The sequence below is a fragment of the Photobacterium gaetbulicola genome, from assembly GCF_003025515.1.
Taxonomy (GTDB): domain Bacteria; phylum Pseudomonadota; class Gammaproteobacteria; order Enterobacterales; family Vibrionaceae; genus Photobacterium; species Photobacterium gaetbulicola.
This window is the reverse complement of sequence record NZ_PYME01000033.1, coordinates 1-57,671: the sequence shown is the minus strand read 5'-3', so window position 1 is coordinate 57,671 and position 57,671 is coordinate 1. Positions and strand designations below refer to the sequence as shown.

The 57,671-nt window shown below is 47.2% G+C and carries 52 protein-coding genes and 1 pseudogene (1 of these 53 running past the window's edge); 33 read left to right on the top strand and 20 right to left on the bottom strand.

Annotated features, from left to right (window positions below):
- From umuD to C9J03_RS22460, 3 genes are all read left to right on the top strand, one after another.
- A protein-coding gene (umuD, locus tag C9J03_RS22470; RefSeq protein ID WP_044623291.1) for a translesion error-prone DNA polymerase V autoproteolytic subunit crosses the window boundary here: on the top strand, positions 1-75 show its 3' end. It extends 336 nt beyond the left edge of the window; 75 of the gene's 411 nt are visible here — the last part of the coding sequence; its start codon lies off the left edge, out of view; its stop codon occupies positions 73-75.
- A 64-nt stretch (positions 76-139) separates the two neighbouring features.
- Entirely contained in the window at positions 140-1,396 is a 1,257-nt protein-coding gene (locus tag C9J03_RS22465) for a Y-family DNA polymerase (RefSeq protein ID WP_044623292.1), read from the top strand.
- Between the two features lie 259 nt (positions 1,397-1,655).
- A complete protein-coding gene (locus C9J03_RS22460; RefSeq protein ID WP_146149104.1) occupies positions 1,656-3,035 on the top strand; it encodes a hypothetical protein in 1,380 nt (459 codons plus the stop codon).
- Positions 3,036-3,132: 97 nt separating this feature from the next.
- Here the strand turns inward: C9J03_RS22460 and C9J03_RS22455 are convergent, their stop codons facing one another.
- Positions 3,133-4,074 carry a DUF2860 family protein gene (locus tag C9J03_RS22455; protein ID WP_276329433.1) on the bottom strand — a complete coding sequence of 314 codons (942 nt, stop codon included), beginning with the start codon at positions 4,072-4,074 and terminating at the stop codon, positions 3,133-3,135.
- Between the two features lie 449 nt (positions 4,075-4,523).
- Here C9J03_RS22455 and C9J03_RS22450 point away from each other — a divergent pair, with 449 nt between their 5' ends.
- Positions 4,524-5,909: a short-chain fatty acid transporter gene (locus C9J03_RS22450; RefSeq protein ID WP_044623295.1), complete on the top strand. Its 1,386-nt coding sequence runs from the start codon at positions 4,524-4,526 to the stop codon at positions 5,907-5,909.
- Positions 5,910-6,101: 192 nt separating this feature from the next.
- Here the strand turns inward: C9J03_RS22450 and cspE (C9J03_RS22445) are convergent, their stop codons facing one another.
- Entirely contained in the window at positions 6,102-6,311 is a 210-nt protein-coding gene (gene cspE, locus C9J03_RS22445) for a transcription antiterminator/RNA stability regulator CspE (RefSeq protein ID WP_036830632.1), read from the bottom strand.
- 453 nt (positions 6,312-6,764) lie between these two features.
- Positions 6,765-6,974, bottom strand: coding sequence for a transcription antiterminator/RNA stability regulator CspE (cspE, locus tag C9J03_RS22440; RefSeq protein WP_039461130.1), 210 nt, complete (start codon positions 6,972-6,974; stop codon positions 6,765-6,767).
- Positions 6,975-7,428: 454 nt separating this feature from the next.
- On the opposite strand from cspE (C9J03_RS22440), the gene C9J03_RS22435 reads away from it, so the two are divergent.
- Entirely contained in the window at positions 7,429-7,737 is a 309-nt protein-coding gene (locus tag C9J03_RS22435) for a DUF496 family protein (protein ID WP_039461131.1), read from the top strand.
- 279 nt (positions 7,738-8,016) lie between these two features.
- A complete protein-coding gene (locus C9J03_RS22430) occupies positions 8,017-9,276 on the top strand; it encodes a MipA/OmpV family protein (RefSeq protein WP_231580734.1) in 1,260 nt (419 codons plus the stop codon).
- An 86-nt stretch (positions 9,277-9,362) separates the two neighbouring features.
- Here C9J03_RS22430 and C9J03_RS22425 read toward each other — a convergent pair whose 3' ends face one another.
- The 5 genes from C9J03_RS22425 to C9J03_RS22405 form a co-directional block, all read right to left on the bottom strand.
- Positions 9,363-9,950, bottom strand: a complete 588-nt coding sequence (locus tag C9J03_RS22425) for an FMN-dependent NADH-azoreductase (protein WP_044623296.1) — start codon at positions 9,948-9,950, stop codon at positions 9,363-9,365.
- A gap of 494 nt (positions 9,951-10,444) precedes the next feature.
- Positions 10,445-11,875, bottom strand: a complete 1,431-nt coding sequence (gene rsmF, locus C9J03_RS22420) for a 16S rRNA (cytosine(1407)-C(5))-methyltransferase RsmF (protein ID WP_044623297.1) — start codon at positions 11,873-11,875, stop codon at positions 10,445-10,447.
- A gap of 113 nt (positions 11,876-11,988) precedes the next feature.
- A complete protein-coding gene (locus C9J03_RS22415) occupies positions 11,989-14,616 on the bottom strand; it encodes an MlaD family protein (RefSeq protein ID WP_044623298.1) in 2,628 nt (875 codons plus the stop codon).
- Entirely contained in the window at positions 14,597-15,793 is a 1,197-nt protein-coding gene (locus C9J03_RS22410; protein ID WP_039461137.1) for a paraquat-inducible protein A, read from the bottom strand. The genes C9J03_RS22415 and C9J03_RS22410 overlap by 20 nt, the downstream gene beginning before the upstream one ends.
- A gap of 45 nt (positions 15,794-15,838) precedes the next feature.
- Positions 15,839-17,707 carry an ABC transporter ATP-binding protein gene (locus C9J03_RS22405; RefSeq protein WP_231580662.1) on the bottom strand — a complete coding sequence of 623 codons (1,869 nt, stop codon included), beginning with the start codon at positions 17,705-17,707 and terminating at the stop codon, positions 15,839-15,841.
- Between the two features lie 49 nt (positions 17,708-17,756).
- On the opposite strand from C9J03_RS22405, the gene C9J03_RS22400 reads away from it, so the two are divergent.
- The 4 genes from C9J03_RS22400 (at position 17,757) to C9J03_RS22385 (ending at position 21,848) form a co-directional block, all read left to right on the top strand.
- The gene (locus tag C9J03_RS22400) at positions 17,757-18,209 is read left to right on the top strand and encodes a GAF domain-containing protein (RefSeq protein ID WP_082008529.1); all 453 of its coding nucleotides are present in this window, start codon (positions 17,757-17,759) and stop codon (positions 18,207-18,209) included.
- 108 nt (positions 18,210-18,317) lie between these two features.
- Positions 18,318-18,962, top strand: coding sequence for an RNA chaperone ProQ (gene proQ, locus C9J03_RS22395; protein WP_044623299.1), 645 nt, complete (start codon positions 18,318-18,320; stop codon positions 18,960-18,962).
- 17 nt (positions 18,963-18,979) lie between these two features.
- Positions 18,980-20,980 carry a carboxy terminal-processing peptidase gene (prc, locus tag C9J03_RS22390; RefSeq protein ID WP_044623300.1) on the top strand — a complete coding sequence of 667 codons (2,001 nt, stop codon included), beginning with the start codon at positions 18,980-18,982 and terminating at the stop codon, positions 20,978-20,980.
- Between the two features lie 205 nt (positions 20,981-21,185).
- Entirely contained in the window at positions 21,186-21,848 is a 663-nt protein-coding gene (locus C9J03_RS22385) for a lipocalin-like domain-containing protein (RefSeq protein ID WP_039461144.1), read from the top strand.
- 98 nt (positions 21,849-21,946) lie between these two features.
- Here C9J03_RS22385 and pncB read toward each other — a convergent pair whose 3' ends face one another.
- Positions 21,947-23,146 carry a nicotinate phosphoribosyltransferase gene (gene pncB, locus C9J03_RS22380; RefSeq protein WP_044623301.1) on the bottom strand — a complete coding sequence of 400 codons (1,200 nt, stop codon included), beginning with the start codon at positions 23,144-23,146 and terminating at the stop codon, positions 21,947-21,949.
- Positions 23,147-23,578: 432 nt separating this feature from the next.
- On the opposite strand from pncB, the gene pepN reads away from it, so the two are divergent.
- From pepN to rmf, 10 genes are all read left to right on the top strand, one after another.
- Positions 23,579-26,200, top strand: a complete 2,622-nt coding sequence (gene pepN / locus C9J03_RS22375) for an aminopeptidase N (protein WP_044623302.1) — start codon at positions 23,579-23,581, stop codon at positions 26,198-26,200.
- Between the two features lie 68 nt (positions 26,201-26,268).
- Positions 26,269-26,490 carry a DUF2835 domain-containing protein gene (locus C9J03_RS22370; protein WP_082060691.1) on the top strand — a complete coding sequence of 74 codons (222 nt, stop codon included), beginning with the start codon at positions 26,269-26,271 and terminating at the stop codon, positions 26,488-26,490.
- A gap of 419 nt (positions 26,491-26,909) precedes the next feature.
- Entirely contained in the window at positions 26,910-31,739 is a 4,830-nt protein-coding gene (locus tag C9J03_RS22365) for an NAD-glutamate dehydrogenase (protein WP_044623303.1), read from the top strand.
- A 293-nt stretch (positions 31,740-32,032) separates the two neighbouring features.
- Positions 32,033-33,043 (top strand): quinone-dependent dihydroorotate dehydrogenase, encoded by a 1,011-nt coding sequence (gene pyrD / locus C9J03_RS22360; protein ID WP_044623304.1) that lies wholly within the window; start codon positions 32,033-32,035, stop codon positions 33,041-33,043.
- 264 nt (positions 33,044-33,307) lie between these two features.
- A complete protein-coding gene (locus C9J03_RS22355; RefSeq protein WP_044623305.1) occupies positions 33,308-33,853 on the top strand; it encodes a cell division protein ZapC in 546 nt (181 codons plus the stop codon).
- A gap of 1,152 nt (positions 33,854-35,005) precedes the next feature.
- A complete protein-coding gene (rlmKL, locus tag C9J03_RS22350; protein ID WP_039461157.1) occupies positions 35,006-37,144 on the top strand; it encodes a bifunctional 23S rRNA (guanine(2069)-N(7))-methyltransferase RlmK/23S rRNA (guanine(2445)-N(2))-methyltransferase RlmL in 2,139 nt (712 codons plus the stop codon).
- Positions 37,145-37,402 (top strand): glutaredoxin family protein, encoded by a 258-nt coding sequence (locus C9J03_RS22345; RefSeq protein WP_039461158.1) that lies wholly within the window; start codon positions 37,145-37,147, stop codon positions 37,400-37,402.
- Positions 37,389-39,311 carry an ATP-binding cassette ATPase Uup gene (gene uup, locus C9J03_RS22340; protein ID WP_039461160.1) on the top strand — a complete coding sequence of 641 codons (1,923 nt, stop codon included), beginning with the start codon at positions 37,389-37,391 and terminating at the stop codon, positions 39,309-39,311. The genes C9J03_RS22345 and uup overlap by 14 nt, the downstream gene beginning before the upstream one ends.
- Positions 39,311-41,404, top strand: a complete 2,094-nt coding sequence (locus C9J03_RS22335; RefSeq protein ID WP_044623306.1) for a DUF3466 family protein — start codon at positions 39,311-39,313, stop codon at positions 41,402-41,404. The genes uup and C9J03_RS22335 overlap by 1 nt, the downstream gene beginning before the upstream one ends.
- Before the next feature lie 170 nt (positions 41,405-41,574).
- Positions 41,575-41,748, top strand: coding sequence for a ribosome modulation factor (gene rmf, locus C9J03_RS22330; protein ID WP_082008520.1), 174 nt, complete (start codon positions 41,575-41,577; stop codon positions 41,746-41,748).
- A gap of 266 nt (positions 41,749-42,014) precedes the next feature.
- On the opposite strand, the gene fabA is transcribed toward rmf, so the two are convergent.
- Together fabA and C9J03_RS22320 are read right to left on the bottom strand one after the other, a co-directional pair.
- The gene (gene fabA, locus C9J03_RS22325) at positions 42,015-42,530 is read right to left on the bottom strand and encodes a 3-hydroxyacyl-[acyl-carrier-protein] dehydratase FabA (RefSeq protein WP_039461165.1); all 516 of its coding nucleotides are present in this window, start codon (positions 42,528-42,530) and stop codon (positions 42,015-42,017) included.
- 68 nt (positions 42,531-42,598) lie between these two features.
- Positions 42,599-44,287 (bottom strand): AAA family ATPase, encoded by a 1,689-nt coding sequence (locus tag C9J03_RS22320; RefSeq protein ID WP_044623307.1) that lies wholly within the window; start codon positions 44,285-44,287, stop codon positions 42,599-42,601.
- A 220-nt stretch (positions 44,288-44,507) separates the two neighbouring features.
- Here C9J03_RS22320 and matP point away from each other — a divergent pair, with 220 nt between their 5' ends.
- The 4 genes from matP (at position 44,508) to C9J03_RS22300 (ending at position 46,519) form a co-directional block, all read left to right on the top strand.
- Positions 44,508-44,960, top strand: a complete 453-nt coding sequence (gene matP / locus C9J03_RS22315) for a macrodomain Ter protein MatP (RefSeq protein ID WP_039461169.1) — start codon at positions 44,508-44,510, stop codon at positions 44,958-44,960.
- A 168-nt stretch (positions 44,961-45,128) separates the two neighbouring features.
- Entirely contained in the window at positions 45,129-45,443 is a 315-nt protein-coding gene (locus tag C9J03_RS22310; RefSeq protein ID WP_039461171.1) for a DUF3634 family protein, read from the top strand.
- 105 nt (positions 45,444-45,548) lie between these two features.
- Positions 45,549-45,953, top strand: a complete 405-nt coding sequence (locus C9J03_RS22305) for a PPC domain-containing DNA-binding protein (RefSeq protein ID WP_039461173.1) — start codon at positions 45,549-45,551, stop codon at positions 45,951-45,953.
- 77 nt (positions 45,954-46,030) lie between these two features.
- Positions 46,031-46,519 (top strand): PaaI family thioesterase, encoded by a 489-nt coding sequence (locus C9J03_RS22300; protein ID WP_044623308.1) that lies wholly within the window; start codon positions 46,031-46,033, stop codon positions 46,517-46,519.
- Here C9J03_RS22300 and C9J03_RS22295 read toward each other — a convergent pair.
- The gene (locus C9J03_RS22295) at positions 46,516-46,740 is read right to left on the bottom strand and encodes a hypothetical protein (RefSeq protein WP_231580663.1); all 225 of its coding nucleotides are present in this window, start codon (positions 46,738-46,740) and stop codon (positions 46,516-46,518) included. The genes C9J03_RS22300 and C9J03_RS22295 overlap by 4 nt on opposite strands.
- Before the next feature lie 302 nt (positions 46,741-47,042).
- Here C9J03_RS22295 and C9J03_RS22290 point away from each other — a divergent pair, with 302 nt between their 5' ends.
- Positions 47,043-47,489 carry a flagellar brake domain-containing protein gene (locus tag C9J03_RS22290; protein WP_052260700.1) on the top strand — a complete coding sequence of 149 codons (447 nt, stop codon included), beginning with the start codon at positions 47,043-47,045 and terminating at the stop codon, positions 47,487-47,489.
- A gap of 18 nt (positions 47,490-47,507) precedes the next feature.
- Here C9J03_RS22290 and C9J03_RS22285 read toward each other — a convergent pair whose 3' ends face one another.
- From C9J03_RS22285 to C9J03_RS22250, 8 genes are all read right to left on the bottom strand, one after another.
- The gene (locus C9J03_RS22285) at positions 47,508-47,891 is read right to left on the bottom strand and encodes a response regulator (RefSeq protein ID WP_039461179.1); all 384 of its coding nucleotides are present in this window, start codon (positions 47,889-47,891) and stop codon (positions 47,508-47,510) included.
- A 293-nt stretch (positions 47,892-48,184) separates the two neighbouring features.
- Positions 48,185-48,631 carry a hypothetical protein gene (locus C9J03_RS22280; RefSeq protein WP_044623310.1) on the bottom strand — a complete coding sequence of 149 codons (447 nt, stop codon included), beginning with the start codon at positions 48,629-48,631 and terminating at the stop codon, positions 48,185-48,187.
- A complete protein-coding gene (locus C9J03_RS22275; protein WP_044623311.1) occupies positions 48,624-49,388 on the bottom strand; it encodes a transcriptional regulator in 765 nt (254 codons plus the stop codon). Before C9J03_RS22275 ends, C9J03_RS22280 begins: the two co-directional genes overlap by 8 nt.
- A 145-nt stretch (positions 49,389-49,533) precedes the next feature.
- Complete coding sequence (locus tag C9J03_RS22270; RefSeq protein ID WP_082060613.1) at positions 49,534-50,196, bottom strand: hypothetical protein; 663 nt, start codon at positions 50,194-50,196, stop codon at positions 49,534-49,536.
- Positions 50,197-50,208: 12 nt separating this feature from the next.
- Complete coding sequence (locus C9J03_RS22265; RefSeq protein ID WP_052829766.1) at positions 50,209-50,556, bottom strand: antibiotic biosynthesis monooxygenase family protein; 348 nt, start codon at positions 50,554-50,556, stop codon at positions 50,209-50,211.
- Positions 50,557-50,652: 96 nt separating this feature from the next.
- A complete protein-coding gene (locus C9J03_RS22260; protein WP_052829767.1) occupies positions 50,653-51,321 on the bottom strand; it encodes an outer membrane beta-barrel protein in 669 nt (222 codons plus the stop codon).
- A gap of 465 nt (positions 51,322-51,786) precedes the next feature.
- Positions 51,787-52,350: a papain-like cysteine protease family protein gene (locus tag C9J03_RS22255; protein ID WP_082060614.1), complete on the bottom strand. Its 564-nt coding sequence runs from the start codon at positions 52,348-52,350 to the stop codon at positions 51,787-51,789.
- A complete protein-coding gene (locus C9J03_RS22250) occupies positions 52,347-53,195 on the bottom strand; it encodes a hypothetical protein (RefSeq protein WP_044623312.1) in 849 nt (282 codons plus the stop codon). The genes C9J03_RS22255 and C9J03_RS22250 overlap by 4 nt, the downstream gene beginning before the upstream one ends.
- 249 nt (positions 53,196-53,444) lie before the next feature.
- Between C9J03_RS22250 and C9J03_RS27040 the strand changes: the two are divergent.
- From C9J03_RS27040 to C9J03_RS22215, 8 genes and pseudogenes are all read left to right on the top strand, one after another.
- A pseudogene (locus C9J03_RS27040) lies at positions 53,445-53,864 on the top strand (ATP-binding protein); the annotation flags it as partial.
- Between the two features lie 819 nt (positions 53,865-54,683).
- Positions 54,684-55,517, top strand: a complete 834-nt coding sequence (locus C9J03_RS22240) for a major capsid protein P2 (RefSeq protein WP_044623313.1) — start codon at positions 54,684-54,686, stop codon at positions 55,515-55,517.
- 9 nt (positions 55,518-55,526) lie between these two features.
- Entirely contained in the window at positions 55,527-55,802 is a 276-nt protein-coding gene (locus C9J03_RS22235; protein WP_044623314.1) for a hypothetical protein, read from the top strand.
- On the top strand, positions 55,802-55,954 hold the full coding sequence (locus tag C9J03_RS26785; RefSeq protein ID WP_156149940.1) for a hypothetical protein: 153 nt from the start codon (positions 55,802-55,804) through the stop codon (positions 55,952-55,954). Before C9J03_RS22235 ends, C9J03_RS26785 begins: the two co-directional genes overlap by 1 nt.
- Positions 55,951-56,151 (top strand): hypothetical protein, encoded by a 201-nt coding sequence (locus C9J03_RS22230; RefSeq protein WP_044623315.1) that lies wholly within the window; start codon positions 55,951-55,953, stop codon positions 56,149-56,151. Before C9J03_RS26785 ends, C9J03_RS22230 begins: the two co-directional genes overlap by 4 nt.
- 3 nt (positions 56,152-56,154) lie before the next feature.
- The gene (locus tag C9J03_RS22225) at positions 56,155-56,541 is read left to right on the top strand and encodes a hypothetical protein (protein WP_044623316.1); all 387 of its coding nucleotides are present in this window, start codon (positions 56,155-56,157) and stop codon (positions 56,539-56,541) included.
- Positions 56,510-56,797 carry a hypothetical protein gene (locus C9J03_RS22220; protein WP_146149103.1) on the top strand — a complete coding sequence of 96 codons (288 nt, stop codon included), beginning with the start codon at positions 56,510-56,512 and terminating at the stop codon, positions 56,795-56,797. The genes C9J03_RS22225 and C9J03_RS22220 overlap by 32 nt, the downstream gene beginning before the upstream one ends.
- 481 nt (positions 56,798-57,278) lie before the next feature.
- Complete coding sequence (locus C9J03_RS22215; protein WP_146149102.1) at positions 57,279-57,581, top strand: DUF4189 domain-containing protein; 303 nt, start codon at positions 57,279-57,281, stop codon at positions 57,579-57,581.
- Positions 57,582-57,671 lie beyond the last annotated feature (90 nt).

Sequence of the window (57,671 nt, the reverse complement as noted above, 5' to 3'; positions counted from 1 at the left end):
TTCACATTGGAGGGGGTGGTAACACGCTCGATTCGCTGCCACCGCCAGAGTCAGATTTTTGCTGATAATCGTTAGGTGCGGGGCAGATGGTTTTGGAGCTAGTGAGTAGAAGCTTGATAGCACTTAGAAGGAGGCGGCTATGTTCGCATTGGTAGATGCCAATTCATTCTATTGCTCGGCCGAGCAGGTATTTCGGCCTGACTGGCGCAACAGGCCGATGGTGGTCCTGTCGAACAACGACGGTTGTATTGTCGCGGCCAATCGGCTGGCAAAAGAGGCCGGGGTCGAGAAGTTCAAAGCCTATTTTAAAATGCGCGGTTGGTGCGAGGCCAAAGGCGTGATTGCTTGTTCGTCGAACTATGAACTCTATGGCGATCTGTCTGCCAAGATGATGGAGGTGATTGGCCGTTTTGCCCCCGAGCAGCATGTGTATTCCATTGATGAATCCTTTCTGGCATTCCACCAGTGCCAGCAAGCGATACCCGATTTATCCCACCATGCACAGCTGTTAAGGCGGGCGGTGTGGCGGGAGTGCCGGTTGCCGGTCTGTGTCGGTATCGGCACGACCTTGACCCTTGCCAAGGTAGCCAATCATGCGGCAAAGAAGATTGAGGGTTACCAAGGGGTGTGTGTGATAGCCACCAAAGCCCAACGACAGGCAATATTGGCGCAGATGAAAACCTCCGAGGTATGGGGGATTGGCCGACGGATTGCCAAGCGGCTGGAGTTCATGGGGATCAATACTGCATTGCAGCTCGCCGCGATGAAGCCGGGGCTTGCGAGGAAGTCATTCAATGTCGAGGTTGAACGCACCGTGCGCGAGCTTAATGGCGAGGTGTGCAAGGGGTGGGATCAGGCAAAGGCTGACAAGAAACAGATCTTCTCTACCCGCAGTGTCGGCGAGCGTATCACGTGCCCCGACAGCCTGCGCCAAGCCCTGTGCAAGCATGCCGGTATTGCGGCAGAGAAGCTGAGAAAGCAACGTTCTCTGGTGCGTGTGATGATGGTGTTTGCTTCGAACTCGCCCTATGACGAACGGCCACAGAGCTTTAAACAGGTTTACCGCTTTGCCTATCCAACCGATGACAGTGCGGCTATTACCAAAGCGGTCGCGTCACTGCTCGATCGACTTTATGCGCCGGGGGTACGTTATTACAAAATCGGGGTCGGGCTGATCGATTTGGTCAGCGGTGAACATGCACAGGGTGATCTGTTCGATGAATCAACAACCAACCCGGTATTGATGAAGGTCTTTGATAGCCTCAACCAGCGCTATGGCCGAGACTGTCTGTTCCTGGCGGCTCAGGGTATCAATCCCAGATGGGCGATGCGACGGGAGTTTTTGACACCGCAATATACCACCCGGTGGCGGGATATCCCGCGGGTGAAGTGTTGAGTGATACAGACGAGACTAAAGATAAACGGCCTTCAGAGGGGCTGTGCGGGCACTTTCAGTAAAAAGTAAGGCTTCTTGGTGTGTTTTATCGTTTCTACTGTGTGATCTAATTCAAAATATAATATTTATTAACAACTTAAATTAATGCTCTCCTCGACTATGTGATAGTTCAAGGTTAAATTCCAGAGGTTGCTATTGAAACGATTCTATTGGTAAGAGTGAGGCTGTATTGATTTATACGAAGAAGGTATTAGCGCTGGTGCTAGGGACTTTTATGCTTGGTGGATGTGCATCGAGTGTTGAAGATGTAAGTACCCCATTGATTACAGACGTTTATATAGGAGAGCATCATTACCCTGAAAACTTTGCACAACAGCTTCATACCAATTTGCAGTACTTCCGGGATGGTGTTGGTGTCGATGCCCAGTCGGGTATGCCCTATGATTTTATTCGCTTGATGGACAACGGTATTATTGAGCCTCGCCCTGCGGTGAACAGCACCACAGTTGGCTTGTACCTCAATGTATTAACTGAGATGGAGCGGGCGGGATCGGCAGAAGCGCGTCAACGCCTCGGAGAAGTCTTGAGTCAGCTGGAAAACGCCCCGAAATGGAATGGTCTGTTTATCTGGATGTATAAGGTTGACGCAGGTGAGCTGTCTCTCAATAGCCGTTCGGTGGCATCTGCTGTTGATGCTGCGAACTTGATATCGTCGCTAGCGGCGGTAGCGGGGGCATATTGGCAGCATGAAGATCCCGACTTGGCCCAGTTGGCGCAACGTGCTGATACGTTGATCATGGAAAGTAAACAGGGCTGGTATGGCCTGTACGATCGGGAAAATAATGACCGCGAGCTGTTGCGTGCAGCATGGCAAGATCGAGGCGATGGCCAGCGAGGCTACGTTAAATACAAGATTGACCGTAAGGCAAACGAGAGCCGATTGGCACCGCTGTGGGCTGCAGTGCTGACTTATGGTGATGAGGAGCCTATCCCCGAAGCTACTTTTACTAATATGAGGCTGTACACCGGCGAGTACGTGACGCGGGATGGGGAGGTGATCAACCCGATGCTGACCTGGAATGGCGCCTACTTCCAGGGCATGTTGCCATCGGTTTGGTTTGATGAGCAGTCAATGGTGCCGGTACCGAAGATGTTTGACGACATGGCAACAGTGCAGATCGAGTACAGCACCGAATACGGCATACCTTTCCTGTCATCGTCAGCAACGATAGATAGCCGTTACAGCGAATATGGGGTTGACGGAATGGCAGAAGCGTATCAGCGTGGCCGGCGGAGTTTTCAAGAGCCGGTGGGTACCCCGCATGCCAGCGCTTTGTATGCAATGATTAACCGTGATCATGCCATCGAGTTGCTACGCGATGTCGAGCGCCGTCATCCGCAGATTGTCAGCCCGGTAGGCTGGTTTGATGCGGTGAACGATCAAGGAGAAGTTACCAATAAAATCATCGGCCTTGACCAAGGGATGTTCGCGGCATCGTTTTTTGCCGACACCATCCGTGCAGATGTCGAAAACTATATCAGGCAAGCACACGGCGAAGAGGCCTGGCAGGTGGTCGAGCGTCTGTACGGGCAGTTTGAGAGCGACGGCACATTAATACGTGAGGAAAACGCTTCGTAGTTTCGGTTTCCTTGTTTGAAAAACCCGCCTCATGGTCAACGCCAGGTCACGATTAAAAATCGTTGCCTGGCGTCATTTCCATTTCATGATGAGGCAGTTAGAAGCGATAGAGCAGGCCAACACTGAACAAGCTGACTGATGCATCATAGAAATCGACATCACTATCGTCGTCGAACCAAGCGACAGTACCGTTTGCCAGCCAGTTCTTCCAACCAAAGGGGCTGGCATAAAACGCAGTGAAGCTTGCGCCCAGTTGGCTACTATCTATTTTTCTATCATAGACAGGGTGGACTTCGTCAAATGAAAGCTCAGAGAGATAGACGTTAGTGACGAGGCGCCAGCGGTTTATGGAGTAGATATAGTTTGCCCCTAGTGAATAGGCATCGTAAGCCATCGCATCGCCATCGCTCTGGTGATCGATAACAGAAAAAGAAGGCACTAGTCGATGTCTTGGGGAATCCCATGTGAAGGTGTACTGCACGGTGAAGCGGTGAACATCCCCGTTGCGGTTCAGTAAAGCCCGCTCTTGGTTATCCAAACCCAGAGAGACCCCACTTCGTTCATCATCAATATCGACATCGCGGTAGGAATACCTGAGCTCCAGGCCTGTGCCGTACATCCGATCCCAGATCAAGCGATAGCCATTGGCAGAACGATCTGTTTTTGTTCTCGGGATGCCGGTCAGGAAAGGATCTGCCCACACTTCTGTGGTTAGTGGGGTGTAAAGGAAGCTTGCTCCCAATATGCCAGCCTTGCCAATTTCTTGCCTGACTCCGGCTAGGGTTGAGAAGTCGAAACGGATGTAGTCTTCCAGTTGGTTACCAATGAAAATTTGGGTTCGGCTATTAGCAAAGGTATAGGCGAGCTCGGCGGCGATAACTGGCAGGGCCGACTCTTCGCTGTCGGGTTTGGTATTGATTGATCTCAGGGTGTTGTTGCTTAAGTCGACCGAGCCAAATTTGGCGAGATTATTGGACTCGACACTCACGCCACCAGCACCGATATTAACAAAGCCAGAAAAGCCACTTTTTTTTGGGATCGGCTCTATCGCGTAGGCATTGAAATAAATACGGTAGTTATGGCGAGAGGTAATATCGACCGTGTCATGTGGTCATCCCAATTAATCATCAATGGTTGTGTTAAAAAACTAGGAGAACTTGTCGACGTTGTAAAATGCTGGGGAGCGGGGTCTTATATTTAATAACCCTGGCTCAAAAATGAACACGATGAAAGGAGGGTAATTATCGTATTCGCTGTGGGTTAATGACTTGGTCAATTTTAAGGTGGCGGGAAGGCCCTGGCCATAACAAGAAATAACCATCAATACCGTTAACCCAGCCAGATATCTCAGGTGTAGTTTTCCAGTATTTGCAAATCGACTTCCTGTTTTTACAAGTGTCAATTTAGCTGGGGTTAAGCTTCAATGGTGGGTGAGAAATAACTCAATTATATCCAATCACGTGTAGACATATTCTAAAGGAGAAGGAAATGGCTACTGAAACTCTATCCTATCAAAAACCAACCTTAATCCAGCGTTTATCAACGATATGTACCGCACTGGTGCAACGTTATCTGCCTGATCCGTTCTTATTCGCTGCATTGTTAACTTTTGCTGTCTTCCTTATTGCAATGCCGGTAACTCAACAAAGCCCGATTCAGATGGTCAATGCTTTTTCGGGCGGATTTTGGTCTTTGCTGACTTTTGCTATGCAGATGGCTCTCGTTGTTGTTACGGGTCATGCCATGGCTTCTGCTCCCGTGTTTCGCCGGGCCTTGTCATTCCTTGCGATGACAGCCAAAACGCCGGGCCATGCTATTTTGATTGTCACTGTCGTTTCCGCGATTGCTTGCTGGATTAACTGGGGGTTCGGCCTAGTCGTCGGGGCTATTTTTGCCCGTGAACTTGCTGCCAAGGTCAAAGGCGTCGATTACCGACTCCTGATAGCATCGGCTTATACCGGCTTCCTGTTCTGGCATGCTGGGCTTTCTGGCTCGGTGCCATTAGCGCTTGCCTCGGGAAGTAACTTGGAGGCAGTGACCGCCGGTGCGGTATTGTCACCGGTTTCAACCGCGGAAACGCTTTTCTCGAGCATGAACATTGTTATTCTTTTGGCCATGCTGATCACCATTCCTTTGTTGAATCGCTCTATGCACCCGTCAGCGGATCAGGTTGTGACTATTTCACCGGCCCTTTTGTCACTGGATGAGAGCCCGGAAGAGGAAAAAAGCACAGATTTAACACCGGCTGAGAAGCTAGAGCAATCACCTTGGGTGAATCGCTTGCTGGCATTGTTGGGATTTAGCTACATTGTGATGTATTTCAGCGAGAACGGTTTTGCGCTTAACCTTAACATTGTGAATTTCATCTTCTTGTTTACTGCCATTCTGTTACATGGAACGCCTAAACGATTATTGAAAGCGGTAGCCGAAGGTACCAAAAATACCGCCGGGATTTTACTGCAGTTCCCTTTCTACGCCGGAATCATGGGAATGATGGTTGCTAAAGGCCCTGAGGGCATCTCGTTGGCTGGGGCGATGTCAGATATGTTTGTCAGTATCTCAAACGAACACACGTTCCCGCTGTTTACCTTCATCAGTGCAGGGATCGTTAATTTCTTTGTGCCATCTGGTGGGGGCCAATGGGCCGTTCAGGCTCCCATTATGATGCCAGCAGGCGCAGAGCTTGGTGTCCCAGCAGCCAAGACAGCGATGGCGATTGCGTGGGGCGATGCCTGGACTAATATGATTCAGCCTTTCTGGGCTTTGCCTGCTCTCAGTATCGCGGGACTAAATGCCAAAGATATTATGGGTTTCTGTATTATTTCATTGTTTGCTTCAGGTGCAATTATCGGCTGTGGTTTACTGCTGCTCTAGGTAGCCCCACGGTCTGTACCCGTCGAACTCTTGAGGTTGATGACGCTGATTATCAAGAAATACAAGGCTGATTGATATTGGCCTTGGTATCAAATGCTTCAGCAGGCAGGACGAGATATAGAGGTGAGGGGATAAGAAAATAAAAAAGGGCGCCCTTGGGCACCCTTTCAATATTCTTCACGTTAACGCGAATTAGATGCGCTCAACGTTAGCAGCTTGAGGACCTTTCTGACCTTGTTCGATGTCGAAAGATACTTTCTGGCCTTCAGCTAGAGATTTGAAGCCTTCACCAGCGATAGCACGGAAGTGAACGAATACGTCAGCACCGCCGTTGTCTTGAGTGATGAAACCAAAACCTTTCTCGTCGTTGAACCACTTAACGATACCAGTTGCTTTAGACATGTGATGTCTCCTGAATAAAATAAATAATTAACGCTTGTTGCGTACTTAAGCCATCATAATGAATTACTTATGGACAAAAGAATGTTGAGCTCTTCAGGACAACGTCGCTCGATGAAGCGGTGTAACGAAGTTTTCTATTTCAATTTGTTGCATAAATAGGTCTGCATTTCAGGCCAAGCACATTAGGCCACACGAGAGGGTGGGAGGCAAGCAAATACTTTAAAATTTAATTATTTATATTGAAAAGTGTGATTTAGATGGCGGCAAAACCACTGCATTGACAAGGTTAAACAAAAGGTTATCGCTTTTTTGACTAATTTGTCGGCACATTAGAGTGAAAGGTCGAAAATAGAGCAGTTACTGTGGTTTAACGTGTTTTTAGAGGAGTAAAGTATTAATCTAGAAAGTAAAAAAGGGCCTGAGCAGCCCTTTTGTCCAAGTGTGAACAAGAAATTAAATCTTTTCTACGTTCGCCGCTTGCAGACCTTTTGGACCTTGCTCTGTTTCAAAGCTAACTTTCTGACCTTCCGCTAGCGTTTTGAAACCGTCGCCAGTGATCGCACGGAAATGAACGAATACATCAGCACCGCCGTTGTCCTGTGTGATGAAACCAAAACCTTTTTCTTCATTGAACCACTTAACGGTACCTGTTGCTTTAGACATGTTGTCTCCTGAATAACTTACATCTGTACATATGCCAATACTATTTAACCTAGGTAACAATTGAATCTTTTTGCTCCAGTTGGACTGCAAAACAGTATAGCTAGATGAAGCGATTCAGAGTCACTGTTGTTTCAATGCCAAACACTACTGGTCAATTAAAGATTAGGCAGCATTGAGCTAATTGCAAATAAAAAAATGAGAATTTTGTGGTGACTTTCACAGGATTTTCGACAACCTGAACCGCCACTGAAATAGCCTCACAAGTTTAACTAAGTCTTACTTTTAGCTTTCATTATTTTGTGATGTATAAGTGCTCTCTCTTGAGTGAAACTGAAATAAGTCAAGGAAGCGGCTGGTTTTGGTTTAACTGCTCAAAATGTGACTTGAGTGGCAATACCGGTTTCTGCTATAACGGGAGGCAGTTAGGTTTTGTAGATTCATATAAGGACAAACAATGAACACTATCCTAGAGCTAGTTCGCCAAACTCGTCGTAAGAACAAGCTAAAGCGTGAAATTCTGGACAACGACCGTAAAATTCGCGACAACCGTAAGCGTGTTGAATTATTGGAAAACCTACTCGACTATATCAAAGCTGATATGACACACGATCAGATCGTCGAAATCGTTGAAAACATGAAAGGCGATTACGAAGATCGTGTTGACGACCACATCATCATCAGTGCTGAACTCTCTAAAGAGCGCCGTGAAGTAAGCAAGAGTGTGAAAGAACTGAAGAAAGCAGAAATCGCTTCTCATCAGTAATTGTTAAAACTGATTTATAAAGGCCCGATCATGTGATCGGGCTTTTTTTGTGCTTTTTTGTCTCGGAATGACAACTTTTTTACTCTAGCACGACAAAAATGTCGATAAATTCAGGTATATATAAGTATGAGACAGCTACTATTATAGTTGCGGGTTATTTTTGAGGGCTATTGCTTGTTTAAACATTTTGGATTCATCGCTTGTCTGCCATTGGTTGCCTTGGCAGCCGAGACAGAACAACAACCTGTGGTCGCGGAAGATACAAAGCCTTTAGGTTTCATCTCGGTGGATGACTTACGGCAGCAAAGAGACGGTGAACAAAAGTGGGGTATCGCGGCGGTTATGCGCAGTGCATCAATCCCCTATGCGACAGAATCGGTAGTCGAGGATTCTACGGTCTCAAGTTTTGTTCCGATGATGTTCTACCAGGGGAACCGCCTGTTCATCAATGGGACAGAAGGTGGGCTCAACCTTTACCGTGAGCAAGACTGGGAAGTTAATGCCCTCATTCGAATGCACTTTATCGACATTCCATCATCTTTTCAGAATGAGATAGGCGGCGACACAGCGGATTTCGGGTTGCAGTACAAGTACCGCTGGGATGAAAACTACTATACCGATTTTGAGTTGTTGTCGGATCCTGATGGCAGGTTCAGCTCGCAGTTTTCTATCGGTGGCGATTACCAGTTCGATGATTGGCGCATCCTGCCCAAAGCATCGCTACTTTGGAAAGACAGTGATTATAACAGTTACTACTATGGGCTGAACTTTGAGGATATTTCTTCAGGTGTTGATTTGCGGGTAGGGTCGGCATTTAGTTACCACGTCACGTCTAATTTGTACCTATTGGGTGGAGCGTATGCTCGCTATTTTGACAGCAATACGCGGGATTCTGCTTTGGTTAGCGATAACTGGCAGGGAGAAGGTTATTTAGGCTTTGGTTTCTTTAATGATGCCAAGAAGCCGCGAAAATCGAGTATCAGTAACAAGCCATATTTGCGCGTCGCCCATGGCTGGGCAACACCGTCGAATATTGGTGAGATATTCTCTGGCAATAGAGTAAAAGACGAATACAACAATCAGCTGACGTCATTCTTCTACGGCCATCCTCTAACCGATGAGCTGTTCGGCTTCCCACTGGATATTTACCTAACGCCTGGCTTTGTTTGGCACTGGAGTTCCGATGTTCAAAGCTCAACGCAAGAATATGTCATGGCCATCAAAGCCTATTACACCTTCACATGGCCGGTACAGTGGCGTTTTGGTGTGGCAGAGGGCTTGTCTTACGTCAACCGCATTACCTATATCGAGCAGTCGGAGATGGATCGCAAGGGGTATGAGCCAAGCAAGCTGCTTAACTATTTAGATTTCTCTTTTGACGTCAACCTTGGAGATGTTTTCAACCATAAACCGTTAGATAGTGTGTGGTTTGGTTACAGCTTGCATCACCGCTCAGCCATCTTTGAAAGTGCCTCCCAGTTCGGCCGTATCAAAGGGGGGAGTAATTACAATACGGTCTACGTGCAATTTGATTTCTAAAAAAGCCTTACCCATATATTCAATACAGTAGCGAGAGTGGGTAAGGCACAACAAGCCGTGCCGCGAGAAGGCACGGCTGTACACAATTATTGCGCCAGGCTTTCTAGCTCTTGCTTGGCTTGTGCAATACCTTTGGCTGCCATTTCATCGCCCATCGCCAATGCTTCGCTATAAACCACTTCGACATTGTTAAGGCCGACAAAACCCAGGAAGGTTTTCAGGTAAGGTACCATGATGTCAGTGTCGCCACCTTTGTGCATACCGCCTCGAGTGGTCACTACAATGACTTTTTTGCCGGTGAGCAGGCCGACAGGGCCGTTTTCAGTGTAGCTGAAGGTCACCCCTGCACGGGCAATCAAGTCGAACCAGTTTTTAAGCTGAGTCGGAATAGAAAAATTGTACATTGGCGCGCCGATGACAATGGTATCGCTGGCTTTGATTTCTTCAATAAGCTGATCAGAAAGAGCCAGAGCCGTTTGCTGTTTTTCACTCAGGTTGTCACCACCGCGTAGGCCGCCAGCAATCTCGCCATCCAAAACCGGCAGTGGCTGAGCCGCTAAGTCACGCTCAATAACGGCACTGGTGTGCATTGAATTAACCAGGTGATCGATAAGACCGTTTGATTGCGAGTAGTCACCGAGGATGCTTGATTTTAGTACTAGAACGTTTGACATAGTTTGCTCCTTGAAATGCATTGCCGTTTGGCTTGGGAGTAACTATACAAATGGTCAAGCATGGAAGATAGCGGAAAAAATCGGTTAAGTTATTCGAAAAAACTGAATGGTAATAATTGGTCTCAACTGATTGATTCGTAATGGTTAGATTTGATGCAATAAAGAGGTGGCAATGATTTTGCGCGAGTATGAACAGTTATATCAAAAAGGCCAGGCAAAGACAGATGGGGGAGCGAAAGATAAAAAATAGCCCGAAACGACTCCTGTTTCGGGCTTAGGGGAATGGCTCGTGAGAGCCTTGCGCTAACTGGTTAGTAAATGGAGATCAATTACACTATCAATGTTAGTTCAAGCAGTACGATTTGCCAGTTTTACCACTAAGAATGTCATTCATCTCTGATACTTAACAAAAATATCCTGTCTATTGAGCGAATCTGTTGCAGTAACTTAATGCTAGTCTTTAAAACCATAAATTACTTGCTTAGAACGCGATATTAAATGTCAAATAAGTTGGTGTCTCTTACCAGCTCGCGAGGCAAACCATTTTTAATGCGGTTACCGACCCATTTACCAATACCGATAGGGTAGTCACGGTAAGTGACAATGAGCTCACCCTTGCCCGAGAGGTCATCTGGACGGATATCACGTCCCATGAACCACTCTTTTGCCTGCGCCGCATCAAGAGCAACAGCGGTTTTTTCCTGGCCTGTTGCCAGAGTCATGATGGCTTCATGTTGCCAGCGGTAACCTTTTTTGTGCTGTTCAGCCAGCTTGATACCGATACGCTGGAAGCGGATTTCACTCAGGAGATCACGCAGTTTCGACGGGAACAGCCATACCTCTTTATCGCGAAGCCAAATTTCGCTGTCGGCAGGAATGTCCAGATCCAGATCTTGCTTGAAAGCCTGGGCAATCGCTTGGCTATCTTTGCTGCTGGCCGGGCTGAACGGGAATTTACCCTTGCGCTTTTTCACCGCTGGAGATTCAACGGCAGCGAGTTTGCGAATACGGGCGACGAAAAAGCCCTCGCTGTCGAAGATCTGCGGGTAGACATGCAAGAAGCCTTCTTCGGTAAGCGCCTTATCAGCGCCATCGAACAAGTCGGCCAAAGATTCGAACTCAACCGCATCACCGAAGGTCTCTTTAAGGTGTTGGCAGACCTTCTGGTTTTCACTCAGGTTCAAGGTACAGGTAGAGTAGACCATCACACCGCCTGGCTTGAGCGCCTGGAAGCCACTGATGATCAAATCACGCTGCACCGCAGCAATGTCTTCAACAGAGGCAAGGCTCCAGTTTGCCATGGCATCGTCGTCTTTTCGGATAGCCCCTTCACCCGAGCAGGGTGCATCGAGCAAAATAGAGTCGAATGATTCAGGTGCCCAGCCACCGAAGACACAGCCGTCAAAGTGGGTCAGGGCGGCGTTGAACACGCCGCAGCGCTGTAGGTTGGAGTGCAGAACCTTGATACGGCTGGCTGCCAATTCATTGGCCACCAAGGCACCCTGATTATTCATGGCACTGGCAATCTGGGTCGTCTTCGAGCCCGGTGCCGAGGCCATATCCAGCACGCAATCGAGCTTGTCGTTGTCTTTGAGTAGTGCCACCACCGGCATCATTGAACTGGCTTCTTGGATATAGAATAGTCCCGCCATGTGTTCGGCGGTGTTGCCTAGGGAGACGGACTCTTCATCTTCACGCTCAATCCAGAACCCTGTATCGCACCATGGCACCGGAGTGAGTGTCCAGCCTTTGTCAGCCACACGGGCAAGAAAGTCTTTTACACTGATCTTCAAGGTGTTGACACGAATACTGCGACGCAATGGTGTTTTACAGATAGCAATAAACTCATCCATGCTCAGGTGCTCTGGCATAATTTGACGAATTTGTTCAATGAATGCGTCTGGGATATGGATATTTGGATGCAAGGGAATGTCTCGATTATCTAGCAGTGGGGCGGAAGTTTATCATTTGTGGTTAGCGAGGTAAAAAGAAAGGAGCATTACAGCTCCCTTCTGGTGGTTGTGGTTTGGTTGGCATTTTAGTGCTTTGGAATCGCTGTGCGCCAGTTTTTCCATTCTTGCTTGGCTGTGTCGTGCAGCAGGAAGCGGCTGTTAGTCTTGGCGACTGGTGCCAGTGGCTGAGCCTCAGGCGTAGCAAAGGCGATACCGCCACGGAGCAGGCTATCAACGGTGCCGCTCTGTACCGAAGCACCCGTCAAGCCGATCGTGACATCGATACCCGACACGTTCCAAAAGACGCTATCAGTGCGCACGAGGTGGCTGAAGTTCTTTTCGACCTGCGCCTCGACAATGACTCTGTCAGCCAACTCGCCAAGGCTGACTTTCACCACTTCGCCCACTTGAATATCACGGTATAGCAGCGGCGTGCCCTCTGCCACTGAGTTACGTTTTTCTGTTTCTAGGATCACCGTCAACCCGTTGTTGACTTGCCTTGTTGAACCTAGCGTAAAGCTCTGCGAGTAGGTGCCTTTGCCCGGTGTAACCGCAATATAGCTGCTCAGTAGGGTATCCAGATCCTTGGCGCCGGTGATGCTTATCTGAGGAGTCACAATCCAGAAATGGCTATCAGTTTTGGCGAGGGTCTCAGCATATTTCGGATAAAGACGGGCTTTGACAATCACTTTTCCAGTGTCGAAATCGGGCTCAGTTTCAATCACTTTACCCACGCTGACACCTTGATAGCGAATTGGCGTGGTTACTTTAATTGTTTTGGCATCTTCTGCGATCATGGTGACAACCAAGCCGAAGGTTTTGGCTTCTAGATAGCTGTCATAAAGTTTGTAGCGGTCTCCAAGGCGGTTGGTAACGCCTTGTATCTCGTCAAAGGCAATGCCACCTTTGATCAACGTGCTGATAGGATCGGCTTTGACATGGACGCCATCGAGGCCCGCCTGTATTTCCACCCCCGAACGATTCCAAAAAACAGTATCTGCGGTGATCAGGTGGCGATATCGGTTATCAATTTTAATTTTGATAGAGACGCCGTCGCGAGAGAGTGCGTAGCTGTTGACTTCACCGACAGGCATATTGCGGTAGAGCACCGGGCTGCCTTTGTCTACCGGGGGAAGCTCATCGGCAAACAGTTCGATAGTGGTAAAGCCATGCGCCTTTTCTGCGGCAAGTGTGGCTAGCTGGCGGCTTTTGTAAAGTGGGTATTGATCGAGCACCTTGCTGCTGCCGCTGCTGGTGAAGCTAATACTTTGGCTGATCAATTGGTCTGCCGGCGGGACTGATACATCCAGGCCTTTGCTGCTTAAATTTGCCTCGATACCGCCATCAAGATAAAACCGGCTGCCAGAGCGAATAAGCTTGGTGTACTCAGGGCGGACTATCACATCAAAGCGGACGGTATTGCCATCTAGCTTCACGGATTTTACCCGGCCCACTTCCAAGCCCCGATGCTTGAGCTTGGTGCCGCGTTTAATGCCGTAGCTGTCATTGGCGTAGAGGGCGAATGAGGCTACACCAGGTTGCTGCTCTTGCAGTTCATCTTGGTTGATGGCGATGAACTGGCGGCTGGTCTCACCCGGACCTGGGATCAGGGTCAGGAAGTTACCGCGAAGCAGGTTACCAATGTTTTTGACCCCGTTTAAAGAGAGCTCGGCTTCTTCCAGCAACATTTTGGACCCAGTGGTCAGTAAATCACTCATCATCGGCTCGATGGCGGCATGAGCGACAATCTTGCCGCGCTCTTTATCAAGGCGGATATCGGATATCTGACCGATTTCCAAGCTGCGGTAAACAATCGGTGCGCCACTTGCGCTGATGTTGCTGTTCTCCGGCAGGTCAATGGTTATCGCAATGCCTCGTCCTGCGGTGTTGAGATCCGGATACAGACGGAAAAGGTGATCAGGCTCGATGGGAAGCCCTTTATCCGGCGAATCAAACGCAATGGCTCCGCTTATCATTGCGGAAAGGCTTTCGAACTGAACATCGACACCGTTGAAGCCGATATTGGCACTCATACCGCTGACGTTCCAAAAACGGCTTTTATTCGTCACCAGATCAGCGTATTGCGGCTTGATCAATACATCAATGATCACTTGCTTGTTGTCCTGGCTGAGGCTGTGGTTGTATACCTCGCCAACCGGTATTTTCTTATAGAGGACTTGAGAACCGATATTGATCGAGCCCAGGTTAGGCGCGCGCAGTTGGATTTTCAGGCCTTCTCCGACAGGGGTATCGGCAGGCTGGCTGTCGAGGGCATCGAATTCATTGGTGAACTTGCCTTCGCCCGGCTGCAAAGCGATATAGTTACCAGAGACGAGGGCATCCAGGCCGGAGATCCCGGTGATAGACGCCTTTGGCTTGACCAGCCAGAAACGGGTGCCCGTCCGGAGGATCTGGACCGCTTCTGGGTAAATGTCGGCTTCGACATAAATACTCTTCAGATCATTGGATAGGTTAACGTCACGAACAATACCGACTTCAAGCCCCTGGTAACGGATAGTAGTGCGTCCTGCGACCAAACCGGCGGCATCATTGAAGTGGATTTTAATCCGCTCTCCGGATTCATTGACGGCTTTGAAGACAAGCCAACCGGCGAGTACCAAGGCAAGCGCAGGCAGGATCCAAAGGGGGGAGATCCCGCGATCGCGCTTTATATTGACCGGTCTAGGTTGTTGATTATTTGGTCCGTTGTTCATAGTTGTCCCATATCAGACGAGAATCTAAGCTTTCTGCGGCAAGCATTGTAAGCACCACCACGACACCAAAGGCAATTGCACCCGGCCCGGGGGTAAAGTCGAGTAATTGATCACGGTCTATCAGGGCGACCATGATCGAGATAACAAACAGATCCATCATCGACCATTTACCAATCCATTGGATGAAACGGTATAGCTTCATGCGCTGCAGGTGGTTGACACCGCGTTTGAATTGGATAGTCAGTAGGATAAAAGCCAGGCCAAGGATTTTGGCCACAGGCACGACAATACTGGCAACAAAAATAATGATGGCAATGCCGATCATATCGGAGTTCACCAATGAGGCGACACCGGAGAAGATAGTATCTTCGACTCGTTTACCATTATTTAGAAAAATAGAAATCGGATATAGGTTAGCCGGGAAGATAAATACGGTCGCTGCTATCAGATATGCCCATGTTTTCTGGATGGACTGTGGCATCCGTTTGTGAAGCGGGGTATCGCAACGCACACAGTGTTCATGGTCATCTTGGGTCATGTGGCAGTGATGGCAATGGCGAGCATGGCTGTATTTCTTGTGCTCAGTTTCTGGCTGCCAGGCTTCCCAGTAGCGGTTGATGCTGATGCGGGTAAGGAGCAGGGCGGTAAGCAATTGCAGCAATACCAGAGAATATAATCCCGGTCCGACAAAAATATCGGCGTAGTCCTGGACCTTGAAGCAGGAAATTCCCAAGCTCACCAAAAAGACATCGAACATGGCCCAGTGTTTGAGGTGCTCGATTATCCAGAGCGACCGGCGAAACAGCTTGATACGGCGGAATCTCAGCCCTAGCTGTGCACCCAGTACCGAGCCGCAGACAAGTAAGGGGGCGATGGAGCTACAGAACAAAATAAGGGCCGCAACAGCCGGGAAACTCGGGGCGAGCGAGAAAGTTCCCGAGGTCAGGGTGGCAGGGATCATGACACCGAACAGGCGTATAGTGATCAGCGGAAAAAAATGAGCCGGGATGAAAAGGATCAGGCAGGCAAAGGCAATCGCCAGTTCACTGGAAAAACGAAAATGACCACCCCGGTATAAGCGGGTGTTGCAGCGTGGACAATACGCACTTTGTCCCTGTTCAGCGACCTGCGGTAGCAAAGGTAAATCGCAACCGGGACATAGTCTCGCTGTGGTCATTAACGGTTATTCCTTTAATAAAAGCTTTAAATGAACACTATATTATTATTTTAGGTTCACTCTGGCTACAGATACTTGTGTTACTGAATCGGTTTGGCTGTCGGCCGACTGCACCGAGCCATACAGGGTTTGGTACAACCCCTCTTCATTGACCAGCTCGTGGTGGGTACCGCTTTGGCTGACCTGTCCGTCTTCAAGTACGTAGATTACATCGGCTTGTTTAACCGCCGATAAACGGTGAGCAACAATCAGCGTCGTCCTATCGGCCAAGAACTGGTTGAGCGCGGTATGCAGCGCAGCTTCCGTGGCGGTGTCCAATGCCGAGGTTGCTTCATCCAAAATGACAAACTCAGGGTTAGTCAACACCATGCGCGCAATCGCAAGCCGTTGACGCTGGCCGCCTGATAGCTTGATCCCCTGGCGACCAATCTCAGTATCCAACCCCTCGGTCAGGCGCTGGGTGACATCGGTCATTTGCGCGATTTCCAATGCCTGCCAAAGTTGGCTGTCGCTGTAATCTCCCCCTAAAGTGAGGTTGTGGCGCATAGTATCATTAAATAATACAGGGTGTTGTAGGACCACTGCCATTTTGTTGCGCAGCGCTTCGTAGCTGACATCTTCTATTGGGTGGCCATTGACCAAGATATCACCGGCATCCTTCTGGTATATCCCTAGTAGAAGTTGGATCAGTGTCGACTTACCGCCACCAGAAGAGCCCACCAAGGCAACCCGTTTGCCGGCAGGGATATGCAGACTCATACCGCGCAGGACTTCTTTGTCTTCGTCATAGGCAAAGTGGATATTCTTTACTTCTATATCGAGGCGATGATCGTCCTTGAAGGGATTCACTTTCTGTACCGGGCGTACTTCCTCTTCGATGGCAATAAGGCCATTGAGGCGCTGCATGGCCGCCGAGGCACTGTACCAGGCAAATTGGATACCCAGCAGCTCCTGGACCGGACCGAGCATGAACCACAGGTAGCCGAATACGGCAAACATCTGGCCAACCGTGAGATCTGTAAATAACACCATGATCATCGCCATGGCACGGAATAGCTCGAAGCCAACCAAAAACAGCAGGAAGGAGATACGGCCCGCCGCTTCCGATTGCCAGGCATATTTATCTGCATCATAGCGGATATCGTTGGCATTGGATTTCAGCTGGTTTAGAAAATCCCGTTCGCGGTTGGCTGCCCGCAGTTGGTAAATACCGTCAAGGGTTTCGACGAGGCGTTGTTGGAATCGCTCGAAGGCCTGGTTTTCTTTTTTCTTGAGGGTTTTTACTCTGTTCCCCATTAGTTTAGAGGCGTAAACCACTATTGGGTTGACCAGCAGGATGAACAGACCGAGCTGCCAGTTCAACCACAGTAAAATGGCGGCAGTACCAATAACGGTCAGGAAACCGATCAGAAAGCGGCTTAGGGTATCGCCAACAAACTTATCGATGGTCTCTACATCAGTGATCAGGTGTGAGGTGATCCCTCCGCTGCCACGTTCTTCGTATTGACGCATGCTGATACGGCCCAGTTTGTCGATCAGGTGCTGCCGCATGTTGTAGGTGATATCTTTGGCCACCAGTGTGAATTGGCGGCTTTGTAGGATATTGAGCGCTTGGCTGCCCACGCGCATTAAGACAACGAACAACAGTACGAGCAGGATGTAGGCGGTCGGCTGGTGCAGAGATTGAGGCAGAAAGTGGTTAAGGAATTCAATACCGCCAGCGGGCTTGTCGAGTAAGATCTCATCGACCATCAAAGGCATAAGCAGTGGGATGGGGACACTGATAAGGGTGGCGATGAGCGCGATAAAATTCGCAGCAATCAGGCGGGGACGATGATGTTTTGCTTGCTTTACTAGCCAAGACCAGTTAATCATTTGGTTTGAATTGTTGTTCACAATGATAATGATTCCCATTATTGATAAAAAGCCATTCTAACGGCTCAAAAAGGAGTAAGCCATGGAAATTAGATCAGAGAATTATCAAACGTTGACGAAACAAGCTATCGCGTTGATAGAGGGTGAGTCTGATCTCATTGCTAATATGTCTAATATTAGTGCGTTACTGGCCATGGAGTTAGAAGATATTAACTGGGTAGGCTTTTATATCTTGAAAGGAGACCAGTTGGTACTGGGGCCGTTCCAGGGTAAACCGGCTTGTGTCAGGATTCCTGTTGGTCGCGGTGTCTGTGGGACAGCGATTGCAGAGAACCGTGTTCAGCGGGTAGAGGATGTGCACCAGTTTGAAGGTCATATTGCCTGTGATGCTGCCAGTAATTCTGAGATTGTGATCCCATTTACAGTAAACGGGGAATTGTATGGCGTGCTGGATATTGATAGCCCAATCTTGTCAAGATTTAATCAATCCGATGAGGATGGATTGGTTTCTTTGTTAGAAGAACTACAAAAAAGGCTCTAATTGCATGCTTTCGGTGGTTTTTCAGCGTTAGGTAACTATAATAGCGGAACAATTTCTTTTTGATTAAAGTACTAACGGCGAGGAAACTCGCTTTTGTCAGGAAAGTCCATGGAAAACTCTGAAAAGCTAACGAACAGTAAAGAAGTCATTGCCTACATTGCTGAGCGTTTCCCAAAATGTTTTACTGTTGAAGGTGAAGCGAAGCCACTTAAGATTGGTATCTTCCAAGATTTGGCTGAGCGTCTAAGTGAAGACCCTAAAGTCAGTAAAACTCAGCTGCGTACCGCTCTACGTCAATACACTTCTTCCTGGCGTTATCTTCACGGTGTGAAAGCGGGTGCAAACCGCGTTGACCTTGATGGCAACGATTGTGGTGTGTTAGAACAAGAACACGTAGATCACGCGAAAAAGGCACTTGAAGAAAGCAAGGCTAAAGTACGTGCTCGTCGTAAAGAGCAAGCAGAAGCAAAAGCGGCTGCTAGCAAGGATGGTGAAGCAAAGGCGAAAAAAATTCGTCCAAAATCTGCTAAACCAAAGAACACAAAACAAAAAACGACTAAGCTAAATAAAAAGCCTGCAGAAACGACCCGTGCACTGACTGCTGATGAAGTCGTCGTTGGCAAGAACGTTAGTGTTAACATGGGCAGCGGAAACATGCCGGCAACTATCGTTGAAATTAATAAGGACGATGTGCGTGTTCGCCTATCAAATGGTTTGACCATGGTAGTTAAAGCGGAGCACCTGCGTTCGTAAAGGAGAATGCTCGACGCATGAAAGGTCGATTCCGTTTCTCACTGATTGCTGCTGGCATGATGCTAGCAGCTTCAGCACAAGCCCTCGAGGCAACATACACATTAAGTGATCTTCCGCAGCTGGAACCTGAAAAACAGCATGCGACGGCTAGTAAGAGGGTTGCCTCTCGCTTCACACGTTCGCATTACAAGCAGTTTTCACTTGATGATGAATTTTCTTCCAGTGTCTTCACTCGATATATCGAGATGCTGGATTTCAACAAAAGCTTCCTTACTGCTTCCGACATTAGGCAATTTGAAAAATGGGAAAATCAGCTAGATGATCAACTGAAAAGAGGTGATACATCAGCAGCTTTCGATATTTTCAATACGCTACTCAAACGTCGTTACGACCGCTACCAATACGCGCTGACATTACTTGATCGTGAAATCACGTTTGATTCCGATGAAGATATGGTGCTCGACCGTTCAGAAATGGACTGGGCGAAAGACCGTAACGAGCTAAACGAGATTTGGCGTCAGCGAGTCAAATACGATGCACTGAATCTGAAGCTTGCGGGCAAAGAGTGGGATGAAATTAAAGAGACCTTAGGCAAGCGTTATAACAACGCGCTCAAGCGTCTTACCCAGACCCATAGCGAAGATGTCTTTCAGATTTACATGAACGCCTTTGCTCGTGAGGTTGACCCTCATACCAGTTATTTGTCACCGCGTAACGCGGAGCAGTTCCAATCAGAAATGAACCTTTCGCTGGAAGGTATTGGTGCTGTGTTGCAAGTGGTTGATGACTATACGGTAATCCGTTCTTTGGTTGCTGGTGGCCCGGCTTCTGCTTCGAAAAAGCTCGCTGCAGGTGACAGGATCATCGGTGTCGCGCAAGACGGCAAAGAAATGATCGATGTCATTGGCTGGCGGTTGGATGATGTTGTTCAGCTGATTAAAGGTCCCAAAGGCAGTAAAGTGGTTTTGGAGATCCTTCCTGAGGGGAATAACGCCAAGAGTTACGATGTCACAATTGTCCGTGATAAAATTCGCTTAGAAGACCGCGCTGTTAAATCTTCGGTTGAACTGTCGAGTGGCAAGAAAATTGGGGTGATTGAAATTCCAAGTTTCTATGTTGGCTTGTCTGAAGACACCAAGAAAGAGTTGGCAAAGCTCAACGATCAGCAAGTTGACGGTGTTGTCATCGACTTGCGTAACAATGGCGGTGGTGCACTTACCGAGGCGACAGCGCTGACGGGGTTGTTTATCAACAGTGGGCCGGTTGTACAGGTTCGTGACAGCTATGGAAGAGTGAAGGTGAATGGCGATTCTGATGATCGTGTTTACTTTGACGGCCCGCTAACCGTACTGGTTAACCGCTACAGTGCATCAGCATCGGAAATTTTCGCTGCCGCGATGCAGGATTACGGGCGTGCGGTGATTCTTGGCGAGCAATCATTTGGTAAGGGTACTGTTCAGCAGCACCGTTCCCTGAACCATATTTATGATTTGTTTGATAAGCCATTGGGCCATGTTCAGTACACTATCCAGAAGTTCTACCGTATTAACGGTGGTAGTACGCAGAACTTAGGTGTAGTACCGGATTTGGCATTCCCGACGGCGGTTGATCCTTCTGAAACCGGTGAAAGTGTCGAAGACAACGCTTTGCCTTGGGATAGCATCAAGGCGGCGGAGTACCAGAAACTCTATAATTTCTCGGCGTTACTGCCTTCTCTGAAAGCAAAGCATGACAAGCGTATCAGTAAAGATATGGAGTTTGGCTTTATTCAGGATGATATTGCTAAGTACCGTCAAGAGAAAGATATCAATACGATCTCCCTTAACAAGAGCAAGCGTATTGCTGAGCAAGACAAAGAAGATGCAGAGCGCCTGGCAAGGTTGAATCAGCGTCAGAAGGTTGCGGGCAAGAAACCTTTTGCTAAGTTGGATGATGTGCCAAAGGACTACGAAGCACCTGATGCTTACCTGAAAGAAGCGGTTGCTATCACTTCTGATCTCGCTAAATCACAAAGCTGATCTTGCGAAGCAATAAGACCATTATCAACGACAACGGCACCTCTTAGAGGTGCCGTTTTTTTTATTGAAATCCGTTGGATAGAGCTGTTTCATCAATGAGACAGTTGAATAAATAGCACTGTTAATCCTCAATTTTTTTCATCTACGGGCTAATTGCAGGCTAGGGTTAAAGGTAGGTGATCCATTCTGGTGTTAGGGGAATACGATGCTGAAACATATCATTCTTGCTGTAACCCTGTTTTTAACAACATTTTCTGTCAGTGCACGAGCTTCAGATCTAACGGAGTTTGATTATCCGCTTCTACTCGGTGATTGGTACTGGTTTAGCAATACTGATGCCGGGGTCGAGAGCGAAGGGGCAAGCTACCGGGCCATGAACATTAAGTTCAAGTCAAATTACCGCTTTGTTATCCGGCTTTTGCAGACGAGTGGTAATGTTGAAGAGTGGGAAGGGACATACGACATCGATGAAACCACGGTAACCTTTCTTACCCATGGTCAGCCCGAGCAACAGCATAGCTATATGCTGAGCTACAACCAGTTCTTGCTTGATGGTGCACGCTTTACCAAGTTGGCCCCAGAAAACCTTCCTGGCAACTGGCGTTCTTCTCAAATTTCAGGACAAGATGTCGGCGATGCCGTCTCTGAAATAGCCTTGTCGCTGCGGCCAGACTTTTTGTTCTCAGCAGAAGTGTCGGGGAAAAATGGCAAGAAAAAAGAGCATCGCGGGATCTACTTTATCGAAGATGACCGTATCGTGCTTATCTACGAAGATGGCCAGCAAGACAGCCAGTTTAGCTTGGGAAGCAATACCCTTACATTGACAAACAAACAGTTTGGAATGGAAGCGGTAATGAGAAGGGAATAATGGTCTGTTAGCGTTGAGGATCACCAACACTACTGGATGACTGGAAAAACAATAAAGCGAGGCATTTGCCTCGCTTTATTAATTGTCTACTGTTCGGATCAACTTACGACTTTAAACGCCTGTCGAAGCTGAGACAGGTAATCTTCATCGCGGCAAATACTTTTGCCCGGCTCGTCAGAAATTTTCGCTACTGGTCGGCCTTCGCATTCAGTCAGTTTCAAAACCACATTGAGTGTTTTGACACCGGGTAGATCGCACGTCAGCTGGGTACCAATACCAAAACTGATATTAATACGGTGGGCGAAGTGCTTGTAGATCGTCAATGCCTTATCCAGTGTCAGGCTATCGGAGAAAACCAGAGATTTGGTTTTTGGATCAATTCCTAGTGACTGGTAATGGGCAATGGCTTTCTCACCCCATGCAATAGGATCACCGCTATCGTGACGTAGGCCGATGAATCGCTCAGACAAGCGCAGGTCAAAGTCACGCAGGAAGGCATCCATATTGATGCAGTCGGTTAGGGCAATTCCTAGGGTATCAGGATACTCCTGCAACCAACGGTTGAGTGCCAGTTGTTGCGAGTCTGCCAGTTCGCCAGCCAGTTGCTGATGGGCCTGGAACCATTCATGGGCCTGGGTGCCGACAGGTGTCAAGCCACGGGTACGGGCCAGGTGATAGTTAGACGTACCCTTGAACTCTGGCATATGCTCTTTCAGGTAATCAACCACCTCATGTTGTACATGGCGAGAGAAGCGGCGGCGTGTACCAAAGTCAACCAATGAGAATGCGTCAATATTGATCCCTTCGTCATTGGCACGCTGATAAAAATTCGCCAGCTTGAGCTTAAGTGAAGCCAAAGCGTCGTCAGCCGTCGAATCTGGGTAGCAGTGCTGGCATCGAACTTCACAGATGATGGCCAGTAGTGGTACTTCCCAAAGAATAATATCCAGCCATTTTCCTTTGATTGTAATGGCGAGTTGATCACCAGAGGTATCAATGTGGACTTGTTTGCTGTCGAGCTGGAAAGATTGTAGGAACTCAAGGTAGTCAGCCTTGAAAAAACTGAGTGTAGACAGGTACTCAATTTCTTCCTGGGTGAAAGAAAGGCCTGCTAGTCGCTCGATATGCTCTTGAATCTCTTGGCTATACGGACGAAGATCTTCGTCGCTCCGGCAATGAAACTCGGCAACGGCCTCAACATTGGGATATTGATGAAAGATGGCTTGCTGCATATGCAGTTTGTATGCATCGGTATCAAGCAGGGAGTCGATAATCCCTGTGTGTCCAAAATGATTCATAACTAATTTGGTTGTATTTTGCAATCCGTAGATTTTACCCTATTTTGAGGCGGGGTTGTCTCAAAATATTTCAGATCGTTGAAAAATATAGGGGCAGTAACATACGCGTAAAAGCTACCAACGACAAGACAACAGAGGACATTTGGTGTTATATAGTGGCGTTCTGTTAACTTATTGTGTAAGCGGTGATCTTGCTGTAAAGCGGAATTTAGGTAAACATTACTGCTCGTAAGTTAAGTATAGTAAAGATGATAAGCTACTCTTCAAAGTACAACCAGCAAATTATGGGTTGGATGTGTATTAATTAACCGTGTAAGCAGGTAATTGAGAAACATCTCGCCAATTCCCAGTAATATGCTTGTCTGCTTTGGCTTAAGACAGAATAATGGAAACATACCGCGAGACTATACCGCGGAAAAATAAGGAATAAACATGGCCGAACAACCAACTATCCAGCCAACGGCAAAGTACCGTTCAGATTACCAAGCACCCGAATTCACGATCACCGATCTTTCCCTAGAGTTTGACTTGCATGATACCGCTACTCGAGTCGTGGCAGTTAGCAAGGTTGAGCAAAAAGTGGACGGTGCCACTTCAATGGAGCTTGATGGCGATGCGCTAACCTTGGTTCGTATTGAAATCAATGGTGAAAGCTGGACGAACTTCGAACAGAGCGAAGGCATGTTGACAGTGAACGGACTGCCTGCCGCGTTCGAGATGCTGATTGAGACTGAAATCAACCCTGAAGCAAACACCTTGCTTGAAGGCTTGTACAAATCAGGCGGTGCATACTGTACCCAGTGTGAGGCAGAAGGCTTCCGTCGTATTACTTATTACCTTGACCGCCCTGATGTGTTGGCACGATTCACGACCAAAGTGATCGCCGACAAAGCCCAATATCCGTATCTGCTGAGCAACGGTAACCGTGTTGACAGTGGTGAGCTGGGCAATGGCCGCCACTGGGTGCAGTGGCAGGACCCATTTCCGAAACCAAGTTACCTGTTTGCGCTAGTGGCAGGGGATTTTGATGTGCTGCGTGACAAGTACACCACTGTTAGCGGTCGTGATGTGGCACTGGAGATTTTTGTCGACAAGGGCAATCTTGATCGTGCCGAATACGCGATGACCTCTCTAATCAACTCAATGAAATGGGATGAAGAGCGCTTCGGGCTCGAGTATGACCTTGATATCTACATGATCGTCGCGGTGGATTTCTTCAATATGGGGGCGATGGAAAACAAAGGCCTGAACGTCTTCAACTCAAAGTACGTACTGGCGAACGCGAAAACGGCAACAGATACTGACTACCAAGGTATCGAAGCGGTGATCGGTCACGAGTATTTCCATAACTGGACCGGTAACCGTGTGACTTGCCGTGACTGGTTCCAGCTTAGCCTGAAGGAAGGTTTGACTGTGTTCCGTGACCAGGAGTTCTCCTCTGATCTCGGCTCACGCCCAGTGAACCGCATCAACAATGTTCGCGTGATGCGCGGACCACAGTTCTCCGAGGACCGTGGGCCTATGTCGCATCCAATTCGTCCTGAAAAAGTCATTGAAATGAATAACTTCTATACACTGACAGTGTATGAGAAGGGCAGTGAAGTTATCCGCATGATGCACACCTTGCTGGGTGAGGAAAACTTCCAGGCCGGCATGAAGTTGTACTTCGAACGTCATGATGGCACTGCCGCAACCTGTGATGACTTTGTCCAGGCGATGGAAGATGCCTCGGGTATCAGCCTTGATAAATTCCGCCGTTGGTACAGCCAGTCTGGTACCCCGGTTGTGCAGGTTGAGACTGAATTCCTTGAACAGGAAAAGCGTTACCGTGTAACAGTAAGGCAGCACACGGCCCCGACTCCGGGCCAGGAAGAGAAACATCCACTGCATATTCCGTTTGATATCGAATTGTATGATGCGCAGGGCAATGTGATTCCGTTACAGTGTAATGGCGAGCCGATCCATAACGTGCTCGACGTGACAGAAGCAGAGCAGGTGTTTGAGTTTGATGGTATCGAACACCAGCCGGTTATTTCTATGCTGCGAGAGTTCTCTGCGCCGGTGATCTTGGAATATGATTACTCGGATGCTGAGCTGACTTTCCTGATGGTTCATGCGCGTAACGAGTTCGCCCGTTGGGATGCAGGCCAGATCTTGTTGGCTAAACATATTAAGCAGAATGTCACCCGCTGTCAGAACGGTGAGTCTTTTGTGTTGCCAGAATCAGTTGTCGATGCGTTCCGTGGCGTACTGCTTGACGAGAAGTTAGATCCGGCCTTTATTGCTGAAATGCTGACACTACCAAGTGAAAATGAGGTAGCGGGTTGGTATGAAACTGTCGATGTTGATGCTATCAACACGGTAATGGCTGAGCTTGAGAAGGCATTGGCTCTAGCCATGGAAGATGAGTTCAGTGCGATCTACCACTCATTGACTCAGGCGGCATATACCATTGAACATGAAGCGATGGCAAAACGTTCGCTTCGCAATACCTGTTTGGCTTACCTTGCATTGACCGAGCAAGGCAATAGTCTAGTAGCAAAGCAGTACGAAGCGTCAGACAATATGACCGATACCATGGCGGCGATGGCGGCGGCGAACAATGCACAGTTGGCATGTCGTCCAGCGCAAATGGCGGATTTCAGTGATAAGTGGACGCATGACGGTCTGGTGATGGACAAATGGTTTATTCTGCAGGGCAAGAACCCAGCGGAAAATGCACTGGAAAACGTGCGTGAAACCATGAACCACAAAGCGTTTGATATTAAGAACCCGAACCGAACCCGTAGTTTGGTTGCTAGTTTCTGTGCAAACAACCCGGTGCGCTTCCACGCCAAAGATGGCTCTGGCTACCAGTTCCTGACGGAGATTCTAACGGTATTGAACACCAGTAACCCGCAGGTAGCGTCTCGATTGATTGAACCATTCCTCAAGTACCGACAGTACGATCAGCAGCGTCAGGCGTTGATGCGAGCCGAGCTGGAGAAGCTGTCTCAGCTTGATAACTTAGCCAAAGACTTGTTCGAAAAAGTACAGAAAGCACTAGAACTTTAAGTTAAGAACGTATGAAGTAAGGGGCAAGATGCTTGCCCCTTGTTTTATCTATAACCGAACTTTTTTATATGAAAGCTTATACCTTCTCGATGCACATTAGTTACCAGCAATTTCTTCGGCATTATTCGGGGGCTGCCAGTAATGTGTTGGTGATGACAGATAACGGCCTGCGTCTTCAACTACCGGCCTCTCGGTTACGTCCTTTTTTGAGCCAGCTTGGGATACGGGGGCGATTTCGGGTGACGGTATCTGAATCAAACAAGCTGCAAGCCATAGAGCAAATTATGTAACCGGAAATTGATGGGTTTGTAACAGATGATTTCTGATATGAAGAGAAGAAAGCCGTAGCAGAAATGTGGGGGATACCTCTTTTGAGTAGGGTTCCATTAGAAATAATAATCCAAGGAGTTAAGTAAAATAACCTTAAAAATAAATGGTTATACCAATTTACAGTAAGCTGGCGTCATCTTGATGCTAATTTCACCACCCTCAGATAATCCGCCCAACCAAAATATCTACCTTAGTCACATATTCGATTTTTTCCGGCAGACACAGAGTAATTAGCGTAACCATCTCGCAACAAAAAACCCTACAATAGCAGTCACGCAGGATAGCGTTTTCCGACGGTATGTTCCCCCAATAACCTACCATTGGATGTTTTATAAAAATTCTATACTTGATTGATAATATATAACGATGGAGCATTGCTATGACCGCACCTGACCCTATAGTGCCGGTACTGCTTGAGAAAGTGTATAACTTAATCCAGGACAAGATTGAGACACCCCAGCAGTCATTAGTAGAAGTGTTTGCTCAGCGATTGTTAGGACAACTGGCAGACGACGATCTGCTTCAACGGAATGAATCTGACCTTTATGGTGCTGTTCTGAGTCTATGGCACCACCTAGTACAAAATAAGCCAGACCAAATCTCTGTTCGTGTCTATAACCCGACGCTTAGCCGCTACGGTTGGCAGTCACCGCATACAGTTGTTGAGATCATTACGCCGGACCGTCCGTTCCTTGTTGATTCGGTCCGGATGACGTTGACCCGGCTGGGGATCACCAGCCACATGATGCTTAATGGCCCGTATTTCTTTAAGCGAAATATGCAAGGCGCCATCACCGAGGCGTGCGGTAAGGACGGCGACTTACAGACACTGTTCCATATCGAGGTTGATCGCCTTAACGACAAGAAAGAGCTTGAAGCATTAAAACAAGAACTAGAACAAGTACTTCAAGATGTTGATTTGGTCGTTAATGATTGGCAACCGATGCAAGCCAAAATGCAGGCGATTGTGAAAGATCTCAAGAAGGCCGACCTTCCCGTCAACAAAGAACACCGAGAAGAGGCCATTGCATTTTTGGATTGGGTAACCCATCACAATTTTACCTTCATGGGTTATCACAAGTATGATCTTGTGCCGGTAGAAGGGGATTACGAATTACGTCCCTGCGAAGAGCCAGGGTTAGGGCTGCTGAGTAAAAAAGACAAGGTCAGAACCCTGCGCTTGTCACAGCTTCCCGAGTCTGCTCGTTTTGAGGCTCGCAAGCGCGAGTTGCTGATTCTCACCAAGAGCAATGGCAAGTCAAAAATTCATCGTCCGGCCTACACCGATTACATTGGTATAAAACGTTTTGACAAAGACGGCAATGTTATCGGCGAACACCGCTTTACCGGCCTGTATGCCTCAACGGCCTATCACCAGTCAACCATGAACATTCCGCTGATCAGTAACAAGGTTACGCGTATTTTGGAAGAAAGCCGCTATCCGGCTGGTTCGCATTCATGGAAGGCACTGAACAACCTACTTGAAACCTATCCGCGTGATGAGCTGATCCAAGCAAATGAAAAAGAAATGCTGGACGTAGGGTGTGGTGTGGTGCGAATGCAAGACCGAGATTTGCTACGCTTATTTGTTCGCCGCGATCCTTTTGGCCGCTTCTTCTCTTGCATGGTGTATGTAACCAAAGAGCGTTACAACACCGAGCTGCGTAGTAAGACCCAGGAAGTTTTGAAAGATTACTTTGCCTCTGAGCAGGATGTGGAATTCACCACTTTCTTCTCGGAAAGCCCGTTGGCGAGAACGCATTATATCGTGCGAGTAGAAAATAATAATTTTGATGTGGACATCAAAGCTATCGAGCATAATCTCGTGGAGGCGGCGGCTTCGTGGGATGATCGTCTAAGCGCTTCGCTCATCGCCAACTTTGGTGAAAGCCAAGGGACGTCATTGGCGAAAAACTACGAGCGTGCCTTCCCGCGTTCCTACAAAGAGCAGATGTTGCCGGGCTCAGCCGTCGCCGATATCGAACAGCTTGAAAACCTCAGTGAAGACAACAAGCTGGGTATGCTGTTCTACCGTCCTCAGGAAGAAGCCAATGATTCGCGTTTTGTGAAACTAAAGCTTTTCCACCGAGATGAACCTATTCATCTTTCTGATGTTATGCCGATGCTGGAAAACCTGGGCTTGAGGGTAATAGGTGAGTCGCCTTATCAAGTGATCACCAAAAACGGTACGGTTTATTGGATCCTTGATTTCGCGATGTTGCACAACGCCTGCACCGGAATAGATCTCGGTGAGGCACGCGATCGTTTCCAGGAGGCGTTCTCAGCTATCTGGCATGGCGAACTAGAAAGTGATGGCTTCAACCGTTTGGTGTTGTGTGCCGGTTTGACCGGACGTGAAATTACCATTTTGCGTAGTTTTGCCCGTTACATGCGCCAAGTCGGTTTCCCATTCAGTCAGCACTATATTGAAGAAACGCTGTCTGGTCATAGTGATCTTGCGCGATCGTTGGTCGATTTGTTCTCCCTGCGGTTCGATCCATGCCGGAAATATTCGGAAAGTGCGGAAAAAGGACTGATTGCCAAACTGAATGACAAGCTTGAACATGTAGAAAGCCTGGATGACGATAGGATCATTCGCCGTTATATGGAGATGATCCTGGCGACGCAGCGAACAAACTATTACCAGACTGATACCAACGGCCAGCCAAAGCCATGGCTGTCACTGAAGCTGCGGCCATCGGAAATCCCAGAAATCCCTGCACCGGTACCGTTCTTCGAGATCTTTGTGTATGCACCGGATATCGAGGGGGTTCACCTACGTGGTGGCAAGGTCGCTCGTGGTGGCTTGCGATGGTCGGATCGTCAGGAAGACTTCCGGACAGAGATCCTTGGTCTTGTGAAGGCACAGCAGGTTAAAAACACGGTTATTGTTCCGGTAGGGGCAAAAGGTGGGTTTGTCTGTAAGCGTCAGCCTCAGCTGACAACACGTGAAGAGATTTGGGCTGAAGGTCAGCGTTGTTACAAGCGCTTTATTCGTGCCTTGCTGGATGTGACAGATAACATTATTGATGGCGAGTTAAACCCACCAGCCAATGTCGTTCGTCATGATGAAGATGATCCGTATTTGGTTGTGGCGGCGGATAAAGGTACCGCGACATTCTCCGATTTGGCCAACTCGGTTTCTGAGGATTACAACTTCTGGCTGGGCGATGCGTTTGCCTCCGGGGGTTCAAACGGTTACGACCACAAGAAAATGGGTATTACAGCCAAAGGTGGTTGGGAGTCGGTGAAACGCCATTTTCGCGAGTTGGGCATCAACTGTCAGACCACGGACTTCACCTGCGCCGGTATCGGTGATATGGCAGGGGACGTGTTTGGTAACGGTATGCTACTGTCGAAGCATATCCGTTTAGTCGCAGCCTTTAACCATATGCATATCTTCTTGGATCCGAATCCAGATGCAGAAACCGGCTGGCAAGAGCGTGAACGGCTGTTCAACCTACCACGCTCCAGCTGGGAAGATTATGATGCCAAGCTGATTTCAGAAGGGGGAGGCATTTTCTCACGTCGTAGCAAGTCGATCAAACTGACTCCGCAGATCCAAAAATTACTCGGTACGCGCAAACAGAGCCTGACACCCAACGAGGTGATCCGCCTGATCCTGAAAATGGACGTGGATCTCTTATGGAACGGCGGCATCGGTACTTACGTGAAGTCCGAATCAGAAACCCACACCGATGTTGGCGACCGTGCAAATGACGCGCTCCGTATCAACGGCAGCGAGCTTCGCGCCCGTGTTGTTGGCGAAGGGGGTAACTTGGGCTTGACCCAACTAGGTCGGGTGGAGTTTTCGAAGAAAGGCGGTTTGGTCAATACCGACTTCATCGATAACGTTGGCGGTGTGGATTGTTCGGATAACGAAGTGAATATCAAGATCCTGCTCAATTCACTGGTTGCCAGTGGCGATCTTACCTATAAGCAGCGAAATGAACTGCTTGAAAGCATGGAAGATGAAGTGGGTGATATCGTCCTTGATGATGCGTATTGCCAGAGCGAGTCCATTTCGGTGACCCAGCAGCAACAAGTTCTGCTGCTCAAGGAGCAGATCCGCTTTATCCACCACCTGGAGAAAAATGGGAAGTTGGATCGTATGCTGGAGTACTTGCCCGATGACGATACGCTGGCGGAGCGTGAAAAGTCTGGAATGGGCTTGACCCGTCCGGAGCTTGCGGTACTGGTGGCATACGGCAAGATGGTACTGAAAGAAGAGTTGGTAACCGAAGAAGTTGCCAATGATCCTTACCATGCTCGACTATTGCCGGCGTACTTTCCGAAAGAGCTGCAAGAGCGCTACCGAAGCCATATGGAGCTCCATCCACTGCGTAAGGAACTGATAGCGACTTCGTTGGCCAACCAAATGTCCAATGAAATGGGATGTAACTTTGTCACTCGTCTGCAGGAAGAGACTGGAGCAACGGTTGCAGAAATTTCTTCGGCATACTCTGTTGGACGGGAAGTGTTTAACTTTGAACAGTACTTTGACCAGGTCCGCGCGTTGGATAATGTGATCCCGGCAGAAGTGCAGTATGAAGTGTTATACCGCTGTCGCCGTATGCTCCGTCGCGCAACTCGTTGGATCTTGCGAAACCGAGACAGAAAACTGGGTATCGAGCAGCTGATTGCCTTCTATCAGCCGATTGTCAACAAGCTGCGTGAAAACTTGGAGCGTTACCTTGTCACTGAAGAGGTCCAGGAGCATAACGATCAGGCCGAAGAGATGATCAAGCAGGGGATCCCTAATGATTTGGCACACAACATAGCACGTTTGAGTAGCCTGTACTCGGCTATGGATATTGCCCAGATCGCGACGGGAGCGGATAAAGATCTCGACTTTATCGCCCGTGTATACTTTGTTGTTGGCTCCGATCTGTCGTTGCACTGGTTCCTCAAGCAGGTTCATAACCAGCCCGTTGAGAACCACTGGCAGGCGCTAGCCAGGGCCTCGTTCCGTGAAGATCTCGATTGGCAGCAACGCCAATTGACCCTAGCTGTCATAAGTAGTGGCCTGGAGGCTCCGGATGCAGAGAGCTTGATCGAAAATTGGATGGATCAACACAAGTCCGCTATACATCGTTGGAATACCGTTCTGGCTGAGTTCAAAGTGGGAACAACGCATGAATTTGCTAAGTTCTCTGTTGCTTTGCGAGAGCTTATGTTATTGAATCTTAACTGCCAAACAGTGGCATAATATTAAAAATTGGCTTTTATACTCATTGATAATATTAAAGCCATATAAATGACAAAATTGCTGTTCAAAAAGCCACCATGATGACGATGGTGGCTTTTTTATTATAAATAACGTGCCATATAAACGTTTGCTTTTGGGGTGATAAAATAAAATCAGCATTTTCAAGTATCTAACCCTATATCTGATGGGCTAGGCCATTTTTTTCGATATAAACACAAATTAGTCATTGAATTTAGATAGTAAAGTGTGAATAATATCCTCCCGTTTATACGGGGCTTTTATTAGGAGGTACAATGCTTTACCGCCTCGCTCGATCCGCTATTTTCAAGCTTGATGCAGAAAAAGCGCACGATCTAGCTATTCAGAACTTTTCTCGCTTTACTGGCACTCCTCTTGATCTTTTCTATCGCCAACATGTTCCTGATCGTCCTGTTGAAGTGATGGGTATCACATTTAAAAACCCTGTTGGTCTGGCTGCTGGCCTAGATAAAAACGGCGAATGCATTGAAGCATTTGGCGCAATGGGCTTTGGTTTCGTTGAAGTCGGCACCGTAACGCCACGCCCACAGCCGGGTAACGATAAGCCTCGTTTGTTCCGTGTTATTCCTGCCGAGGGTATTATTAACCGTTTTGGTTTCAATAACTTAGGTGTTGACAACCTGATTGAAAACGTTAAGAAAGCCAACTATGACGGTGTGATCGGCATCAACATTGGTAAGAACAAAGATACGCCGATTGAAAAGGGTGCAGAAGATTACCTTATCTGTATGGAAAAGGTGTACCCGTACGCAGGCTATATCACCGTGAATATCTCTTCACCGAATACGCCGGGATTGCGCACGCTTCAGTACGGTGAAATGCTCGATGATCTGCTTTCTCAGCTAAAGGAGAAGCAAAAGCAGCTGGCAGAGAAGCATGGGAAGTATGTGCCATTGACGCTGAAGATCGCGCCGGATCTAGAAGATCATGAAATCAAGCAGATCGCTGAATCTTTGATCAAGAATAAGATCGATGGTGTGATTGCAACCAACACGACTTTGGATCGCTCCCTGGTTAAAGACATGCCACATTGCGATGAGGCAGGGGGCTTAAGTGGTCGTCCACTTCAGAACCGTAGTACGGAAGTGATCCGTATGTTGGCTGAAGAACTAGACGGCGCGTTGCCAATTATCGGCGTTGGCGGTATCGATTCCGCCGTATCGGCCCGTGAAAAAATGGCTGCAGGTGCTAGCCTGGTTCAGATTTATTCTGGTTTTATCTACCATGGTCCGAAACTGGTTAAAGATATCGTCACCAATATCTAATTAGTATCGCTATTAAGCATCATCTCATTTTTAAGTGAGACACCTGAGTACCTGCAAGAGGAATTTTGCAGGTACTTTTTTTATGCCGATTCAATGTCGAGCACCTTATCAATAGGAGTTTTGTCAAGTTTACAGCTTTTTATTCAGATTTTTTTGATTTTACTTCCTCTTTTTATTTGCAAATAGGGAAGTAGAATTTGTCCTAAAGATTTGTTTGTTGTAGTGGATAAGCTTTGTAACGGACGACGGATATGGAGCGTACTTATGTTGAAACCCAATAATTCATGGATGTGGTATTACGACCAGAAGTACGATGCTCTAATGTTGGATCTCGGTGATGACATGCTTTTCCGCGTAGCGATTCCCACTAAAAACCTCATTCCATGCGCTTTCACCCGTTCCACCTTTACGGTTGATGATGCATCGGTCTATCAAAGCTTCCTTGAAGGGATGTCAATTCTCGAACTTTCTGCACCGCGCAAAGCCGAACTGGCACTTAATGCCGTTGCGGCAAGTCGCTTCCATAAGCCACTTATGCCTAAAAGCTGGTTCTTCAACCAGCAATCGGGGACTCATCAGCCGCAGCTGGGTGACATTGTCACGCTGTCAACTGACCTCGGTGAAGGGCAGTTCCTGATTATTGAAAACAGTGGTACGGCAAGCTTGTGTATGATGGCTGATACCGCCTCGCTGGCGCTCAATGCTGCGAAAGAGATGGCGTTCTGTGAGACGATAAAAGTCATGAACGACCGTATGAAGGCCTATGAAGGGGCTGCAGAGGCGCCAGTTACGTTTGCCTTAGTGGGCTAAGCTGTCTTTTCCGTCTTTCTATCTTTCTGTTATTTAACAGCCAACCGCTTGTGGCTTGAATATAGGCTAGCCTTGGCTAGCTGCCAAATCTCTGCTGTTTGAACTCCTATTTAAGCTTCTATCGCTTTCGCTTGCCTCAAAGGCGGTCCTTTGCCGTAACCTTCAAAGCAGCCATGTCAGGCTCTTTTCATTGTATTCAAGCGTTGTTTTAATCCCAGTCTAGACCTTGCCAACCTGTTCATTGAAAGCCCATCACCAGGAGCGGTGATAGGGGCAGGGTGACCACTCTGCGCTTTCATCCATTTAAGGTAAGCCGGGCCATTGCCAGGTTTTATCGCGACCTTGAAAATCACGTCTGTATTTTACTCAGTATTGGTCGGTAATTGACCGAGTCTGTGTCCAAACCCGGGGTGGCTAAATTGGGAATGTGACAGTAATCACGCCCTGAAACAGGGCTTTTCTTATTTTTCCTGTTTAATAAAGCACCATTCTTAGTGATGCAAGTCTAAAAATCTTATCTTTTTATCACTTTTTTACTGCCTCATTTCCGTCCTTAAGATTAAAAAAACACCATAATTTTGCACATAAAAACACAGTAATCTACCCCTTATTTCCTCGTTTTCCGCCTTTCTGTAATTAAGTTACACTCTTCGCCACGGAGAAAGTCATGGTGATTAGGTTCCAATGGTAATTATTTCCGAAAGGGAAATAATTAAAAGGTAGGATGAAAATCGGCTGCCGTGGTTTAATAAAGTAAAGGCGAATAAATGCTAATCAAGTAAGCAAGCGCCTACTGTTTGGAGTTGGGCTGGTGCAATTCTATCGCTATAAGTTGTTGATTATATGGTGCGTGGGGCGATTGTTTCTTGAGGTAAACAGTTTGACTGCTCATGAAGTTAGGCTAAAAGTGATCGGTTGTTTACAATAGTGCACAATCTTAACGGAGCATATTGTTTACATATAGAAACGCTAATTAGCGGCTCTGGGAGTCAAACACGATTCGTCAGGGCGTGTGGTTAGACAGGAATCTGGCATTAGTGGCGTTTGACTGCTGTTTTTTTAGCTAAATAGCCGGGTTAGAACCTTTTATGACAAGGTATTTATTAGGTTTTCAGTTATAATTCACCGCAACATAAGTGTGAAAAGAACTCCATGAATCAATATTTAGCTATCACTTCACGAGGTCTTGAGAACCTCCTTGCAGAAGAACTTAAGCAGCTTGGCGCACAGAGCGTACAGGTTGTCCATGCTGGCGTCCGTTTTAAGGCCGAACAAGCGACGGCATACCGCTGCTGTTTGTGGACGCGTATCGCGTCACGAATCATCCTGGTGCTGAGCGAATTTAATGTTCGTGATGATATGGATCTGTATTTGGGGGCAACCGCAATCAACTGGCCGAACTATTTTGGCAGTGATACCCGGATTATTGTCGATTTCAACGGTACGAACCGTGAAATCCGCAATAGCCAGTATGGTGCAATGAAGGTCAAAGATGCCATTGTCGATCGCTTTACCAAAGCCGATTTGCGTCGCCCTAGCATCGATCGCGAGCGTCCAGAGCTGCGTATTCATATGCGTCTTTCCGGAGAGAAAGGTGTGCTGGGCCTAGATATGGCGGGTAGCGGCCTGCATCAGCGTGGCTACCGAAGCGAGTCAGGCAAAGCACCACTTCGTGAAACTCATGCGGCAGCACTGGTGATGAAGTCCGGTTGGACACCAGAAAAACCGTTGTTGGATCCAATGTGTGGCTCGGGTACCTTGTTGATTGAAGCCGCCATGATGGCCGCTGATATTGCACCGGGTATCAAGCGCAAGCGTTGGGGCTTTGAGGCGATTAAAGACTTTGACCGTGAAGGTTGGTTAGAGATTCATGCTGAGGCAAAGGTAAAAGCACGCCGTGGCCCTGGTAATGTGACCACCAAGTTCTTTGGTCGTGAAATGGATCGTCGTGTACTGAGCATTGCCCGTGACAATGCCGGTCGTGCTGGCGTTAAAGACTTAATTGACTTTGAATACGGTGACGCTACACAACTGACCTGTCCTGAAGGTTTCTCTGAAGGTGTGATCCTGTGTAACCCTCCTTATGGTGAGCGTTTGGGCACAACACCTGAGCTGATTTCTCTGTATAGCGAGTTTGGCAACCGCTTGAAGCTTGCATTTGCAGGCTCGACGGCCTCTATCTACTCATCGTCGAATGAATTATTGAGCTGCCTGCGCATGCGTGCTGACAAGCAGTTCAAATTGCGTAACGGTGCGCTGGATTGTGTGCTGAAAACTTACCTGATCACTGCCGGTGGCGTTAAGCATGTTGAAGGTGAAGCTGAAGGCCGCATTGAAGAAGCGGAAGTGGCACCTGATTTTGCAAACCGTTTGAAGAAAAATATTGCCAAGCTGAGCAAGTGGGCCAAGAAAGAAGGCCTTGAGTGCTACCGCTTGTACGATGCTGACTTGCCTAACTACAATGCAGCCATCGACAAATACAAAGATTACTTGGTGATTCAGGAATACGCTGCGCCGAAATCGGTACCTGAAGAGACAGCACGTCGCCGCCTGATGGATATCATGCGAGCCACCATCCAGGTAACGGGCGTTGAGAACAACAAGGTTATCCTGAAAGTGCGTGAGCGCCAGAAGGGTAAAAGCCAGTACCAGAAGCTATCCAGTGCTGAGCGTCACATGGTAGTGAATGAGTACGGCGTAGATCTTAAGGTTAACCTTTACGACTACCTAGATACCGGCCTGTTCTTGGATCACAAAGTGACGCGTCGCCAGCTGGGCAAGATGGCGGCAGGTAAAGACTTCCTTAATTTGTTTGCTTACACTGGCTCGGCAACATGTCATGCGGCATGTGGTGGTGCGAAGTCGACCACAACAGTTGACATGTCAAACACTTACCTTCGTTGGGCGCAGGAAAACATGGAACTCAATGGTCAGGTTGGCCGTCAGCACCAGTTTATCCAGGCAGACTGCCTGCAGTGGCTGCAAGAGGCCGACGGTGAGTTCGATCTTATTTTCATTGATCCGCCAACGTTCTCTAACTCTAAGCGCATGAAGCAAAGTTTCGATGTTCAGCGCGACCACATCATGCTGCTTGAGAACCTGAAACGTATGCTTCGTCCGCATGGCGAGATTGTTTTCTCGAATAATAAACGCCATTTCAAGATGGACTTCGAGAAACTTGAAGCGCTTGGCTTACAAGCGAAGAACATTTCTGATAAAACGTTGCCCATGGATTTTAGTCGCAACAAACAGATTCATAACTGCTGGATCATTACCCACAAGGAAGGTTAGGTGCTAATTACTCTGTATAGCACAGAAGGGTGTCACCTTTGCGAGCAGGCATATAGCCTGCTCGTACAAGCTGGTGTCGAAGAGCGCGTTCAGGTGGTAGATATTGCCTTTGATGACGCGCTCTTTTCTCGTTACGGCGTCACAATTCCTGTGCTTTCTATTTTCAATCCTGATTCAGATTCAAACAGCCCTGAACTCGGTTGGCCTTTTGATGCTGACGAGTTGGCACTATGGTTAAACAACAATGGCATTAATTAATATCAGTAACGCCCAATTGGCGTACGGTGATCATGCGCTGCTGGATAAAGCAGAGTTTCTTCTACAGCCTAACGAGCGAGTGTGTTTGGTAGGCCGCAATGGTGCCGGTAAATCCACTTTGATGAAAGTGATTGCCGGTGATGTACTGCTTGATGACGGCAGCATCCAGCGCGAATCAGAATTGCGTGTCTCGCGTTTGGAGCAGGATCCACCGCGTGATGCAGAAGGGACTGTGTTTGATTTCGTTTCAGAGGGTTTGGCTGAAATCGGTCAGGTGCTTAAAGAGTACCACCGTCTGCTCGACTTGATCACCAACGATCCGTCAGAGTCAAACTTTGCGAAATTGAATCGTGCACAAGAAAAAATTGACCATGCCGATGCGTGGCAGTTCGACAATAAGATCACCTCGGTACTGGAGCATCTGCAGCTTCAACCGCAAACCTTGCTGAAAGATTTGTCGGGTGGCTGGCAGCGTAAGGCGGCCTTGGCCCGTGCACTGGTGTGTGACCCTGATATTTTGCTGCTCGATGAGCCAACTAACCACCTTGATGTATCAACTATCGAGTGGCTGGAAGGTTTTCTGAAAGAGTTCAGAGGCGCAATTGTGTTTATTTCGCACGACCGTGCCTTCATTCGTTCAATGGCAACCCGTATTGTCGATCTTGATCGTGGCCAGCTGGTTTCTTTCCCTGGGGATTACGACAAGTACCTGGAAGAGAAAGAAGAGCAGCTGCGTGTCGAAGCCGAGCAAAATGCCGAATTTGATAAAAAGCTGGCCCAGGAAGAAGTCTGGATCCGACAGGGCATCAAGGCCCGACGTACCCGTAACGAAGGCCGGGTTAGGGCACTGAAGCAGCTTCGTCGTGAGCGCAGCGAACGTCGTGAAGTCATGGGTAAAGCCGACATGCAGCTGCAGGAAGCCCAGCGTTCAGGCAAGATTGTCTTTGAAGCTGAGCACATCAGCTACAGCTATGGCGATAAGCCAATTATTAAAGACTTCAGTTTCAATGTCATGCGAGGCGATCGTATTGCACTTATCGGTCCGAATGGTTGCGGTAAGAGTACACTGCTTAAGATCATGCTGGGCGACCTGAAGTCACAGGGTCACTTCCATTGTGGTACCAAGATTGAAGTTGCGTATTTTGACCAGTACCGTGAAGTGCTTGACCCAGAAAAAACTGTGATGGACAACCTTGCCGACGGCAAGCAGGAAGTGACAGTTAATGGCCGTACGCGTCATGCATTGGGTTATCTTCAGGACTTCCTTTTCCACCCACGTCGGGCACGTACACCGGTTAAAGCACTATCGGGTGGTGAGAAAAACCGCCTGCTGTTGGCGAAACTATTCCTAAAGCCTAATAATTTATTGGTGCTCGATGAACCAACCAATGATTTAGATATCGAAACATTGGAACTTTTGGAAGAAATTCTTGCCAACTATCAGGGCACATTGTTGTTAGTGAGCCACGACCGTCAATTTGTTGATAATACAGTGACAACAAGTTGGATTTTCGAAGGGAACGGGGTCATTGATGAATATGTCGGCGGCTACCATGATGCCCAGGAACAACGCGCTAATTCGCTAAGTCAGATTGCGAAGGAGCAGGCGGCTCAAATCGAAGCCGCGAAAAAGAAAGAAGAGAACAAGCAGCGCCAGGCTGCCCGTCCTAAAACTGGTAAGAAGCTCTCTTACAAGTTGCAGAAGGAACTGGAAGACCTGCCGCTACGAATAGAAGAACTGGAAAACGAAATTGCGCAATTGCAGGAATTGATTAACGATCCTGCTTTCTTCCAGGACGTGAAAAATGACACTCAAGGCACGCTGAATCGTTTGGCGGAAGCTGAAGCTGAATTTGAGCAGGCATTTGAACGCTGGGAAGAGCTTGAAGCAATGCAGAAGGAAGCTTAATGCAACATAAGACATTAAAATTGTCCGCACTAGCGGTACTAATTGCTGGTGCTACAGGTGCCAATGCTGCTGTTTACCGTGTGGTGGAAATAGAAGCGAGTACTGATACCCAAATTGCAATTGACAAAAGAGATTATTACAACGAGGTAGATCTTTCTGAATTATCTCGTCGTTTAGCCTTTTATGGTCAAGGCATAGCTGCTTCGAGCGGCCAGAATTGTTTCGTTGATGCTTGTGATGACGGTGAGGATGTTAATGACCCGGCCACAGACTTTTCTGTTTTTGGTGAGAGTCGTTTTGGTGCTGACGGCATCAACTATCGCGATGAAGTGCCGTTTATCCTTGATAACTTGCAGCGCATCAACGATGAAGACAACTTATACCGCTATTGTGACAGCAACCTAGGCCCGAATACTTGCCGTGAATGGGCGCGTACACAATATTACGGTAACGGTTACAATACCAACGATGTTGGCGATCGCTCCGGTTTCGGTGGCTTGGTTCGTGAGCAGGAAGCGTGGAGCAAGAACTTCTTCTCAAACGCCACGGCTATTTCAGGCTTTAGGGAAAGTGGGCTTAATGAAATAACTACTTTTGCTGATAGTGAATCTGGATATGAAGATGTTGTTTCTGCATTAGGTTCAATTGTTGATTCGAGCAATCACAAAACCACCAATAGTGTCATCAATGCCCAGGGCACCTCAGCCGTTGGCGATTACGTGCTTGGTATCTCTAGTGGTGCATACTTTGATGATGGCCAGCGTTATGCCCGCCAATTCAACAAGCGCGGCTTTGTTAACTTGGGTGACAACAAGGTAGGCCTGGCTCCGGCTGGCTCTGATTCGTTGACCACAACTGCCGGCCAGTCACTGGCATGGGATGCCGTTGAGTATAACAACCAGCTACTGGTTGTCGGTAGTGCGTCTTACGATCGCAGTTCGTTCAATGACACGGATAACAAGGTACCGGACAATTACGGCGATCGCGGTGACCCGACGTTTAACGAGGGAACGTACAGAGATTGTCCTAAGACGTTCGAAGAAAAAGGGCTTGAGAGCTTCTATGCCACCAAGGAGTGCCAGCTTTCGGTGTTTGCCAACGACGGCGTTTTCTGGACGCTTGACGGTAGCACTTCAGGTAATGTTGAAGCGCAGCTATTGGCAAAGAATGACCTGGCAACCTTGGATCCCGATGAAAATGATCGCTCTTTCCAGGCGGGAGCCCGGGCGGTTGAGTTGGTAAATGGCCAACCTGTGGTGGTCGGTTTTACCACTGATCGTTACGACAATGACTATTATGCCATGCGTGCGTCAGTCTGGGAGTTGCCTGCAGACGCGACCAGTGCGTCAGCAGAGAGCTTTGAGCGAACCTTGATCCCCGGCCTTGCATTGGAAAGTGGCGGTGATCGCGTGCTGACCTATACTTTGGCCACCGACGTTAACGCCAACAACAAAGTGATTGGTGTGGCGAAGAACTTCCGTGCCGATAACCGTTCTTATGTTGAGCGTATGTTTGTTTATGACAACGCGGCCAAGCCTGATGCCCCCACTTTCCTAAACGCCTCGATTTCACCGATCTTCTTCGATGGCGCCAATGGTTACCCGGCAGCAATCAATAACAGTAACCAGATTGTTGGTCGTCTAGATAGCGAGTCGGTAAACCAGGTGGATGGTCGCTTCCGTCGCCAGCGTGCCTTTACTTATGCGATGGGTGAAATCGAAGGTTCAGCGGCGCTGAAGAGAGGTGATGCGTACTTCCTTGATGATTTGGTCAACGATGGCAATACGAACGGAAATGCAAACAAGTACCGAATCTTCGAAGCAACGGGCATTAATGACGCCGGTGTGATTTCTGCAACTGCCTACAAATGTGAAGGTGGGTATGACGATTTGACAACCGATTCATTCTGTCAGGGCGGTGAGCCGGGGGTAGAGCGTATCGTAGCGGTCAAGCTTATCCCAATTGCAGCCTCAGACGAGCCAAGTGTAGTGGAGCGCCCTGAATCTGAAGCGTCCGTTGAGCGCAGTGGCGCATCGCTTGGTATGCTGGCAATGGCTTTCCTTGGGTTCCTCGGGTTCCGTCGCAGAAAGTGATTTTTTGTCAAAATTGGTCAAATTACACTCAGGCTCACAATTTGTGAGCCTGTTTTGTTTTGGGAGTTGATCTACGCTGCTATTTAGCTAATTCTTAATAGTGGAGACACAAAATCTCCATCATTATGCAATAGTAATGAATGTAAACGATAAGGATGAGGATCGAACTTATGAAGAGACAAAAGCGGGATCGTCTGGAACGCGCACAATCTCAAGGCTATAAGGCTGGCATAAATGGTCGTTCCAGTGAAGACTGTCCGTACCAATCGACAGAGGCCCGTACGAACTGGCTAGGTGGCTGGCGAGAAGCAAGAGAAGATTTGCAATCTGGCCTGTTTAAATAATAAACCTCCCTTCATATCTCCCTTATTGAGCCCCTCTTAGGAACAGGGGCTCTTTCTATTTTAGAGAACCACTAACGTGTATATAAAAAGGCGAGTATTAGTCCTAACATGCAGAGGGTTTTTAGCTTTGAATTCTAAATGGTTTGCCCAGTAAGGAGGGAGTGGGTGATACGTGACAACGTAATGAAAATAAATAGATTCTCCCAGACCCCCGAGATCAAAAAAGGCCGCCAGCGGCGACCTTTAATATTCGAAACACGTTAAGTTTAGAATGTTGACGTATCTTTGAACAGGCCAACTTTCAAGTCTTTAGCAACGTAGATTTCTTTGCCATCAACCAATACACGGCCGTCGGCAACACCCATGATTAGCTTACGGTTAATAACACGCTTAAGCTGGATTTCGTAAGTGACTTTCTTCGCTTCTGGCAAGATTTGGCCAGTAAATTTCACTTCACCTACACCCAGAGCACGGCCTTTGCCTTCGCCGCCAGCCCAGCCTAGGAAGAAGCCTACTAGTTGCCACATTGCATCAAGGCCAAGGCAGCCTGGCATGACAGGGTCACCTTTGAAGTGGCAATCGAAGAACCATAGGTCAGGGCGGATATCTAATTCTGCATGGATGAAACCTTTACCGTGTTCACCACCTTCGTCAGTGATGTTTACAATACGGTCGATCATCAGCATGTTGTCAGATGGCAAGGATGGAAAAGCAGGACCGTAAAGTTCGCCTTTACCACATGCAACAAGTTCGTCGTAATTATAAGATTGCTGGCGTTTCATCAGACTTTAAAGCTCCTTAAAAAGTATGGAGGCAATTTAGCTTACACATGTACGCCAGACAACTCGGATCAGTTCTGGACAAACCAGTGACGAAGTCGTGTTAACAAACCGACATGCTTAACTATTTCACCGTTATGGAAGATATCAATGCGCTCGGCAATCTTCGCCAACAAGGTCTCTGCATCCTCATCATCGCTACGGAAAGCTTGGCCCGTGAGCAGAGGCAGGGCGTCATCGACACTCTCAGCTGTCCATAAGTGGAATTTGCCGGCCTTAACAGCCTCTAAGACCTCATTGTTAAGACATAGGTTAGTGAGGTTTGTTTTCGGTAAGATGACACCCTGGTTACCTGTCAGGCCTCGGAACGCACATACCTTGTAAAAACCTTCGATCTTCTCGTTAATGCCACCAACCGCCTGGACACGGCCAAATTGGTCTACGGCACCGGTAACGGCGATTTGTTGGTTTATCGGCTGCATCGACAGGGCCGACACCAGCGAGCAGAGCTCGGCCAGAGAAGCGCTGTCACCATCGACTTCCGAGTACGACTGCTCAAAGACGATAGAGGCGGAAAATGGCAACGGCTGATCCAAGTCCAAGGCGGTACTTAGGAAGGCTTGCATGATCATCATGCCCTTGGCATGGATATTTCCGCCCAGCTCTGCCTTACGCTCAACATCAGAGATATCGCCGTCACCAAAGTGAACCACACACGAGATACGGGCTGGCTCGCCGTAAGCTCGAGGATGGCCCGGTACTTCAACCACGGTAAGGCCATTGACCTGACCGACTTCTTCACCCTGGCAATTAATGACCACCTGACCATGATGGATGTCCTCGATGGCACGTTCAGGCAGGTATGACTCGCGGTATTCGCGGGCCTGGATCGAGTCTTCCAGGTGCTGGGCGGTGATCTTGTGCCCCTGGGACTCCAGCGCGGCTTCACAGAGAAGGCTCTGGTGCCAGATTGGGCAGAGCGGTACGCGGGTCTGGTCCTCTGCGTAGCGGGCACCGGTTTTGAGCACCATCTCCAGCGCTTGGGTATCAGCTAGCTCAGGCAATTTGGCGGTTTTGATGATGGCTTTCAGGTAGGCAAGATAGAGCGGTAGGTTATCTTTGCTGATCACTAAATCTTGCTCGAATTCACCGTACATGGTGAAGCCTGAAGAAATATCCGGCTCGGCATTTTCAAGCTCGGCCATGAGATAGCGGTCGCCAATCAGCACCAGTTTGATGTTGAGTTGCTCGGCGGGTGGAAGCGGGTAGAGACTCTTGTTCGAGGCGGCTTGCCACTCAAGGGTTCCATTCATCAAAATGCTTTTCAAACGCGGCCACAAGCTCGGGTTGGCTAGGATAGCGCCGACCGATAGCACCAGGTAACCGTTATTGGCCTGGTGTACCAGTCCGTGTTTGACTTGCTGCTTGTTGATGTTGTTTTCTTCAACTGGTGGATACACGGCACCAAACAGGCTTTGTTCTGTGACATTTTCGCCAGCTACGATAACCGGAGATTCATTTTTGGCTTCGGCTTGTTGTGAGATCAGCTCAATGACATAATCACGGTATACCTTGTTGTCAGGTGCTGTAATTCGCAGCACTCGAGGCTGAAGTTCGACAGCAGTAAACCGGCGCACAGCATCTGTGAGACGATCTTGCAAGGTTCCGGTGATTGCGGGAACCAGATCATCGTACTGTTCTAGGATGGCTTGGTACTGGGAGTAGTCTGGAGTCATCGAGCGCCAGTTTTGTTCATGCATGGGCGTGTGCTTAATTTCGTTAGTGTGAAAAAGTCAGCAGTATAAATGAATCAATGGCCGCATAATAGCTTAGTGTGTAATGTTATTGACTTCGTTTGCAGTTCAGTTGAGATCGACTTAAAAACAATCGCTTAAACTTCAAAAGGGAATTGAGCTTTAGGAGCCTAACAGTTACACTGTCACTACTTAAGTTTAGACTTATCGAGAACCTCTGACGACTATGAAATATCAGCAGCTTGAAAACCTTGAAGCCGGTTGGAAATGGAATTATTTAGTAAAGAAATGGAAAGAAGGTGAAGCTATCACCAGTTACATCGATACCAGTGAGGCGACAGCAGCGGTAGATGAGCTCCTATCAATAGAGCATGAGCCGACCAAGGTCTTGAAGTGGATTGATAAGCACATGTCGCCAGAGCTTGATAAGAAGCTCAAGCAAGCCATTCGAGCCAAGCGTAAGCGCCATTTCAATGCCGAGCAAGTCCATACCCGTAAAAAATCGATCGACCTCGATTACCGTGTGTGGGAAAAGTTGGCGGAAAAATCCAAAGAGTTAGATTGTACCTTGTCCGATACTATCGAGTATTTAATCAGTGAGTCTAACAAGTCTGAAGTGGCGAGTAAGAAGGTGCTGGATCTTAAAAATGATCTCCATGAGTTGCTGGACTTTGAATAGGCGCTTGATTCATAAGCCTGTTTTGCTTCAGAGTTGTTAACCTGACTCAGGCGCGGATCGCTAACGTGTTGTAAAATATGACTGAGATGCCATAGCTTCTACTCGAAACCCATTTAGTAAATCATTTTGTAGAGCTGGGCCAAAAAGGAACTTAGAGAGGAGCCAAGCATGGAATTCGCGCTATATGTGATTGCCCTTGCCATTGTTATATTTGTTCTCGTGTTTAAAGATCGGCCGATAATGGTGCTGGTCTTTGAAGAGGGAAAGTTAACCCAGCAGAAAGGCCAGATCCCAAATGGTTTTCTGGTCGGTTGCAAAGACATTGCCCACAAGCAGCCTTTTTCAGGCAAGATTAAAGTCTACAAGAACCGCTTTACCACTAAGCTGGTTTTTTCCAAATCAGTGCCTGCGAAAGTTAAACAGCGAGTCCACAATGTCTTTCCGTACAGTGGTGGGTCGAAGAAGCGTGGAAGACGCGCTTAATTGATTTATTTACACTCTAAAAGCTCTCCATTCAGGGGAGCTTTTTTGTATCATAAGCACTTTAATAAGCACTTTATTTCTCTGGTAACAACACAGGTAGCCCTCATGATCATGCCACATGCTTTTCGCTTAACCCTTGGTATGGATTTAAAACAATCAATTTTGACTTACGTGAAGCAAAAAGGAATGAAAGCCGGATCACTGTTAAGTTGTGTTGGTTGTCTATCTCACGCGTCTATACGGCTGGCAAATGAATCCAAGAGCCTGGAGCTGGTAGGGCCACTAGAGATCCTTACCCTTACAGGTACCCTGACTCCAGAGCATGTCCACTTGCATATTTCAGTGGCGGATCAATCAGGCCGTGTCTACGGCGGCCATCTCCAAGACGGCTCGGTGGTGTCTCATACGGCAGAGGTTTGTCTGGCGGAGTATGCGAACCTGTCTTTTACCCGTGAGCCTGATACGGCAACCGGTTTTACCGAGCTGGTGGTTGAAGAATTGGAACATTAAGTCGTAGGCGAAGAGAAACCCCAGGCTAGCTGTATATACTTGTCAGTATAAGAATCTGATAAGTAGAGGGGAAGGCGATGGGGAAAGCGGCGGATGCGGTGTCTTTTCAGGCTCAGTTGAAAGGCAACCATTGTTTTGGCTGTGGGGGTGAAAATCCCCACGGACTTCATATTCAAAGCTTCTGGGCTGAAGGAGATACCGCTGTGTGTCAGTTTACCCCCGAGGCCTATCATTGTGCTGCACCAACTCACTTTCTAAACGGTGGAATTATTGCCACAGTGATTGATTGTCACTGTATTTGTACCGCGATGGCTGATGCCTACCGGCGTGCTGGCCGGGAAATCGGTCAAGGAGAGGCAATATGGTACGCAACCGGGAGTTTGTCACTGAACTATCTTCGTCCGGTGTTGATAAGTGCTGATATTGTATTGCGAGCCGATATTTTGGCTGTGGAAGCGCGGACAACGCATTTGGTGTGTCACCTTATTGCAGAGGGTAAAACAGCCGTAGAAGCGAAGCTAACGGCTGTTAGGGTGCCTGAGCAATGGATGTCTGCTAAGGGTTAATTGTGAGTCGGTTTAGACGCTGCAATATCGACAAGTGCCTGGTGGCTAGATAAATAGTGTTGGATTTTTTGTTGCAGGTCATTCAAGGCTTGCTCAGCTATTATTCTTTTTTCTTTTTCCTGTTCCAATTCCTTGCCCAGTTCAACGGCCATATAGCCACCTTTGATTAAGGCTTTGGTTGTGACATTGCTCTCAGTAATAGACTTTAACTCTTCAATCATGAAATAGTGTTTGTCGATATCTCTTATTGTAATTGCCATTTGCTTGTTAACGCTTAAAAGATGGCATTATCTGTCAATTTGTCGCTATGTCAATGTTTTTGATGGCTTTCCTCGGGGCACCTATAATACTTTAAAATAAATTTTGCTATCACACTGATAATGTATATTTGCGCCAATCTAGCGGGGTGCAAGGCGGCTAACACCTAGTATTATGCTAACTAGGTTATTGAAACTATTGTGGTTACTATTAGACAAGGATTAGAATTCCCTTACAAAACAAATAGTCGTCGTAAGGGAAAGTCGTGAACCTGCAACTGAGCCAGATTAAACGTCGAGCGATGGAAAATCGTATTAGGCAGCTCTCAAAACCTTCGTTACCAGGGCTGATGGAAATTACGCACGGAAGTGAGATAACACTGAGTGTTAAAACCCCGGTAGGGCAATTGTTCCAGGTTAGTTCGGTTTTTATCGGTACCAATGGCAAAGACAAGCTATTTATCGAATTGCCAGAGGTTAACAAAATAGAAAGGGAACAATTTTTTCAGCTTGGCTATCGGATGACGATAAAAGCCGCTTCTGAAAAAGGCGAAGGTGCTTTGGTAAGAGTGACAACTAAAATTAGCCATATCATTAGTGAGCCCGTTCCGCTGCTAGTTGTAGATATCCCGCCTAACATTGATGTCGTTCAACTGCAAAAGGAGCCTCGCTACGGCGATAGTCTAACGGACAAACAAGGGGAGATGGTCTAGCCATCAGCAATAAGGAATTTAGGTATCACTAGGCTGGAAAATCCCTAGTTTTTCTAGGCAGCGTTGAACTTTGTGCATAGAAAGGGGCTTTACTAGGTAGTCATTCGGGTTATGCGAAATAACACGCTTAACAGTCTCCATTTCGCTATCACCAGTTACAATCACAACCGGCAATGAAGGGTATTGCGTTCTGATATATTGCAAGACTTCAATCCCGTCCAGCGGCTTACATAGGTTTAGATCGAGAAAAATGCAGTCAACCTTACTTTTAAGCAATGTATTATAGGCTTGCTGCGCAGTAGGGGCATAAAGGAGCTTTTGAACCGGGATGCTTTTTCTTAGCAATTCGGCCAGGATCTTAGCCATCATTTTATTATCTTCAATGATGAGAAATTTATTCATATTGGTTCTTCCTTAAACTCATCCTGTTCCTGCTAAGAATAACAAAAGTACTAATAAATATAAGTCATTAAAAGGTGCTCTGGTACCTAGTATGATAGGGAAATTTCACATTTAACTTGATTAATGATAAGCCAATCTGTGATCTTCCTCGTCATCAATCGCACCTCTAACGCACTATAATTATTAACTTGATTAAAATTCAAACATTTTAGCAGGCATAAAAAAAGCGCTTAAATAAAGACGAAACAGAAGGGATGGGAGGTAGGCTGCATGTTCCATACAGCCTGGTTTTGTTAACCGTTGAGCGGCTTTCCAAGTAATACACTATTTAGGTTCAGCAGTTGGTTATCTTTTGTGATAAAGACACCACGTTGGTCGGAAATATACGCCGCCTTGTCAGCTGACTCGATAATGTAAAAACTACGGGCAGTGAGAGATTGCTTTTTTTCTGCTGTGTCCTGCTCCTTGGCAAGGACGAGATAATGGGACCCATAGCGTAAGAAGATGCCATAGAACTGCTTAGAAATCGTGATTTTCTCAGCTGCGTTATAACCCAAAAATTGCATCTTGATCCGCCCGTGAGTAAAGACGGTTGAAAGTCTCTCGTGGCCAATGCCCGGATACTCCGATTCAAACTGATAGCGACCCTTTGTCGTCAAAGCAGAAAAAATGCCGATACTGAGTGTAAATAGCACCCCAAGAAAGACCCCAATCGCCGCTTTTGTCAGGAATTTAGCCATGGCATTCACCTTGTTCAATATGGGAGGTTAAATCGGTAAATCCATTCTGTTGGTCGATGGCAATTAATTGATACTTATCACAAATGCCACCCAGTGGATAAGCAATCATTTTTGCTTTTGGTGCGGGGTGAGCCCTGATTGCCTTAACAACTGCTGGTGGTAAAAGTTGGCCATCAAAAAGAATCTCATGTCTATCTACACGCGTTCTTTCGACAAAAAGCGTCATTTGGGAGAGGGTGATTACCGTCACTAAAAATGCCGTTGCGGTTACAAGGTAACGCTTTGACAAGGTGGAGAGTAACGGTAACAAGGTGTGAACGTTGCGTTTTCCTGCCTTCGTTTGTAAACGCGGGTCTGCCGAATTAGGAGTGCTGGTGGCTGCTGGGATCTCTTCCAGTGCTGGTGGGGTTTGAGTTTGCTCCGCTAAATTGTTTTCAGCCGAAGGAAGGCGAATGAGGTAGCCTTTTTTTGGCTCGGTCACAATCACGTCGTTTGCGCCAAGCTCAGAAAAAGCCGAACGAATATGTTTTATCGCCACGGTCAGCGAGCTGTTGGTTACCACCTTACCGGTCCAACAAGTTTCAAGCAGGGTATCGCGGCTGACGGCTACATTGGGCTGTTCTGCCAGCATACAGACAATTAAGGATTCTGAGCGGGACAGCCTCACGCTCCGGTTGTCAGTGGTGCGGATCAGCACTTGTGTTACAGGGTCTATCTTAAAATCCCCCAGTAAAACCGGTGTTGTCATGTCATGCATAATTTTCCTCATATTCACCACTTTGAGCTGGGGATTTTATGGGAATGCATAGCTCAAAACAATGTTGTGAAGGGTAAAAAACTAGGAGCTGAATAAGCAAAGGTTTGTATGGCCGAACGATAGGTAAAGTTCGGCCTGTGAATGATTAAATGTTCAACTTATAACCAAGGTACATAATGTTGTAAGAGGCACTTTCTGTTTTGACAGCTTCCAGTTCTTTGGCAATATCTTGGGCGTGGCTTTCATCCCGAGCTTGAACTGCAATAGAGTAGGTTGGCTGCTTCATGTTGCTATCGAACTCTTGAATGCTGAGGTAAGCCGAGGTGACAATCCCTTGCGCATTCCAGTTAACGACTTTCTGAAGGTCTTTTCCGAGAATTTGATCGACCAAAAGGTTTTGCTGGGGCTCTAACCAGGTAAGTTCTAGTGCATAGGTGTTTTGGACGACTTCTTTATCCAACCATTTAGTGCCAATATCTCTAATTTCGCTCACTTTGACGATATCTTCTTTAAAAAAAGGCAAAGGTTCCAAACGTTTAAGAACTTGATCGGCCGAGTCGGCTTCCATTACAAAGTTAATGATCGGAAACTGCTTATCATCAATAGTAGAATGTCGAACAAATAGATCGTGAATGACGCCTTGTTCGATTAATTCAGAAAATGCATTGCGCTGGGCATTCATACCTTCGAAAACCGTCAAGGCATCATCGGTCTTCCATTCAAGGCTGACGCCATAGGCGGCACTATGTACTTGAGTTGCTGTCATGGCTAAACCAAACGCCAATGGAATTAATTTCTTGTGCTTCATACTATATTCCTTTTAGTTTCGGATAACTTCATAAAGTGCAGGGTAGAACTCCACTTCTGATATATTCAGAGGGGGCAATGACTTGTTCATTGCGGAAATAGCCGATTTAAAATCGCATTCTGATTCCCACTTAGCGACATTGATGTAATGAAACTGGCTATTTGGCTGGATAGAACGGTGCAAGGTCGTTGAGATGTAACCCGGTTGTTCAGCCAAGAAGTCTCTGGCTTTTTCCCAACGCTCGAGTACGTCTTGCTCGTGTGCTTTAGGTACGTGAAAGGGGTTAATTAAAGTGACTTCAGCACTTGCTGATGTGGCAGCAAGTAAAAGCGCTAGGGATGGGATGACTTTACTGAGCATTTGGATTTCCTTGTTATTGTATGGCGTTCAAAACTTATCACATACAAAAATCAGAAAACCCAAATACCTAGCTAATTAATATTAATTATTGCTGAATTACGATATATTGAACTGATAGCGTACACCTAATCGGAAGTTCATCTCTTTTAGCACCGGAAGTTCACCTAATTGTGTGTGGCCCAAATCCATTGCGCGATGGGCGATATTCGCTTCAACGCTCCAGTCTTCAGTCAGATGGATCTGGTTATCCAGGCGAAGTTCGTACAGAGGCTCATCGAATGTTGCAACGCGAATGGCTGGTTCAGCAGTCCAGCGCGGCATAATATTGATTTTGGCACCGAGTTCTGCGGTGAAGGCGGTATCGGAATAGCTCATCGAGATATTCGAGAACAATGGATTTGATAGGTCCATTTCCGCGGTCAGTTTTTCTGCACCTAATAGGGCGTATACCGAACTGTTTTTGCCTACAGGCATATAGTAACCAAGACTTACAAGCGAGTGGCTAAAGCCAAGGCGGTCCCGTGACACATCGTCATAACGACCTTCTAAAAAGACTTGGCCGACAGGGTTGATACTCGCACGCGCGTAGTAACCAGACATGTTGTCGTAACTGCTGTTGATATCGGTCGGAAGGTATTCACTGTATAGCGAGTATTGGTAACCCGCAGAGACATAAGAATAGTTTTGCTGAAGCCCTGTAGGTCCAGCAATTGCAGATGTTGTAATGGCACAGCCCAGGGCAAAAAGAGGGAAAGCGTTTTTCATAGTATTAGTCTCCAAAAGCGAAAAGGAGACTAAGTGAGGTCATTACAAATTGAAACATTTGACGGTGATAATTCATATTAATTAATTTGTTAATTAACCTATACTGCTGATTTTAAATGTATTTGTTTCTAGTGCACTATAATTTCAAATCTTGACCTAATAAAAATATATTACTCAAAACCGTCATTTAGCTTAATAGGCAAATAATTCATACTGGCAATTCAAAGGGGAAACATAGCGTTTGAATTGAGGTAGACGGCCAAGTAAAATAGGAAAAGTCTATCCGAACCAGATGGGGTGACCGCGTCACTTTATCTGGCCGGCGTAGTAGAATTACTGATTAATAGCTCTTAACGTATTAGTTTTTGACTTACGGTAGTTTCAACCAAGTGAATTTGTAAGATGTCTTTGTTATCCATACTAGTGTTTTTCTGTTATTGCCTAACGCCTAAATTGAGTAATACATTATCTAACTACAATGGCATTCATCCAAATAGGAGCTATGAATGAATAAGGAACTGGTTGTGTAAAATACGCTAATGGATCATTGATATGAAGCATTGGCTCAATACCATATCTTGTTCGAGTAAATGACATTCCTCGAAGAACAACAACATGAGAACTTATCATTCCAGTCCTCACTTGCAAAATAACTGGCATTCCGTTTGACAAGGTTCTATAGAGCGTCATCGGATCTGTTGGTGGTGCATAACTTGAGTATCGGCCACCAAAATAAGCTATCAGATGTTGAATCTGAGGAATGCTTCCGGTTCTAATACAACTAGGATTATACCCATTGCAGCAAAATCCAGGATGAACTCCATTAGCAATTGCCACAAGAGCACATTGAGGCGGAGTATTTTGTGGTCCTTGAATTGAGTAGATAATTTGCTGTGCAACTGCAGCCCAACACCATACCTGTGTTTGCTGAGGTATATTTTGAATGGGAATATCTACAGGCCTAGGAATTTGTGCTTGTGTAGATATCGAAATTGATATTAATAACAGAGAAATTAGAAAGCGATTCATAGTTCCAAATATCTCCTGTATAGCTCGTCAATATCTTTAGAATCATGAATTAGAGAAAGCCTCGAAAAAAAACCATTCTGTGTTTTCGGCGGATTTACAATGAATTCACCGTATCTAAACCTATTGGTCACTTCATTCAGCAATTCAATATCTTGAGTAGTGACTGTGAAACTGTACGCTTGTTTAATAATAGGTTTATCGTTCGGGTCTTCCCTGAGTACGAACAACACTCTATATTTACCTTCTTTGAACCAGCTCATATTTCTGGAAACAATTGAACTAATTTTTCCATAAAGTTCGTCACTAATCTTCGTTTTATTTTTGGGCAAAAGCTCAGTAGCTACGGCAGCCTGAATGACAGAAAATTCTTGCAGTATAAGGGGGCTAGGTTGGTCAAATATTTCTATGTATGCTTCCCAACCTTCGCCTGTGGCAACCGAAATGTCTCCCATTGGAAGCCTTGTAGGTATTTGGCCTGCAGAAATAGTCGTAGGCTTTAAGTAATACTGTTGAACCGGAATCTTCTTTTGTATGTTTGGGAGATCAGTATTTTCAATATAAAAACCTATATCTCTAACATACCCATGTGAAGATCCGCTGTTTTTAATTTGAAAAAAAGGCATTAATATTAAATTTCCAAGACTTTGCCCGATCTGTATATGGCTCGCTAATTTCAACTCGATTTCCGCTGATTCAAAATATTGATAGATTGGCTTAAATTGGGAAAGTATTAAAGCTAAAAAGGCAATAATCATACTTGCAGCTGATATTTTCTTTTCGTCCACAAAGCCGTTGGTTTTAGCGCCAGTATTTCTCGCATTTTGTTTTAAGAGCTTATTTCTCATATCCCACCATGAGTTATCAAGTAGATATCATACCCATTAGGTTAAACAGCCGATTTTGTGCGCAAGTCTATACTTAACTGTAGGTGAAGCTGTACATTGTTGGCGTGAAATTTAATTAGAATATTTGATGCAGTTCACATTGCAGTAAAGTGAACTGCGATTAAGTCTGAAATTTAAGCCAAGCGGTCAAAAAAAGGAATGATTCAGGAGCTGTCACCAAATTAAACCATCCTAGTTTTGACAGTACCGAAAACTTCCGCAGCCAAAAAACTGTTCATCAAACCGACCGACCAAGTCGCCATTTTTGACCCATTTGGTGACTACGAAGGAGAGTTGGCCGGGCGAAAGGTTCGTAGCTTTGAAAGCCTTTGCCGCTGCGTTGATTGCCGGTCGTAAAACCAACCAGGGTTTCAAGATTGCGTAGTATCCAAAGCATGAAACCACCGAGGAAGATTTCGACAAATTCTGCATGGTGGTTTGGGGCATGGGCTGGAAGTCTCGAAAACCATCGTAGATAACAGCCAGTTCGTGTGTATCATGATGCAAAAGGCAGATGATCGTGCGCGGTACTTGCAGTAAAATACGGAAATTCCGGCGAGTGTGATTATTGACCTCGAGAATCTTGAGTATGTTTTGCAGGATTGGGAGGTAGGTAAAATTAAATGGTAAGGATTAATATACTGTTCTAATTGACACAGCTGTGTCAATTAGAACATCATACAGCCTAAATATTAAGTTCAGGGTGATACCATCTATTTTTTAAATATACATAGTTTATTATCCAAAAAAGTGGCCCTGACAATATTGTCAAAATGACAAATGCAACTTTACTCTTTTTAAGGTGACAATATAGAGAAACTAAAATCAATAATGCCGAATAAGTGACACTAAGCCATTCGTGATCAAATGCCATCGTAAAGAGCATCACAGTCAGTAATATTACACTTCCTATAACATATATTTTCCACCAAAGGAGTCCTGGCTCATAGCATGTAAAGGTTACTTGTCTTAAGGGCTTACCACAGTGAATGCAGCTTTCAGCTTCATTTGATACTGAAGAATTGCAATCAGGGCAATTAATGAGAGACATATGGAAAATCCTTTTTATTAGTAAATTCTTATTATTAAATGAAACAATCATCACTTGTATACACCACTGACCACACATTTACATTTCATTACAGATATTAAGCCATTGCAGTCATTAATATATATAACCATTAATTACAGCACTATTTGACACGTATCAAATCCAACAAAATAATTAACCTATAGCCTTAGCGGGCTTTTTTGTGCTTGCCTTAAAACCAAATCACTTGCTTTCCTGATGGGGAACTTTTGTTAACCAACAGAGAGCAAACATCATGAGTGCAAAAACTAACTGCTATGTGATCACCGGGGTGATCGCTATGTTTGTTGCAACAGGCGTTGTCTGGGCATCGAACAACGTTGATGCCGTTGAAGACGCAATCGGGTAAGGGGCGCATTATGGAATTAGTGCAAACCCCATTCGCGCCACGCCCCAAAGAGCTAGACCCGGTCGAGGGTGTAGGCTGGGGTAACCGCGCATCACTGCGTTTGGTCTCGGGGCCAACGTATCACAGCATTGAGCTAGTCACCGACATTACTGATCCGAACGATATTGAACGTGTCGAAGTATCGCTGAACGGTTCGGCCAAAATCAATGTGACAGGTGAGACGCTGGTAAAACTGCAAGCCCACCGCAAGAACTACGCCCAACCGGGGCGCTATGTCATTTCGTTTGGTGATGCCACACTACGCACCAAGATTGGTGTACGCCAAACCGACCTTGTCACCTTGGCAGGGGAAATCTGGTTTGTGTATATCACCCTCAAGTCAAAACCTGCCGGAACCACAGCGCCAAGTGTTCGCGCCCGTGCCCATGTGCTTCCAGCACAATCAGTACGCTACTACATGCCGCGTATCTATGAGCTGACGTGGTTTGCCTCGGCAACAGGCCGCACGCCGTTTGATTTCTCCGAGCGTAGCCCGGCACTCAACCTCAAGCGTATCCATTTCCTCGATAACTCGGTTGATCGCGTTCGTGTACTGCGTGACAGCTTCGAAGAAATGAACGTCACCAAGGCAGATAACGCCTTCGACTTGGCGCAGGCCAAGAAAGAGCAAAACGAAGGTTGGTTTAGCCTCGATTTCATTCGCTACGGTTTTGGTGCTGATGGCATGTTGAACACAGCGGCACGTAGCCAGCTGGCTTTCGAGTTGGACAAGTCAGAAGTCGGTAGCGTACCGGTGATCATCGAAGCGGTCGAACAAGTGAATGCATTGCCGACCAAGAGCTAAGGGGGCGCAATGGAACTACTCGACAACATTGGTGAAACCCTCGGCGGGATTTGGGATACCGCCACAGCCGGGGGGGAATCCTGGTTGAATTCTTGGTTCGATAACGAGGCTGAAAAAGTGGCCTCGGCAGCACCGGAAGAAAACCGTAAACCGCAACACCAAGAGCCCGCACAACAACCAACAGGACAGCCAATTTACACCATGGCACCAACCAACACCGCCTTGATGTTAATGGGCGGCGGCTTTGTAGCGCTGGCTGTTGTCATGCTGCTAAGGGGGAAATGATGCCGTTTCTATTTTGGCCGCTACTGGCGGGTACAGTGGGGTTTGTTACTGGCATGTTTACCAGTGAAAAGGTCGGTCGAACATTACGTGTATTGGCTGCTGTCGTTATGGGGCTGTGGCTCTACGACATTGTGATGGGGAAAAAAGCATGATGAATATTCCCGGCCTGACGAACTCCGGCAGTATGCCTATTAATGCTGGGGCTGGCCCCAGCTCGGTAGGTGGCAATGAAGAAATCAATTTTCAGGGTGGTTCGGTGTCATTCGGTGCAAGTGGCAACCAGTCGCCAGATGACCATTGTTGTCGGTTTGGTGATGGCCTTCATGGCCGTGATGATGGTCGGGGGTAAACGATGAATTTCCACCAAATGATGCAACCGCGCCAGCGTTCGCAGTTCCAAGCGTTGGGCGAGTTTCTGTATATCGAGGCGTGCCCGGATTCAGTGGCAATTACTACCGAACGTGGTGACTATCGGTTAAAGCAGGGCGCGCAGATCCTCGACCCGCAGTTAACAGGCCGCGTGACCGTCGAGAACATGGGCGAGGCGGGGACAGTGACGATTATCTGTGGCTTTGGACGCTACATCCCGCCGACTGATGGGCAACAGGTCGCCGTAACCCATACGCCAGCAGTGACCCTGTCACCTAACCAGCAAGTCAATATCGGCCAGTTACCACAAGTGGGCGTTAGTGGACGGGCAGGCCGTTGTGATTTCGCAACTGCCGAAAGTACAGCTTGAGCCAAATCAGTCCGTGACGGTGTCACAACTCCCAAGTGTTAATTTGGCAGAAGGCCAACAGGTGGCAGTAACGGAATTGCCACGGGTGAAACTGGAAACCGGGCAAGCGGTTCGCGTCTATACCACCACGCCGATGCTGAGCAAACCCGTTGGCGGTGAGAGCATGGCAACCAGCTTGCTGACTATCACCGAAGGCATGGCAGAGCTGAACGTCACGCTGTCACATTTTATTGAAAGCCAGCTCAACCAACAATGATGCGATCACGCTCGGTACTGAGGCTGGCGAACAGCGAAAACATTACGTGAATTGCTGCCGCAGGCTTGCTAACTGGTCACAGTGAACTAGTCACCGTGACAATCGGAGAACTTGGCGCGCAACTTGGCGGTACAATCCCGGTGGTTGCCGCCATGCTGATTGGCTTATTCGACACGGTTCGCCGGGAAAAAGGTTAGGGGGCTTGCGCGGGAGAGCTGCTGATACTGGTTGATGAACTGGGTATGGGCCCACCGACGCTGTTCATTTGCTATCTGTCAGTTAAGTCTCATGAATCGGTGTGGAGTGAGTTAAAGACAATGTTAGCGCAGCATGAAAAACGTATTTTAAAGCTTGGGTGGCTTAATGATAAAACCAATGTAAATTGATAATAGCCACACTTTATCGTTATTAAACATGATATTATCACGCGAAAATGCATAGAGTTTTATAGTAGTACTCTCATATATTCATGTGGATAATAATGAACAATAAAACATTCAAATTTGGCATTATTGCAATGTCGGTAGCTCTGATGGCAGGATGCCAAACAACGGTAAGCAGTGCGGATAACCTTTATAACCAGTATAGAGCTAAACCAAATAACAAAGCATTTGCTATAGGAACAAACAATGTTGCTGGCGCTGCTTGGGGAGCTCCGTCAACCTCAGAGGCAATGGCGTTAGCAAAGAAAACCTGCGTTGATTCAGGCGGTAATAACTGTAGTGTGACGGAAGTTAATGGGAGCCCTGACCTGCCCCCAATAACTAATCCAGCACCTCTTTAGTAATGTCAGTTACATTGCTGTTGTTTAGCCCTGAACGTGTTAGTACTGCAAATTCAGAGGGGGTTAGGTATCCGATTGATGAGTGGGGGC

What these genes read in the sequence shown, in the direction of transcription:
- C9J03_RS22465 (WP_044623292.1), top strand. Translation starts at nt 140, where the DNA reads ATGTTCGCATTGGTAGATGCCAATTCATTCTATTGCTCGGCCGAGCAG.
- C9J03_RS22450 (WP_044623295.1), top strand. Translation starts at nt 4,524, where the DNA reads ATGGCTACTGAAACTCTATCCTATCAAAAACCAACCTTAATCCAGCGT.
- cspE (WP_036830632.1), bottom strand. Translation starts at nt 6,311, where the DNA reads ATGTCTAAAGCAACTGGTATCGTTAAGTGGTTCAACGACGAGAAAGGT.
- cspE (WP_039461130.1), bottom strand. Translation starts at nt 6,974, where the DNA reads ATGTCTAAAGCAACAGGTACCGTTAAGTGGTTCAATGAAGAAAAAGGT.
- C9J03_RS22435 (WP_039461131.1), top strand. Translation starts at nt 7,429, where the DNA reads ATGAACACTATCCTAGAGCTAGTTCGCCAAACTCGTCGTAAGAACAAG.
- C9J03_RS22425 (WP_044623296.1), bottom strand. Translation starts at nt 9,950, where the DNA reads ATGTCAAACGTTCTAGTACTAAAATCAAGCATCCTCGGTGACTACTCG.
- C9J03_RS22415 (WP_044623298.1), bottom strand. Translation starts at nt 14,616, where the DNA reads ATGAACAACGGACCAAATAATCAACAACCTAGACCGGTCAATATAAAG.
- C9J03_RS22410 (WP_039461137.1), bottom strand. Translation starts at nt 15,793, where the DNA reads ATGACCACAGCGAGACTATGTCCCGGTTGCGATTTACCTTTGCTACCG.
- C9J03_RS22405 (WP_231580662.1), bottom strand. Translation starts at nt 17,707, where the DNA reads ATGGGAATCATTATCATTGTGAACAACAATTCAAACCAAATGATTAAC.
- proQ (WP_044623299.1), top strand. Translation starts at nt 18,318, where the DNA reads ATGGAAAACTCTGAAAAGCTAACGAACAGTAAAGAAGTCATTGCCTAC.
- prc (WP_044623300.1), top strand. Translation starts at nt 18,980, where the DNA reads ATGAAAGGTCGATTCCGTTTCTCACTGATTGCTGCTGGCATGATGCTA.
- C9J03_RS22385 (WP_039461144.1), top strand. Translation starts at nt 21,186, where the DNA reads ATGCTGAAACATATCATTCTTGCTGTAACCCTGTTTTTAACAACATTT.
- pncB (WP_044623301.1), bottom strand. Translation starts at nt 23,146, where the DNA reads ATGAATCATTTTGGACACACAGGGATTATCGACTCCCTGCTTGATACC.
- pepN (WP_044623302.1), top strand. Translation starts at nt 23,579, where the DNA reads ATGGCCGAACAACCAACTATCCAGCCAACGGCAAAGTACCGTTCAGAT.
- C9J03_RS22370 (WP_082060691.1), top strand. Translation starts at nt 26,269, where the DNA reads ATGAAAGCTTATACCTTCTCGATGCACATTAGTTACCAGCAATTTCTT.
- C9J03_RS22365 (WP_044623303.1), top strand. Translation starts at nt 26,910, where the DNA reads ATGACCGCACCTGACCCTATAGTGCCGGTACTGCTTGAGAAAGTGTAT.
- pyrD (WP_044623304.1), top strand. Translation starts at nt 32,033, where the DNA reads ATGCTTTACCGCCTCGCTCGATCCGCTATTTTCAAGCTTGATGCAGAA.
- C9J03_RS22355 (WP_044623305.1), top strand. Translation starts at nt 33,308, where the DNA reads ATGTTGAAACCCAATAATTCATGGATGTGGTATTACGACCAGAAGTAC.
- rlmKL (WP_039461157.1), top strand. Translation starts at nt 35,006, where the DNA reads ATGAATCAATATTTAGCTATCACTTCACGAGGTCTTGAGAACCTCCTT.
- uup (WP_039461160.1), top strand. Translation starts at nt 37,389, where the DNA reads ATGGCATTAATTAATATCAGTAACGCCCAATTGGCGTACGGTGATCAT.
- C9J03_RS22335 (WP_044623306.1), top strand. Translation starts at nt 39,311, where the DNA reads ATGCAACATAAGACATTAAAATTGTCCGCACTAGCGGTACTAATTGCT.
- rmf (WP_082008520.1), top strand. Translation starts at nt 41,575, where the DNA reads ATGAAGAGACAAAAGCGGGATCGTCTGGAACGCGCACAATCTCAAGGC.
- fabA (WP_039461165.1), bottom strand. Translation starts at nt 42,530, where the DNA reads ATGAAACGCCAGCAATCTTATAATTACGACGAACTTGTTGCATGTGGT.
- C9J03_RS22320 (WP_044623307.1), bottom strand. Translation starts at nt 44,287, where the DNA reads ATGCATGAACAAAACTGGCGCTCGATGACTCCAGACTACTCCCAGTAC.
- matP (WP_039461169.1), top strand. Translation starts at nt 44,508, where the DNA reads ATGAAATATCAGCAGCTTGAAAACCTTGAAGCCGGTTGGAAATGGAAT.
- C9J03_RS22310 (WP_039461171.1), top strand. Translation starts at nt 45,129, where the DNA reads ATGGAATTCGCGCTATATGTGATTGCCCTTGCCATTGTTATATTTGTT.
- C9J03_RS22305 (WP_039461173.1), top strand. Translation starts at nt 45,549, where the DNA reads ATGATCATGCCACATGCTTTTCGCTTAACCCTTGGTATGGATTTAAAA.
- C9J03_RS22300 (WP_044623308.1), top strand. Translation starts at nt 46,031, where the DNA reads ATGGGGAAAGCGGCGGATGCGGTGTCTTTTCAGGCTCAGTTGAAAGGC.
- C9J03_RS22295 (WP_231580663.1), bottom strand. Translation starts at nt 46,740, where the DNA reads ATGATTGAAGAGTTAAAGTCTATTACTGAGAGCAATGTCACAACCAAA.
- C9J03_RS22285 (WP_039461179.1), bottom strand. Translation starts at nt 47,891, where the DNA reads ATGAATAAATTTCTCATCATTGAAGATAATAAAATGATGGCTAAGATC.
- C9J03_RS22280 (WP_044623310.1), bottom strand. Translation starts at nt 48,631, where the DNA reads ATGGCTAAATTCCTGACAAAAGCGGCGATTGGGGTCTTTCTTGGGGTG.
- C9J03_RS22275 (WP_044623311.1), bottom strand. Translation starts at nt 49,388, where the DNA reads ATGCATGACATGACAACACCGGTTTTACTGGGGGATTTTAAGATAGAC.
- C9J03_RS22270 (WP_082060613.1), bottom strand. Translation starts at nt 50,196, where the DNA reads ATGAAGCACAAGAAATTAATTCCATTGGCGTTTGGTTTAGCCATGACA.
- C9J03_RS22265 (WP_052829766.1), bottom strand. Translation starts at nt 50,556, where the DNA reads ATGCTCAGTAAAGTCATCCCATCCCTAGCGCTTTTACTTGCTGCCACA.
- C9J03_RS22260 (WP_052829767.1), bottom strand. Translation starts at nt 51,321, where the DNA reads ATGAAAAACGCTTTCCCTCTTTTTGCCCTGGGCTGTGCCATTACAACA.
- C9J03_RS22255 (WP_082060614.1), bottom strand. Translation starts at nt 52,350, where the DNA reads ATGAATCGCTTTCTAATTTCTCTGTTATTAATATCAATTTCGATATCT.
- C9J03_RS22250 (WP_044623312.1), bottom strand. Translation starts at nt 53,195, where the DNA reads ATGAGAAATAAGCTCTTAAAACAAAATGCGAGAAATACTGGCGCTAAA.
- C9J03_RS22240 (WP_044623313.1), top strand. Translation starts at nt 54,684, where the DNA reads ATGGAATTAGTGCAAACCCCATTCGCGCCACGCCCCAAAGAGCTAGAC.
- C9J03_RS22235 (WP_044623314.1), top strand. Translation starts at nt 55,527, where the DNA reads ATGGAACTACTCGACAACATTGGTGAAACCCTCGGCGGGATTTGGGAT.
- C9J03_RS26785 (WP_156149940.1), top strand. Translation starts at nt 55,802, where the DNA reads ATGCCGTTTCTATTTTGGCCGCTACTGGCGGGTACAGTGGGGTTTGTT.
- C9J03_RS22230 (WP_044623315.1), top strand. Translation starts at nt 55,951, where the DNA reads ATGATGAATATTCCCGGCCTGACGAACTCCGGCAGTATGCCTATTAAT.
- C9J03_RS22225 (WP_044623316.1), top strand. Translation starts at nt 56,155, where the DNA reads ATGAATTTCCACCAAATGATGCAACCGCGCCAGCGTTCGCAGTTCCAA.
- C9J03_RS22215 (WP_146149102.1), top strand. Translation starts at nt 57,279, where the DNA reads ATGAACAATAAAACATTCAAATTTGGCATTATTGCAATGTCGGTAGCT.